This is a genomic window from Streptomyces sp. NPDC127177 (assembly GCF_042672475.1).
Taxonomy (GTDB): Bacteria; Actinomycetota; Actinomycetes; order Streptomycetales; family Streptomycetaceae; genus Streptomyces.
Genome location: NZ_JBHXUW010000068.1, coordinates 1 through 41,612 on the forward strand (window position 1 = coordinate 1; position 41,612 = coordinate 41,612).

Annotated in this window: 36 protein-coding genes; 14 read left to right on the forward strand and 22 right to left on the reverse strand. The window is 72.2% G+C overall.

Features of this window, described 5'->3' with window-relative positions; all coding sequences use genetic code 11:
* Window positions 1–216 precede the first annotated feature (216 nt).
* The 8 genes from ACFVJX_RS30785 to ACFVJX_RS30820 form a co-directional block, all read right to left on the reverse strand.
* Window positions 217–1,221, reverse strand: a complete 1,005-nt coding sequence (locus ACFVJX_RS30785) for a sugar phosphate isomerase/epimerase family protein (protein WP_384124494.1) — start codon at window positions 1,219–1,221, stop codon at window positions 217–219.
* A gap of 12 nt (window positions 1,222–1,233) precedes the next feature.
* A complete protein-coding gene (locus ACFVJX_RS30790; RefSeq protein WP_384124496.1) occupies window positions 1,234–2,484 on the reverse strand; it encodes a Gfo/Idh/MocA family protein in 1,251 nt (416 codons plus the stop codon).
* A gap of 68 nt (window positions 2,485–2,552) precedes the next feature.
* A complete protein-coding gene (locus ACFVJX_RS30795) occupies window positions 2,553–3,593 on the reverse strand; it encodes a substrate-binding domain-containing protein (protein WP_384124498.1) in 1,041 nt (346 codons plus the stop codon).
* 70 nt (window positions 3,594–3,663) lie between these two features.
* Window positions 3,664–4,713, reverse strand: a complete 1,050-nt coding sequence (locus ACFVJX_RS30800) for an ABC transporter permease (protein WP_384124500.1) — start codon at window positions 4,711–4,713, stop codon at window positions 3,664–3,666.
* Window positions 4,710–6,236 carry a sugar ABC transporter ATP-binding protein gene (locus ACFVJX_RS30805; RefSeq protein ID WP_384124502.1) on the reverse strand — a complete coding sequence of 509 codons (1,527 nt, stop codon included), beginning with the start codon at window positions 6,234–6,236 and terminating at the stop codon, window positions 4,710–4,712. The genes ACFVJX_RS30800 and ACFVJX_RS30805 overlap by 4 nt, the downstream gene beginning before the upstream one ends.
* 254 nt (window positions 6,237–6,490) lie before the next feature.
* Complete coding sequence (locus tag ACFVJX_RS30810) at window positions 6,491–7,672, reverse strand: ROK family protein (RefSeq protein ID WP_384124504.1); 1,182 nt, start codon at window positions 7,670–7,672, stop codon at window positions 6,491–6,493.
* 154 nt (window positions 7,673–7,826) lie between these two features.
* Window positions 7,827–8,504 (reverse strand): GntR family transcriptional regulator, encoded by a 678-nt coding sequence (locus ACFVJX_RS30815; protein ID WP_384124506.1) that lies wholly within the window; start codon window positions 8,502–8,504, stop codon window positions 7,827–7,829.
* Window positions 8,505–8,568: 64 nt separating this feature from the next.
* Entirely contained in the window at window positions 8,569–9,519 is a 951-nt protein-coding gene (locus ACFVJX_RS30820) for a beta-ketoacyl-ACP synthase III (RefSeq protein ID WP_384124508.1), read from the reverse strand.
* Between the two features lie 221 nt (window positions 9,520–9,740).
* Between ACFVJX_RS30820 and fdhD the strand changes: the two genes are divergently transcribed.
* Window positions 9,741–10,589, forward strand: coding sequence for a formate dehydrogenase accessory sulfurtransferase FdhD (gene fdhD / locus ACFVJX_RS30825; RefSeq protein ID WP_384124510.1), 849 nt, complete (start codon window positions 9,741–9,743; stop codon window positions 10,587–10,589).
* Window positions 10,590–10,624: 35 nt separating this feature from the next.
* On the opposite strand, the gene ACFVJX_RS30830 is transcribed toward fdhD, so the two are convergent.
* The gene (locus tag ACFVJX_RS30830; protein ID WP_384124512.1) at window positions 10,625–11,653 is read right to left on the reverse strand and encodes a bile acid:sodium symporter family protein; all 1,029 of its coding nucleotides are present in this window, start codon (window positions 11,651–11,653) and stop codon (window positions 10,625–10,627) included.
* 117 nt (window positions 11,654–11,770) lie between these two features.
* Between ACFVJX_RS30830 and ACFVJX_RS30835 the strand changes: the two genes are divergently transcribed.
* The 3 genes from ACFVJX_RS30835 (at window position 11,771) to ACFVJX_RS30845 (ending at window position 15,743) form a co-directional block, all read left to right on the forward strand.
* Window positions 11,771–12,673 carry a LysR substrate-binding domain-containing protein gene (locus tag ACFVJX_RS30835; RefSeq protein WP_384124514.1) on the forward strand — a complete coding sequence of 301 codons (903 nt, stop codon included), beginning with the start codon at window positions 11,771–11,773 and terminating at the stop codon, window positions 12,671–12,673.
* Between the two features lie 344 nt (window positions 12,674–13,017).
* Window positions 13,018–14,817 (forward strand): AMP-dependent synthetase/ligase, encoded by a 1,800-nt coding sequence (locus tag ACFVJX_RS30840; RefSeq protein WP_384124516.1) that lies wholly within the window; start codon window positions 13,018–13,020, stop codon window positions 14,815–14,817.
* A gap of 89 nt (window positions 14,818–14,906) precedes the next feature.
* The gene (locus tag ACFVJX_RS30845; RefSeq protein WP_384124517.1) at window positions 14,907–15,743 is read left to right on the forward strand and encodes an aldo/keto reductase; all 837 of its coding nucleotides are present in this window, start codon (window positions 14,907–14,909) and stop codon (window positions 15,741–15,743) included.
* Between the two features lie 133 nt (window positions 15,744–15,876).
* Here the strand turns inward: ACFVJX_RS30845 and ACFVJX_RS30850 are convergent, their stop codons facing one another.
* From ACFVJX_RS30850 to ACFVJX_RS30860, 3 genes are all read right to left on the reverse strand, one after another.
* Window positions 15,877–16,806 (reverse strand): class I SAM-dependent methyltransferase, encoded by a 930-nt coding sequence (locus ACFVJX_RS30850; RefSeq protein ID WP_384124519.1) that lies wholly within the window; start codon window positions 16,804–16,806, stop codon window positions 15,877–15,879.
* A 20-nt stretch (window positions 16,807–16,826) separates the two neighbouring features.
* Complete coding sequence (locus tag ACFVJX_RS30855) at window positions 16,827–17,798, reverse strand: cupin domain-containing protein (protein ID WP_384124521.1); 972 nt, start codon at window positions 17,796–17,798, stop codon at window positions 16,827–16,829.
* A gap of 134 nt (window positions 17,799–17,932) precedes the next feature.
* Complete coding sequence (locus ACFVJX_RS30860; RefSeq protein WP_384124523.1) at window positions 17,933–18,238, reverse strand: 4a-hydroxytetrahydrobiopterin dehydratase; 306 nt, start codon at window positions 18,236–18,238, stop codon at window positions 17,933–17,935.
* A gap of 51 nt (window positions 18,239–18,289) precedes the next feature.
* Between ACFVJX_RS30860 and ACFVJX_RS30865 the strand changes: the two genes are divergently transcribed.
* On the forward strand, window positions 18,290–19,096 hold the full coding sequence (locus tag ACFVJX_RS30865; RefSeq protein ID WP_384124525.1) for a helix-turn-helix domain-containing protein: 807 nt from the start codon (window positions 18,290–18,292) through the stop codon (window positions 19,094–19,096).
* A gap of 18 nt (window positions 19,097–19,114) precedes the next feature.
* Here the strand turns inward: ACFVJX_RS30865 and ACFVJX_RS30870 are convergent, their stop codons facing one another.
* The 5 genes from ACFVJX_RS30870 to ligA all read right to left on the reverse strand — a co-directional run bounded on the left by ACFVJX_RS30870 (window position 19,115) and on the right by ligA (window position 26,032).
* On the reverse strand, window positions 19,115–19,858 hold the full coding sequence (locus ACFVJX_RS30870; protein ID WP_384124664.1) for a YoaK family protein: 744 nt from the start codon (window positions 19,856–19,858) through the stop codon (window positions 19,115–19,117).
* Between the two features lie 121 nt (window positions 19,859–19,979).
* Complete coding sequence (gene secD, locus ACFVJX_RS30875; RefSeq protein WP_384124527.1) at window positions 19,980–22,295, reverse strand: protein translocase subunit SecD; 2,316 nt, start codon at window positions 22,293–22,295, stop codon at window positions 19,980–19,982.
* A 32-nt stretch (window positions 22,296–22,327) separates the two neighbouring features.
* On the reverse strand, window positions 22,328–22,942 hold the full coding sequence (locus tag ACFVJX_RS30880) for a hypothetical protein (RefSeq protein WP_384124529.1): 615 nt from the start codon (window positions 22,940–22,942) through the stop codon (window positions 22,328–22,330).
* Complete coding sequence (locus ACFVJX_RS30885) at window positions 22,939–23,757, reverse strand: rod shape-determining protein MreC (protein ID WP_384124531.1); 819 nt, start codon at window positions 23,755–23,757, stop codon at window positions 22,939–22,941. The genes ACFVJX_RS30880 and ACFVJX_RS30885 overlap by 4 nt, the downstream gene beginning before the upstream one ends.
* 169 nt (window positions 23,758–23,926) lie before the next feature.
* Window positions 23,927–26,032 carry an NAD-dependent DNA ligase LigA gene (gene ligA / locus ACFVJX_RS30890; RefSeq protein WP_384124533.1) on the reverse strand — a complete coding sequence of 702 codons (2,106 nt, stop codon included), beginning with the start codon at window positions 26,030–26,032 and terminating at the stop codon, window positions 23,927–23,929.
* A gap of 325 nt (window positions 26,033–26,357) precedes the next feature.
* On the opposite strand from ligA, the gene ACFVJX_RS30895 reads away from it, so the two are divergent.
* From ACFVJX_RS30895 to ACFVJX_RS30905, 3 genes are all read left to right on the forward strand, one after another.
* Window positions 26,358–27,251, forward strand: coding sequence for a DUF1996 domain-containing protein (locus tag ACFVJX_RS30895; protein ID WP_384124666.1), 894 nt, complete (start codon window positions 26,358–26,360; stop codon window positions 27,249–27,251).
* A gap of 93 nt (window positions 27,252–27,344) precedes the next feature.
* Entirely contained in the window at window positions 27,345–27,944 is a 600-nt protein-coding gene (locus tag ACFVJX_RS30900; RefSeq protein ID WP_384124535.1) for a DUF305 domain-containing protein, read from the forward strand.
* 75 nt (window positions 27,945–28,019) lie between these two features.
* Window positions 28,020–29,072: a LacI family DNA-binding transcriptional regulator gene (locus ACFVJX_RS30905; protein WP_384124537.1), complete on the forward strand. Its 1,053-nt coding sequence runs from the start codon at window positions 28,020–28,022 to the stop codon at window positions 29,070–29,072.
* A 24-nt stretch (window positions 29,073–29,096) separates the two neighbouring features.
* Here ACFVJX_RS30905 and ACFVJX_RS30910 read toward each other — a convergent pair whose 3' ends face one another.
* A complete protein-coding gene (locus ACFVJX_RS30910) occupies window positions 29,097–31,166 on the reverse strand; it encodes a phage holin family protein (RefSeq protein ID WP_384124539.1) in 2,070 nt (689 codons plus the stop codon).
* 127 nt (window positions 31,167–31,293) lie between these two features.
* Window positions 31,294–31,698, reverse strand: coding sequence for a hypothetical protein (locus ACFVJX_RS30915; protein WP_384124668.1), 405 nt, complete (start codon window positions 31,696–31,698; stop codon window positions 31,294–31,296).
* 165 nt (window positions 31,699–31,863) lie between these two features.
* Between ACFVJX_RS30915 and ACFVJX_RS30920 the strand changes: the two genes are divergently transcribed.
* Together ACFVJX_RS30920 and ACFVJX_RS30925 are read left to right on the forward strand one after the other, a co-directional pair.
* Window positions 31,864–32,646, forward strand: a complete 783-nt coding sequence (locus tag ACFVJX_RS30920) for an MBL fold metallo-hydrolase (protein WP_384124541.1) — start codon at window positions 31,864–31,866, stop codon at window positions 32,644–32,646.
* Complete coding sequence (locus ACFVJX_RS30925) at window positions 32,643–33,263, forward strand: DedA family protein (RefSeq protein ID WP_384124543.1); 621 nt, start codon at window positions 32,643–32,645, stop codon at window positions 33,261–33,263. The genes ACFVJX_RS30920 and ACFVJX_RS30925 overlap by 4 nt, the downstream gene beginning before the upstream one ends.
* A gap of 31 nt (window positions 33,264–33,294) precedes the next feature.
* Here ACFVJX_RS30925 and ACFVJX_RS30930 read toward each other — a convergent pair whose 3' ends face one another.
* Entirely contained in the window at window positions 33,295–34,560 is a 1,266-nt protein-coding gene (locus ACFVJX_RS30930) for an aminotransferase class I/II-fold pyridoxal phosphate-dependent enzyme (RefSeq protein WP_384124545.1), read from the reverse strand.
* Between the two features lie 216 nt (window positions 34,561–34,776).
* On the opposite strand from ACFVJX_RS30930, the gene ACFVJX_RS30935 reads away from it, so the two are divergent.
* From ACFVJX_RS30935 to ACFVJX_RS30945, 3 genes are all read left to right on the forward strand, one after another.
* On the forward strand, window positions 34,777–35,931 hold the full coding sequence (locus tag ACFVJX_RS30935) for a mandelate racemase/muconate lactonizing enzyme family protein (RefSeq protein ID WP_384124547.1): 1,155 nt from the start codon (window positions 34,777–34,779) through the stop codon (window positions 35,929–35,931).
* Window positions 35,928–36,956, forward strand: coding sequence for a zinc-binding dehydrogenase (locus ACFVJX_RS30940; RefSeq protein WP_384124549.1), 1,029 nt, complete (start codon window positions 35,928–35,930; stop codon window positions 36,954–36,956). The genes ACFVJX_RS30935 and ACFVJX_RS30940 overlap by 4 nt, the downstream gene beginning before the upstream one ends.
* Window positions 36,957–37,046: 90 nt before the next feature.
* Window positions 37,047–38,030, forward strand: a complete 984-nt coding sequence (locus ACFVJX_RS30945; protein WP_384124551.1) for a hypothetical protein — start codon at window positions 37,047–37,049, stop codon at window positions 38,028–38,030.
* Between the two features lie 51 nt (window positions 38,031–38,081).
* On the opposite strand, the gene ACFVJX_RS30950 is transcribed toward ACFVJX_RS30945, so the two are convergent.
* The gene (locus tag ACFVJX_RS30950; protein ID WP_384124553.1) at window positions 38,082–38,933 is read right to left on the reverse strand and encodes an SMP-30/gluconolactonase/LRE family protein; all 852 of its coding nucleotides are present in this window, start codon (window positions 38,931–38,933) and stop codon (window positions 38,082–38,084) included.
* A complete protein-coding gene (locus ACFVJX_RS30955; RefSeq protein WP_384124555.1) occupies window positions 38,930–39,703 on the reverse strand; it encodes an IclR family transcriptional regulator in 774 nt (257 codons plus the stop codon). Before ACFVJX_RS30955 ends, ACFVJX_RS30950 begins: the two co-directional genes overlap by 4 nt.
* Window positions 39,704–39,964: 261 nt before the next feature.
* Between ACFVJX_RS30955 and ACFVJX_RS30960 the strand changes: the two genes are divergently transcribed.
* A complete protein-coding gene (locus ACFVJX_RS30960; protein WP_384124557.1) occupies window positions 39,965–41,470 on the forward strand; it encodes a bifunctional phosphatase PAP2/diacylglycerol kinase family protein in 1,506 nt (501 codons plus the stop codon).
* Window positions 41,471–41,612: the final 142 nt, after the last annotated feature.

A 41,612-nucleotide genomic window follows, 5' to 3' on the forward strand; every position in this document is an offset into this window, starting at 1 on the left:
CCTCGTTGCCCGAACCCGCCCCCGGCGGGCTTTTTGTCCTCTTTCGCCGCGCCCCCCCCCCGGGGGGGGCTGGGCGCGGGGCCCCCGCCGGGGCGCGGGGTGTCCGGGCCCGCCCCCCCGGGGCCGGTGGGGCTTCTCCCCTACCCGCCCCTCCCCGGACGCGGGGCCCCGCCCCTCGAACGCCGGCGAGGCCGGATACGACGCCCCGGGAGGCGATCAGTCGTTGCCCCCGAACGCCGCGTCGAACGACGCGCTCGGCGGGTCGAAATCGAACCGCTTCAGCGATGTCAGCGCCTCCGGCGCGCCCGCCAGGCGGTCCATGCCCGCGTCCTCCCACTCCACCGAGACCGGACCCTCGTAGCCGATGGAGCGCAGCATCCGGAACACGTCCTCCCACGGCACATCCCCGTGCCCCGCCGAGACGAAGTCCCAGCCGCGCCGCGGATCGCCCCACGGGAGATGGGAGCCGAGCCGGCCGTTGCGGCCGTCCAGGCGCTTGCGGGCCTCCTTGCAGTCCACGTGGTAGATCCGGTCCCGGAAGTCGTAGAGGAAGCCGACCGGGTCGAGGTCCTGCCAGACGAAGTGGCTGGGGTCGAAGTTGAGCCCGAACGCCGGCCGGTGGCCGACGGCCTCCAGTGCCCGGTGCGTCGTCCAGTAGTCGTACGCGATCTCGCTCGGATGCACCTCGTGGGCGAACCGCACCCCCTGCGCGTCGAACACGTCGAGGATCGGGTTCCAGCGCTCGGCGAAGTCCTCGTAGCCCCGTTCGATCATGTGCGGCGGCACCGGCGGGAACATCGCCACCAGGTGCCAGATCGACGAACCGGTGAACCCGATGACGGTGTCCACCCCGAAGGCGGCGGCCGCCCGCGCGGTGTTCGCGATCTCCTCGGCGGCCCGGCGGCGTACGCCTTCGGGCTCGCCGTCGCCCCAGATCCGGGCGGGCAGGATGCCCTGGTGGCGCTCGTCGATCGGGTTGTCGCAGACGGCCTGGCCGACCAGGTGGTTGGAGATGGCCCAGCACTTCAGCCCGTACTTGTCGAGCAGTTGGTGACGGCTGTCGAGGTACCCGGGGTCGGCAAGGGCCTTGTCCACCTCGAAGTGATCGCCCCAGCAGGCCAGTTCGAGCCCGTCGTAGCCGAAGTCACGCGCGTACCGGCAGACGTCCTCCAGTGGCAGGTCGGCCCACTGACCGGTGAAGAGGGTGAAGGGACGGGGCATGCGCAGGACCTCCTAGAGCTGGGCGGGGGCGTGGACGGGGGTGTGCACGGAGTTCTTCGCGGCGCTCTCCTCCACCGCCGCGAGCACCCGCTGCACCTGGAGCCCGTCCGCGAACGACGGCGTGGGAGCGGCCCCTTCGGCGATCGTGCGGACCACGTCACGGGCCTGGTGGATGAAGGTGTGCTCGTAGCCGAGCGCGTGGCCCGGCGGCCACCACGCCTCCAGGTACGGATGTTCCGGCTCGGTGACCAGGATGCGCCGGAAACCGGCCGTGGTGGCGGGCTCGGTGTGGTCGTGGAAGGAGAGTTCGTTGAGCCGTTCCAGGTCGAAGGCGAGCGAGCCGAGCTCTCCGTTGATCTCAAGCCGCAGCGCGTTCTTGCGGCCGGCCGCCATCCGCGTCGTCTCGAAGGAGGCCAGTGCGCCGGAGGCGAGCCGGCCGGTGAAGAGCGCCGCGTCGTCGACCGTCACCGCCCCTCGCTCCCCGGTGCCCGCCACTGCGCCGAGCCCCCCGGACGGCCCGGCCTGCAAGGGCCGTTCGCGTACGAAGGTCTCGGTCACCGCCGACACCCCGACCAGCAGCTCCCCCGCAAGGTACTGGGCGAGGTCCACGATGTGCGCCCCGAGGTCACCAAGTGCGCCCGAGCCCGCGTGTTCCCGCTCGAGGCGCCAGGTGAGCGGGGACGCGGGATCGACCAGCCAGTCCTGGAGGTAGGTGGCGCGGACGTGCCGCAGGCTGCCGAGCCGTCCCTCCGCGATCAGCTTCCTGGCATAGGTGATCGCGGGCACCTTGCGGTAGTTGAAGCCGACCAGCGCCACCTGGCCGCGGGCGGCGGCCCGCTCCGCCGCCTCGGCCATCGCCTCCGCCTCCGCGACCGTGTTGGCGAGCGGCTTCTCGCACAGCACGTGCTTGCCCGCCTCCAGAGCGGCGATGGCGATCTCCGCATGACTGTCGCCCGGCGTGCAGATGTCGACGAGCTGCACGTCCTCCCGGGCGATCAGGGCGCGCCAGTCCGTCTCGGCGGCCGCCCAGCCGTGCCGGTCGGCGGCGGCCTCGACCGCCCTCCGGTCGCGTCCGCAGATCGCGGCGAGAGCCGGCCTCATCGGCAGCTCGAAGACGTGGCCCGCGGTGCGCCACCCCTGCGAGTGGGCGGCGCCCATGAACGCGTATCCGACCATGCCGACCCCGAGCGTCGGTGCGCTCGCCATCGGCCGGTACGTCGGCGGCGCGGCCGCCTCCTGCTCCGTCTCTTCCCTACGGGCCATCCGGGCTTCCTCCTCATCGGTGGTTCGGTGGGTGCGGCAGGAGGGTCAGCACCCTCCTGCGGGGCTGCTCAGTTGAAGCCCGTCGGCAGGTACTGATCGACGTTGTCCTTGGTGACCACCGCCGAGAAGAGCGTGAGGTTGGTCGGGATCTCCAGCTCGGAGAGTCCGGCGAGCCCCTTGCTCTGGCCGAGGGCGCGGGCCAGGTCCACGGCCGATGCGGCCATGGTCGGCGGGTAGAGAACGGTGGCCTTCAGCACACTGTTGTCGGCCTTGATGGCGTCCATCGCGGACTTGGCCCCGGCCCCGCCGACCATCAGGAACTCGTCCCGGCCGGCCTGCTGGATGGCGCGCAGCGCGCCCACGCCCTGGTCGTCGTCGTGGTTCCACAGAGCGTCGATCTTCTTCTGCGCCTGGAGGAGCTGGGCCATCTTGGCCTGGCCGGACTCGACGGTGAAGTCGGCGGCCTGACGGGCCACCAGCTTGATGTTCGAGTAGTTCTTCAACGCGTCGGCGAAGCCCTGGCTGCGCTGTTTGGTGAGCTCCAGGCTGTCGATGCCGGCCAGCTCGACGACCTTGGCGTTCTGCTTTCCCTTGAGCTGCTCGCCGATGTACGTACCGGCGTTGAGGCCCATGCCGTAGCTGTCGCCGCCGACATAGCAGCGGTAGGCCTGCGGGGAGGCGAAGATGCGGTCCAGGTTGATGACGGGGATGCCCGCCCGCATGGCCTCCAGACCGACCTGGGTGAGCGCCTTGCCGTCGGCCGGCAGGATGATGAGGACATCGACCTTCTTGTTGATGAGGGTCTTGACCTGGCCGATCTGGGCGGCGGTGTCGTTGGAGCCCTCGGTGGTCTCCAGGGTCACCTCGGAGTACTTCTTCGCCCGGGACTTGGCGTTCTCGTTGATCGCGTTGAGCCAGCCGTGGTCGGCCTGCGGACCCGCGAAGCCGATGGTGATGGCCTTGCCCGGCTTGTCGTCGGCAGGGGCCGCGTCGCTCTGTGCCGCGGTGTCCTTCTCCTTGGGGTCGTTGCTGGTGCAGGCGGTCAGGAAGGCGCCCGCGGAGAGTGCTGCGGTACCGAAGAGCAGTCCTCTGCGACTGGTTTCTGGCATGGCTGTCAAACCCTTCATCCGTGCGTGGGCAAGCGGAACAGGCTGGTGTGTGACGGGAGGTGACCTGGGGTCAGGTGTCTGCGCGGGCCGATGTGCGGCCCTGGACCAGGACGGCGGCGACGATGATCGCGCCCTTGGCGATCTGCTGGACGTCGCTCTGCAGGTTGTTGAGCGCGAAGATGTTGGTGATCGTGGTGAAGACGAGGACGCCCAGCACGGAGCCGACGATGGTTCCGCGTCCGCCGGTGAGCAGGGTGCCGCCGATGATCGCGGCGGCGATGGCGTCGAGTTCGTACAGGTTGCCGTTGGTGTTCTGGCCCGAGCCGGACAGGATGATCAGCATGAAGGCGGCGATACCGCAGCACAGCCCGGACAGCAGGTAGAGGTAGAGCCGTTGGCGCCGTACGTCGATCCCCGCCAGCCGGGCCGCCTCCGCGTTGCCGCCGACGGCGACCGTGCGGCGGCCGAAGGTCGTGCGGTTCAGCAACAGCCAGCCGACGACGGAGACCACGGCGAACATCATGACGAGCGGTGGGATGCCGAGGACGTAGGAGCCGGGCAGGCCCAGGTCCAGCACGGATTTGACCGTGACGATCTGCGTCTTGCCGTCGGTGATCAGGAGGGCCACGCCACGGGCGGAGGCGAGCATCGCCAGGGTCGCGATGAAGGGCACCAGCCGGCCGTAGGCGATGAGCACGCCGTTGACCAGTCCGGCCCCGAGGCCGACGAGCATCGCGGTGAACAGGATGCCCGCGAAGCCGTACTCCTGGGTGGCGAGGGTGGTCGCCCAGACCGAGGCGAGGGCGACCATGGCGCCTACGGACAGATCGATGCCGCCGCTGGTGATGACGAACGTGACCCCGACGGTCACCACACCGATGACGGACGCCTGGGTCAGGATCAGCTGAAGGTTCCCGGTGTCCAGGAAGGCGTCGGGTTCGGTGATGGCGCCGACGACGATCAGTGCGGCGAGGACGCCGAGCAGCGAGAGGCTGCGCAGGTCGACACGCATCCCGAAGGCGCGCGGGGATCTGTCCTTCTTCGGGGACGCGGGGACGGACGCGGGCGCGGCGCCCTTGTCCGGCCCGCTCTGCTGTGCCGAGGAGACGGGCTGCGTCATGACGTCGGGCTCCCTTCCATCACGAGGTCGAGTACGCGGTGCTCGTCCAGCTCCCTGGCGTCCGCCGTATGCACGACGTGGCCTTCGCGCAGGACGAGCACCCGGTCGGCGAGGCCCAGGACTTCGGGCACTTCGCTGGAGACGAGCAGAACGGCGAGGCCTTCGTCGGCCAGCCGGCGGATCACGGCGTAGAGCTCGGCGCGGGCGCCGACGTCCACCCCGCGGGTCGGTTCGTCGAGCAGGAGCACCCGGCAGCCGCGCAGCAGCCAGCGGGCCAGGACCGCCTTCTGCTGGTTACCGCCGGAGAGGGTGCGGACAGGGGCGTCCGGGTTGTCGGGGCGCAGCGAGAGTTCCCGGGTGGCGGCGCGGGCCGCCTTGCGCTCGGCGCCCCGGTCGACCCAACCGCCCCTGGAAAAGCGGGACATGGAGGAGACGGAGACATTGCGGGTGACGGATTCGAGCATCAGCAGGGCCTGTGCCTTGCGTTCCTCGGGGGCGAGGCCGATACCGGCTGCGACGGCGGCGCGGACGCTGCCGGTCCGCAGCGGGCGGCCGTCGACGGTGACCCGTCCGGCGGTGGCACGGCGGGCGCCGTAGATGGTCTCCAGGATCTCGGAGCGCCCTGAGCCGACCAGTCCGGCGAGTCCGACGATCTCGCCGGGTCTGAGTTCCAGGTCGACGGGGGCGAACTCGCCCTTCCTGGTGAGGCCTTCGACCTTGAGCACGGGGTCGGCCCCGGAGGGCCCGGGGGCGGCGTCCGGCCTCGGCGGGAAGACGTACTCGACGTTGCGACCGGTCATCATGGCAACGATGTCGCGCGTCGGTGTGGACTCGGCGGGCAGGCCGACCGCGACCGTCCGGCCGTCCTTGATCACGGTCACCCGGTCCCCGATCCGGCGGATCTCCTCCAGGCGGTGGGAGATGTAGACGACGGCGACCCCTCCGGCGGTGAGGGAGGCGACGATACGGAAGAGGTTGGCGACCTCGTCGGGGTCCAGGGCGGCGGACGGCTCGTCCATCACGATGAGCCGTACGTCGTGGGAGAGCGCCCGGGCCATGGAGACGATCTGCTGCTGTGCCGCGGAGAGTTCACCGACGGCGCGGGCCGGGTCGATCTCCGGGTGGCCGAGGCGTTCGAGCAGTGCGGCGGCCGCGGTGCGGCCCTCGCGGGTGCGGACGACGAAGCCGGCGCTGGTGGGTTCGTGGCCGAGGAAGACGTTCTCGGCGACCGACAGCCCCTCCACCAGGTCGAGTTCCTGGTAGATGGTGGCGATGCCGAGCCGCATCGCGGTGATGGGCGATTTGAGCACGGCCGGTGAGCCGCGCCAGATGATCTCGCCGTCGTCGGGCTGATGGGCCCCGGCGAGCACCTTGATGAGGGTGGACTTGCCGGCCCCGTTCTGGCCGAGCAGACAGTGGACCTCGCCGGCCTGGACCTCCAGGTCGACGCCGTCGAGTGCGCGCACGCCGGGGAAGGACTTGGTGATGCCGGACATGGTGAGCAGGGGTGGTTCTGGAGCCATGACAAATCCCCTCGGCGAATGGGGTCTCCCAGCCCGGACGGTGCCGAGGACGTGGGAGGGCCGGTGAGCGGGCAGGGCGCGGTGCTGTCCCGGGGTGTCCCCGGACCCCGGCCGGTGGCGCGGGGACGGTGCCGTGTTGCTGACCGGCCGAGGATCGGGCCGGTGGGAAACAGATCGAACCGGTGGGACAGGGGCGGGGCCGGTGGAGTCGGGCGGGCCGTGAGAGGCGATGCGCCCTCGGGCCGGCGGAAGGGTCAGGCGGGTGAGAAGAGGTGGTCGCTGATGAGCCTGGCCGCGCCGATCACTCCGGCGGCGGGTCCCAACTCGCCCAGCACGATGGGGAGGTTGCCGGTGGCCAGCGGCAGTGACTGCCGGTAGACCTGGGTCCGGACGCTGGCCAGCAGCGTGTGACCCAGTCCGGTCACCCCGCCGCCGATCACCACCAGACCGGGGTTGAAGAAGCTGACGAGTCCTGCGATGACCTGACCGACCCGGTTGCCGCCTTCGCGGATCAGGTCGAGCGAGGTGGCGTCGCCGGCGGCCGCCGCGGCGGCCACATCGACGGCGGTGAGTTTCCCGGACGCCTCCAGCCGGGCCGCGAGCTCCGTGGACTCACCGGCACGGGCCGCGTCCTCGGCGTCGCGGGCCAGTGCGGCGCCGCTGAAGTGTGCTTCCAGGCAGCCCCGGTTGCCACAGGCGCAGGGGCGCCCGTCCGGTTCGACCTGGATGTGGCCGATGTCGCCCGCGCTGCCCGTCGTACCGCGGTGTACCTGCCCGCCGACGACGATGCCGCAGCCGATACCGGTCCCGATCTTGACGCAGAGGAAGTCGCCCACGGATCGGGCTACGCCCGCGTGCTGCTCCCCCATCGCCATCAGGTTCACGTCGTTGTCGACCATGACGGGGCAGCCCAGCTCCTGGCTGAGCGCCTCGCGGACCGGGAAGCCGTCCCAGCCGGGCATGATCGGCGGCGCGACCGGGATGCCTTCGGGAAAGCGGACCGGTCCCGGTACGCCGATGCCCGCGCCGTCGAACCCTTCGGCGAGCCCGGAGGCCCGGAGCTTGGCAGCCATGGCCAGCACCTGCTCGAAGATGGCGACGGGCCCCTCGCGTACGTCCATGGGGTGGTTGAGGTGGCCGAGGACCTCCAGCTCCGCGTTGGTGACCGCCACATCGACCGATGTGGCGCCGATGTCGACGCCGAGGAAGCGCAGCGCCGGGGCGAGCCGGATGTTGTGCGAGCGACGCCCGCCGCGGGACGCGGCGAGTCCGTCGGCCACCACAAGGCCGGTCTCCAGCAGTCTGTCCACCTCGACGGCGAGCTTGGAGCGGGAGAGATCGACCTGATCCCCCAGCTGTGCCCGTGAGTTGGGCCCGCCGTCGCGCAACAGCCGGAGCAGTCGCGCCTGATGTGCATTCGCGGGTCGTGCCGTCATACGTCTCACGTGCCCCTCCCCGCCACATCGGCCTGTCCGTCGGGCTTTGGAGGGGAACGTAGCAGCGCTTGCCGGGAGTGGGAAGAAGTTGCGCAGGAATCCACCACAACTTTCTCCACCCTGAGGACAAAGGGAGTGGTGCCGCCCCGCGGAATCAGCTCTCGTCGCGGGCGTGGTAGGTCTTGCGCGTGTGTTCCGTGTGGGACCGCATGATCGCCGTGGCCTTCTGCTCGTCACGCGCGGAGATCGCGGCGATCAGGGAGCGGTGCTCGATCCAGGACCGGGTGCCGCGCCGGCGGGCCACGGGGGTGTAGTACCAGCGGACCCTGCGGTCCACCTGTCCCGCGAGCTCGGCGAGGACCGCATTGCCCGCCAGCTCCATGACCTTGGCGTGGAAGGCCGCGTTGGTCGCGACGGCCAGGTCCACGTCGTCGTCGGCGACAGCCTGCTCACCCTTGGCGCACAGCTCCTCCAGAGCCGCGACGCCCGCCGCACCGGAGTTGGCGGCGGCGAGCCGGGCGGCCTCGGCCTCCAGGAGGGTACGGACCGAGAGCAGCTGGTCGGCCTCCTGCTCCGTGGGTTCGTGGACGAACGCACCCTGGGCGGGCCGCAGATCGACCCAGCCCTCCGTGTTGAGCCGCTGCAACGCCTCGCGCACCGGCTGCCGGGAGACGCCGAGATGACCGGCCAACTCGCTCTCGACCAGGTGCTGTCCCGGGCGGAGCACACGGGTGGTGATGAGTTCGAGCAGCGCGTCGTAGACCCGCTCGCGCAGCGGACCGGGTCGTTCCAGCCTCGGCACAGCCCCTTGCGGCAGCCCTGCGGACAGCATCTCGGCCCCCTCCGAACGATGAGCGATTGCTTATCGTCTACAGTCTACCGAGCACCACTTTCCCTCAGGGACAGCGGATCACCTGGCCCGCGTAACTGAGATTCCCGCCGAAGCCGAAGAGCAGCGCCGGGGCGCCGGTGGCGACCTCCCCGCGCTCCACCAGCTTGGACAGGGCCATCGGGATGGACGCGGCGGAGGTATTGCCGGAATCCACCACGTCCCGGGCGATGACCGCGTTGACCGCGCCGATCTTCCTCGCGACCGGTTCGATGATCCTCAGATTGGCCTGATGCAGTACCACCGCGGCCAGGTCCTCGGGGGTGATCCCGGCCTTCCCGCACACCTTGCGCGCGATCGGCGGCAGCTGGGTGGTGGCCCAGCGGTAGACCGACTGCCCCTCCTGGGCGAAGCGCGGCGGCGTCCCCTCGATCCGTACCGCGTCCCCCATCCCGGGCACGGAACCCCACAGCACCGGGCCGATCCCGGGCCGGCCCGCCGCGCCGGAGTCGGCGACCACCACCGCCGCACCGGCGCCGTCCCCCATCAGCACGCAGCTGGAGCGGTCGGTCCAGTCGACGATGTCACCCATCTTGTCGGCGCCGATGACCAGCGCGCGGGTGGCCGCGCCCGCGCGCACGGCGTGGTCGGCGGTGGCGAGCGCGTGGGTGAAACCGGAACAGACCACGTTGATGTCCATCACCGCGGGCGACTCCATGCCCAGGCGGGCGGCGACCCTCGCCGACATGCTCGGCGACCGGTCGATCGCCGTCGAGGTGGCGACCAGGACCAGGTCGATGTCCGTGGGCTGCAGACCGGCGGCGGCCAGGGCCTTCGCCGCCGCGTGCGCGGCCAGCTCGTCCACCGGCTCGTCGGGGCCCCCGAGGTGGCGGGTCTTGATGCCGACGCGGCTGGTGATCCACTCGTCACTGGTGTCGACCATGGCCGCCAGGTCATGGTTGGTGAGCACCTTGGCGGGCTGATAGTGGCCGAGCGCCACGACACGTGAGCCGGTCATATTCAGGTTCCCCTCGCTACATATGGCAGGAACCATCCAGTCTTGGTCGCTACCGCCCGGTACAGAGGCACGTGATCCCACAGGAATCCCGGCTGACGATTGGAGGCTTGACGACAGCCTTGACCTAACCGAAGGCATACTGTAGACAACCGGCCGACCCACGGTCACCGCATCAGGGACCGCTTCGGCTTCCGACACGCAGAGAATCGGGTCCAACAGGCATGGGACGGGTCACCGAGCGCCGCCGCACCATCCGCATCCGGGACGGGGTCGTCTCCACCCGCCCCGACACCCTCGTCGCCGAGGAGCCCCTGGAGATCCGGCTGAACGGGAAGCCGCTCGCCATCACCATGCGCACCCCGGGTGACGACTTCGCGCTGGCGGCGGGCTTCCTGGTGAGCGAGGGCGTGCTCGGCGAGGGCCACGATGTGCAGTCGATCGCGTACTGCGCCGGGGCGACGGCCGACGGGGTGAACACGTACAACGTGGTGGACGTGCGGCTCGCGCCCGGTGTCGCGATCCCCGACATCACGCTGGAGCGCAACGTCTACACGACGTCGTCCTGCGGCCTGTGCGGCAAGGCCAGCCTGGACGCGGTCCGCACCACGACCCGGCATCCCGTCGCCGACGCTCCCCCGCTCCGGGTGGAGCCGGCGCTGCTTTCCGGCCTCCCCGACCGGTTGCGCGCCTCGCAGCAGGTCTTCGACCGGACCGGGGGCCTGCACGCGGCGGCCCTGTTCTCCGAGACCGGCGAGCTGATCGACACGAAGGAGGACGTGGGCCGGCACAACGCCGTCGACAAGCTGGTCGGCCGGGCCCTCACCGACGGCCGGCTGCCGCTGTCCCGGTCGATCCTGCTGGTCTCGGGGCGGGCGTCGTTCGAGCTGGCGCAGAAAGCGGTGATGGCGGGCATCCCGATGCTGGCGGCCGTTTCGGCGCCGTCCTCCCTCGCCGTCGACCTGGCGGCCGAGACCGGCCTGACCCTGGTCGGTTTCCTGCGGGGTCCTTCCATGAACGTGTACGCGGGTGAGCACCGCATCGCCCTGGAGGCGACGGCCGGCCGGGGCTGAGGCCTCCGCCCCGGCCAGTGGGCGCGCCCCGCGCGTCAGCTCACGGCGACGGGCGCCTCCGTCACCGCCGCGCCGTCATCGCCCGTCTCCCGCGGGTCCCCGGCGCGCCGCTTCGCGATCACCGCGCACACCATGAGCTGCATCTGGTGGAAGAGCATCAGCGGCAGCACGGCGAGGCTCGCCTGCGCGCCGAACAGGACGCTGGCCATCGGCAGGCCGGAGGCCAGACTCTTCTTCGAGCCGGCGAACTGGATGGCGATCCGGTCCTCCCGGCCGAAGCCGAGCCGCTTCGCCCCGTACCAGCTCACCGCGAGCATCAGCGCGAGCAGGACCGCCTCGGCACCGAGCAGCGCCCCGAGCCGGGCCGGGGTGACCTGGTGCCAGACGCCGGCGACCATGCCCTCGCTGAACGCCGTGTAGACGACCAGCAGGATCGAGCCGCGGTCGACGAGGCCGAGGACCTTCTTGTGCCGGGTCGTGAAGCCGCTGATCCAGCGGCGCAGCACCTGTCCGGCGACGAACGGCAGCAGCAACTGGACGCCTATCCTCAGCAGCGCCTCCCCGGAGAAGCCGCCACCGCTGTTGCCGAGCAGCGCGGCAGCGAGCAGCGGGGTGACGAAGATGCCGGCGATCGAGGAGAAGGAACCCGCGCAGATCGCGGCGGGGACGTTGCCGCGGGCCATCGAGGTGAAGGCGATCGACGACTGGATGGTCGAGGGCACCAGGCAGAGGAAGAGGAAGCCGCTCTGGAGCTGGGGTGTCAGTACGTACGGCACGAGTCCCCTGCTCGCCAGCCCCAGCAGCGGGAAGGCGACGAACGTACAGGCAAGGACCGTGAGGTGGAGCCGCCAGTGCCTCAGGCCGTCGAGTGCCTCGGCGGTGGAGAGCCGCACGCCGTAGAGGAAGAAGAGGAACGCGACCGCACCGGTGGAGGCCCCGCCCGCGACCTCGGCGGCCATCCCCGAGGCCGGCAGCAGCGCCGCGATCACGACGGTGCCGAGCAGCGTCAGGATGTACGGGTCGATCGGCAGCCAGGACGGCAGCTGCGGGGTGCGGCGGCTCATGTGCTCCACGTGTTCTCTCGGTCAGGTCGTGCCCGACCCATCCTGTCCCCGGTCGCCCGCATCGGGAATCCCGTATACCGCTCTCACTGTGATCACGGTCCGCGATAACCTGGCACCATGTACGACCCCGCGCAGCTGCGCACCTTTCTCGCCGTGGCCCAGACCCTGAGCTTCACCCGGGCCGCCCGTCGGCTCGGGGTGCGGCAGTCCACGGTGAGCCAGCACGTGCGGCGACTGGAGGAGGCGGCCGGGCGGCAGCTGTTCACCCGTGACACCCACCGGGTCGATCTCACCGTGGACGGCGAGGCGATGCTCGGTTTCGCCCGGACGATCCTCCAGGCACACGAGCGGGCCTCGGCGTTCTTCACCGGTACCCGGCTGCGCGGGCGGCTGCGGTTCGGTGCGTCGGAGGACTTCGTGCTGACCCGGCTGCCCGAGATCCTCCAGTCGTTCCGCCGGGACCATCCGGACGTCGAGCTGGAGCTGACCGTGGAGCTGTCGGGCACGCTGCACCAGCAGCTGGCGGCGGGGCGGCTCGATCTGGTGCTGGCCAAGCGGCGGGCCGGTGACACGCACGGGGAGCTGGTCTGGCAGGACGCGCTGGTCTGGATCGGCGCCCCCGGGCTGCGGATCGACCCGGAACGTCCGGTGCCGCTGATCCTCTTCCCGCCGCCGGGCATCACCCGGGCCCGCGCGCTGGAGGTGCTGGAGGGGCAGGGCCGGTCCTGGCGGGTCGCATGCACCAGCGGCAGCCTCAGCGGGCTGACCGCGGCCGCCCACGCGGGCCTCGGCGTGATGGCGCACACTCGTGGCCTGATTCCGCCCGGCCTGGTCCCGGTTCCGGCCAGGGCGGGTCTGCCGGAGCTCGGCGAGGTGGATTTCGTCCTGCTGCACGGCCGCCGCCGGGACGGTGCGCAGCAGGCAGCGGACGCGCTGGCGGCGTCGATCCTGGCGGGCGGCGACAGGTTGCTCCGCCCGCCCGGCGGGATCGGTGCGATCGGTGGGCGGGACGGCGCATGACGCGTCCGGACAGGGGGGAGAATGGACGGTGACCGTTGCTCCACACCGGGAGCCCAACCCGGTCAGGCCCGGCAGGTACGGACCAATGCCCCGTACCCGTCCGGAACGGCAGTGATCGCGGCGTACAGATTCGGTGGAGATTCCGGCTCCAGCCACTTACTCCTTGGTCGGAAGCGCGCCCGAGCCTTGCCCATCTGGCCGGATTTCAGCCCTTGACCAGTGCAGATGCCACGTTTCGCGCTCGGCTCCGGGCTCTCCCGCGCCGGCCCCCGGTGGGGTAGCGTCACGGCGCTGTGCGGAGCGCCACAAGGAGCAGGTCATTGCGCGAGTTCACTGTCCCACCCATGGCGGCCGCGCCCTACGTGGGCGGGCTCGCGGATGTTGTTTTCGACTACGCCGAGGAGGATCCGAACCGGATCGCCCTCGGTCGCAAGGACGCGCAAGGACGCTGGCTCGATGTCACCTCCGCGACGTTCCGTGACGAGGTGCTGGCTCTGGCCAAGGGGCTGATCGCGCACGGTGTGCGGTTCGGCGACCGGGTCGCGCTGATGTCGCGAACCCGCTACGAGTGGACGCTCTTCGACTTCGCCCTGTGGGCGGTCGGCGCGCAGTCCGTGCCGGTCTATCCGACGTCATCGGCCGAGCAGGTCCTCTGGATGCTGCACGATGCCGAGGTCTCGGCGGTGATGGTCGAGCACGAGGACCACGCGATGACGATCGCGTCGGTCATCGACCAGCTGCCCCTGCTGCAGCGGCTCTGGCAGCTGGACGCCGGCGCGGTGACGGAGCTGGTCGACGCGGGTGTCCACGTCGAGGACGAGGTGGTGCACCGGCACCGGCGTGCCGTGACACCCGACTCGGTGGCGACCGTCATCTACACATCGGGGACGACGGGACGGCCCAAGGGCTGTGTGATCACCCACGCCAACTTCATGTTCGAGACGGACACCATGGCCTCGCGCTGGGAGTCGGTCTTCCACTCCCGGCCGGGCGACGAGGCCTCGACGCTGCTCTTCCTGCCCCTGGCGCATGTTTTCGGCCGGATGGTGGAGGTCACGGCGGTCCGCGGCCGGGTGAAACTCGGCCACCAACCGGAGCTGTCCGCGAAGGCGCTGATGCCGGACCTGGTGACCTTCCGTCCCACGTTCATCCTGGCGGTGCCGTACATCTTCGAGAAGGTCTTCAACGGCGCCCGCCGCAAGGCCGAGGCGGACGGGAAGGTAGGACCGTTCGACAAGGCCGTGGACATCGCGGTGAAGTACGCGGAGGCCATGGAGGCCCGGGCGTTCGGCACCGGCCCCGGCCCGTCCGCCGGGCTGCGGATGCAGCACCAGTTCTTCGAGAAGGTCGTGTACAAGAAGGTCCGTGAGGCGATGGGCGGCCGGATCAGGCACGCCATGTCCGGCGGCTCCGGGATGGAACGGCAGCTGGGGCTGTTCTTCGCGGGCGCCGGTGTCACGGTGTACGAGGGCTACGGGCTGACCGAGTCGACCGCCGCCGCGGCCGCCAACCCCCCGGAGCGCACCCGGTACGGCACGGTCGGACAGCCGATCCCCGGCACCACGGTGCACATCGCCGAGGACGGCGAGATCTGGGTGTACGGCCGCAACGTGTTCTCCGGCTACCTGGGCGACCCGAAGTCCACCGACGCGGTGCTGAACGACGGCTGGCTGGCCACCGGGGACCTCGGTGCGCTGGACGAGGACGGCTATCTGACGATCACCGGGCGGAAGAAGGAGATCCTGGTGACGTCCGGCGGCAAGAGCGTCTCGCCGGCCGCCCTGGAAGAGCGGGTGCGGGCGCACCCGCTGGTGGCCCAGTGCATCGTGGTCGGCAACGACCGGCCGTACATCGCGGCTCTGGTCACCGTGGACCAGGAGGCCGTGGAGCACTGGCTCGCGATGCAGGGGCGGCAGCCGCTCGCGCCGGGTGAACTGGTGCGGGACCCGGATCTGGAGATGGAGGTCCGGCGGGCGGTGGTGGCGGCCAACACCGCGGTTTCGCAGGCCGAATCGATCCGTACGTTCCGGATTCTGGCGCATCAGTTCACCGAGGAGCACGGTCTGCTCACGCCGTCACTGAAGCTGAAGCGCAAGGCGATCGAGACCGCGTACTCGGCCGAGGTGAACGCGCTGTACCGCTGAGGAAGAACGGGTCCGCGAACGGGAATGTGCGGGCCGTCTTGATCGTTCACACTGGGAGTCCCACCCCCCAACGTTAGGATCGACCGCTCGTGAGCCAGGTCCCCTCCCTCACCCTCAACAACGGCGTCGAGATGCCCCAGCTCGGTTTCGGAGTCTGGCAGGTGCCGGACGACGAGGCCGCGAAGGCGGTCGCGACAGCAATCGAGTCCGGGTACCGGAGCATCGACACCGCAGCGATCTACGGCAACGAGGGTGGCACCGGCCGGGCCATCGCCGCCTCCGGTGTCGCCCGCGAAGAGCTCTTCGTGACCACGAAGCTGTGGAATTCCGAGCAGGGTTACGACTCGACGCTGCGCGCCTTCGACGCCTCGCTGGACAAGCTGGGTCTCGACTACGTCGACCTGTACCTGATCCACTGGCCGGTTCCGGCCAAGGACGCGTACGTGGACACGTACCGGGCGTTCGAGAAGATCCACGCCGACGGCCGCGCGAAGGCCATCGGCGTCTCGAACTTCCTTCCCGAGCACCTGGAGCGTCTGCTCGGCGAGACCTCCGTGGTGCCGGTGCTCAACCAGATCGAGCTGCACCCGCAGCTTCAGCAGGCCGAGTCCCGGGCGCTGCACGCCAAGCACGGCATCGCGACCGAGGCCTGGTCCCCGCTGGGTTCGGGCAAGGGCCTCCTGGAGGTCCCGACGGTCGTCGCGGTCGCGCAGAAGCACGGCCGCACACCGGCACAGGCGGTGCTCCGCTGGCACCTCCAGACGGGCAACGTGGTGATCCCCAAGTCCGTGACCCCGTCGCGGATCGCGGAGAACATCGACGTGTTCGGCTTCGAGCTGGACGCGGACGACCTGGCCGCGTTCGCCGCGCTGGACGAGGGCAAGCGGCTTGGCTCGCACCCGGGTGAGTTCAACCTCGGCGCCTGAGGCCTTCGTTCGCCGCTGAGCGACCCCGTGACCGCCGTCCGGCCGTGTGCCGGACGGCGGTTCGTCGTACAGCGCGGTGCCGGAGCGCCCGCCCAGCGCGGCGGTCCGCTCCGCTCCGTCGAAGCGGCGGCGCTCAGGCCTTGCGGCCGAGATGGAACGTACGCGCCATCAGCAGGAAGGTGTCATTGCGCCGGTGCAGTCCCGCCGGGTCCCCGGGATCGAGCAGCCGGTCGAGCGTCGCCCTGTCGTCGGCGTCGAGCCGCTCACCGAGGCCCGCGCGGAAGCGGTCGAACTCGGCCACGACATGGTCCCGTGCCACATCGGTGAGGGGTGCGGGCAGGTCGAGCAGGAAGCTGCGGGTGCCCTGCGGGGCGAGACCGACCGCGGTGAACAGGGCCGCCCAGTCCTCGGTCTCCCGCTTGCTGCCGGGCAGTTCCGCCCGCATCCGCTCGAAGCCCTCGGCCTGGATCACGTCGAGCCTCCCCTCCAGACCGGGCCGGCCGAAGCCGAGGTCGCGCGGGAGCCGGCGCGGTTGCAGGCCGCCCTCGACGAGCGCGACGGTGCCGCCGGGGCGCAGCAGCGCGGCGAATCCGGCCAGCGCGGCACGCTGGTCGCCCATGTGGTGCAGGGCGTTGCCCGCCCAGATCAGATCCGCCTCCCCCGCCCGTTCCAGCTCCGCGGGGAGGTCGGCGTGCAGGGTGGTGACGCGGTCACCGAGTCCGAGCCGTCGCGCACGGTCGCGGGTGCGCTCCAGCAGGGCCGGGGTTCCGTCGACGGCGACGATCTCCGCCTGCGGGAACGCCTCGGCGAGCAGGCAGGCGATGACACCCGGACCGCTGCCGATGTCCAGCACCCGGCGGACCTCCGGGGCGCCGGGCAGGCCGGCGATCCAGCCGGCCGCTTCGGTGTACTGCCCGCTGCTGAGTTCGGCGTTCTGCTCCAGCAGCGGCCCCATGACGTCCCAGTCGAGATCGGCCGGGTCGTGGTGGTGGCCGTGCCCGCTGTCCTGGCGGTGGCCGTGCCCGCTGTCGTGATGATGACCGTGACCGGTGTCGTTGCTCATGGGAACAGCCTCACCACCCATCAGCCCACGGGCAAATCTTCTTGCCGATCCGGCAAGACACCGCCGTTGCGGTAGTCCTGCGGGCCGATACCGCGGACCCGTTTGAAGGCGGTACTGAAGGCGAAGGCCTGGCTGTAGCCGACCTTCCGGGCCACCGCCTCCACCGTCGCGTCCGTCTCCCGCAGCAGATCGGCCGCGACGGCCAGGCGCCAGCCGGTCAGATACGTCATCGGGGGCTCCCCCACCAGCTCGGTGAAACGCCGCGCGAGCCCGGCCCGCGAGACCCCGGCCCGTTCCGCCAGGGCCGCGACCGTCCAGGGGTGGGCCGGCTCGTCCTGGAGGAGCCGCAGCGCCCGGCCGACGACGGGGTCCCCCATGGCCCGGTACCAGGCGGGCGCCTCGGCCCCGGGCCGGGAGAACCAGGTGCGCAGCGCGTCGATCAGCAGGAGATCGAGCAGCCGGTCCAGCACCACGCTCTGCCCCGGCTCGTCCCGGGCGATCTCGCCGTCCAGGAGTGTCAGCAGCGGGCTGGGCCCGCCGCCGGACGGCAGGAGGAGCAGCGGGGGCAGGGCGTCCAGGAGCCGTCTGCTGATCTCGCCGTCCAGCAGATAGGTGCCGACGAGCATGGTCGCCGCGCCGTCCGGGGAGTTGCCCCAGGTGCGCACGCCCAACCGCATGGACCGGGACAGAGGTTCGCCGCGCAGGGTGGTACAGATGCCGCCCGGTCCGATCCGGGTCTGCGGGAGGGTGCCGGGCCGGTCCGCGACGGTGTACGGCTCCGGACCGCGTGCGACGGCGAGGTCGCCTGGGCGCAGCAGCACGGGTTCGGCGCCTTCGGGCGGAACGATCCAGGCCTCCCCCTCGGTCATCGACATCAGGCAGAGCGGCGCCCGGTCCTCGATCCGTACGGACCACGGCGGTTCCATCACCATCCGCAGCAGGAAGGCCCCCCTGGCCCGCGGCCCGTCCAGGAGTCCGGCGAGTGCGTCCATGACCGGCAGCGTAGACGTTCGCGCAGGGAGCTGAGCGGCTCGGGGACGGAACGGGCGGGGCCGTCCGGCGGGCCTTCGACCATGACGGAGGCCATGAGGCTCCGGCCACGCTCGGGCTCGCCGTCGCCCCTGCCCTACTGCGCCCCGTGTCCCGGGGCGACGGCCGCCACCCTCGCTGCGAGGGCCAGGTCCTTCTCGGTGACCTTCCCGCCCGCGTCGTGGGAGTTCACCGAGAGCGCGACGGTGTCGTAGCCGAGTGTCAGGTCGCAGTGGTGGTTCAGCTCGTCCTGGATCTGGGCCACATGGACGGTGAGCCCGGCGGCGGCGAAGTGCGACGGGAGCCGGTAGGTGCAGGTGATCCGGTCCCCCTCCAGCGTCCAGCCGGGCAGTTCGCGCAGCCCGTTCTCGATCTCGTCCGGCGGCAGCGGTGCGGCGGGCATACGTCGGGCTCCCTCGCTCGTGGTCGGTGCCCGTGACGTTACGGTCTCGGTATGACGACTGTCGCGCTTGACACGGGGGTAGGGCCGCTGCTGCGCAGCTGGCGGGAGCGGAGCCGGATCAGCCAGCTGGAACTGGCGCTGCGGGCGGACTCCTCGGCCCGGCACATCTCCTTCATCGAGACGGGCCGCTCGCGCCCCAGCGAGGAGATGGTCCTTCGGCTGGCGGAGCACCTGAACGTGCCGGTGCGGGAGCGCAACGCCCTGCTGGTGGTCGCCGGTTACGCCCCGCGCTACACGGAGACCGCCCTCGACGATCCCGCGATGGGCGCACTGCGTGAGGGGATGGACCGGCTGCTCCAGGGGTACGACCCGTATCCGGCGCTCGTCGTGGACGGCACGTACAACGTGGTGGCGGCCAACCAGGGGATCGTGCGGCTGACGGCCGGGGTCGCGGACCATCTGCTGGCCCCGCCGCTCAACGCGATGCGGCTCACCCTGCACCCGGAGGGGCTGGCCCCCCGGATCCACAATCTGCGGGAGTGGCGGGCAGATCTGCTGGCGCAGATGGAGCGTCAGATCGCGCTGGTCCGTTCGGCGGAGCTGCGGGAGCTGTACGAGGAGGTCGCGGGCTATCCGGTGGGGCCGAGGGCCGACGGCGGGGAGTGGGACGAACCCTCGTCGTCGGTGCCGTTCGCGCTGCCGCTGCTGATCGAGCAGGATGGCCGGCTGCTCTCGTTCATCGCCTCCATCGCCACGTTCAACACTCCGATGGACGTGACGGTCTCGGAGCTCGCCATCGAGACGTTCCTGCCCGCCGACCAGGCCACCGCGACGTATCTGCGCTCACTCGCGCCCTGAGTCCGCCCGCCCCGCCTCTCATTTCTTGACGACGGGCTGGGTCCACGGGCCGTCCGCCCGCGCCAGGACCCGCGCGGCCAGGCACACCAGCGCGAGGATCGCGACGGCCAGGACCAGTGGGAGCGTCGGGTGTCCGTGCAGCACGGCCACGGCGCCGACGAGTGCGCCGATCAGCATGGCGGAGGCCGAAAGGATCCGGCGGCCGGCCCTGCTGCCGCCGCCCCCGGCGAGCCTGCCGTCGGAGGCGATGCCGGTGATCGTCAGGGTCAGCACGGTCGTGGTGAGGTCGGGTACGGCGAGCGCCCGCGAGACCGCGTTCTGCCCGCCCAGGCCGAGGGCGAGCAGAACCACGAGTACGAAGCGCACGCCGCCGTCGTACGGGCTGCCGGAGATCAGCGTGACGATCAGGGCGGCCAGTACGCACAGGGTCTCGACGTACATCGCGTGCAGCAGCATGCGGCCGCGGTGGGCGTGGGAGTGGTGGACGATCAGGCCACCGGCCAGTGCCCCGGCCGCGAACGCGCCGAGTGCGACCAGCGAGGCGGCGAGGGAGAATCCCGGGGCCCCGGCGAACGCGAAGCCGGAGAAGACCACGTTCCCGGTCATGTTCGCCACGAAGACCCTGCCGAGTTCGAGATAGCTGACGGCGTCGACCAGCCCCGTGACGACGGTCAGGGCGAGCATCAGCGGCGGCAGCGGTCCGTGCCGGTCGTTCATGTCCGGTACGAGGGTCGTCCACGCCTCACGCAGCACGACAGGCACGGGCACGCTCCGATCATGGGGTGGTTGACCAGGATTGTGCCGTTGTGACCGGCCCGATTACCACGACCGACGCGTGTCGCCCCCGCTCCGGCCGGCGCGGGGGCGACGTACCGCCGATGGGCTACACGCGGGCCCCGTTGTCGAGCGGGTCCCGGCGCCCGGCCCCCGGCCCGGTGCGCGGGGCGCGTTTACGGACGGGCGGCGGCGCCTTGCTGCCGCGCTCCAGGAGGAGTGCGGCCGGGACCGCCGTCATGACCGACGAGTACGTCCCGACGACGATGCCGATCAGCAGGGCGAGGGCGAAGTCCGCCAGCGAGTCACCGCCCAGTACGGCCAGCGCGGTGAGGATGAACAGTGCGCCCATACCGGTGTTGAGGGTTCTGGGTACGGTCTGCAGGACGGCCCGGTTCGCCACCGCGTCCAGGGGCTCCCTGCGGGCCTTCGCCCAGAGTTCCCTGACACGGTCGAAGACCACCACCGAGTCGTTGACGGAGTATCCGATGACGGTGAGGAGCGCCGCCAGGAAGATCCCGTCCACGGTCCGTCCCAGCCAGGCGAAGGCGCCGACCAGAATGATCACGTCGTGGACCAGCGCCCCGACCGAGGCCACCGCGAACGTCCAGCGGAACCGGATCGCCAGATAGGCCAGTTGGACGAGGACGGCGATGGCCAGCGCGATCAGGGCGTTGCGCCGCAGTTCGTCACCCAGGCTGGGGCCGATGAGCTCGTCCCGGACCTTGGTGGTCTCTCCGCCCTCCTCGGCCAGGGCGGCGCGCAGCGCGTGCTCGCCGGTGTTGTCGAGTTCCCCGGTCCGGACCGAGATGTCGCCCGCGCCGGCCGTGGTGACCTCGGCGTCGGCGAAGCCCGCTCCGGCCAGCGCGGTACGGGCGCTCTCCACGTCGACGGGCCGGCTGGTCGCGTACTCGACGAGGCGGCCGCCGGTGAACTCGACGCCGAGGTTGACTCCGCGTACCAGGATTCCGGAGACCGCCAGGGCGATCAGCACCGCGGAGACCAGCAGCCAGCGGCGGGGGGAGCGCATCAGCTGCGGATCACGGCGGTTGAGCCAGGTCCGCACCCGGCCGGGGCCGGTGACGCCGTTGACGCCCCGGTAGTCGCTGACGAAGCGGGAACCCGCGGCGATCTCGGTGAGGGCGCGGGCGATGACCAGTGCGGAGAACATCGATGCCAGGACGCCGATGCCGAGCGTGACGCCGAAGCCCTTGACCGGGCCCGAGCCGAGGAAGAACAGCAGCCCCGCCGCGATCAGTGTCGTGACGTTGGAGTCGGCGACGGCGCTCCAGGCGTGCCGGAAGCCGGCGGTCAGCGAGGTGCGCAGGGAGCGGCCCGGATGCTGTGTGTGTTCCTCCCTGGCCCGTTCGAACACCAGCACGTTGGCGTCGACCGCCATGCCGATGGCGAGGACGAAGCCCGCGAGTCCGGGCAGGGTGAGAGTGACGCCGAGCGCGACGAGCGCCGCGTACGAGATCACTCCGTAGGCGCCGAGTGCGACGGCGGCGAGCGCGCCGAAGAGCCGGTAGACGACGGTGATGAACAGGGCCGTGGCCGCGGCGCCGATGAGGGCGGCACGGGCGCTGGCATCGATGGCGTCGGCGCCGAGCGTCGGGCCGACGGTCCGCTGTTCGACGATCTCGACCGGCACGGGCAGTGCGCCGCCCTGGATCAGCAGGGCGAGCTCGCGGGCCTCGTCGGCGCTGAAGGAGCCGGTGATCTGGGTGGAGCCGGAGGGCAGTCCGGTGCCGCAGCCGACGGTCGGTGAGACCTGCGGCGAGGAGATCACCTTGTCGTCCAGGACGATCGCTACCCGGCGCCGCTCGTCCTGGACGGGGTGGCAGGCGGCCTCCCCGGTCAGCCGGGTCCAGTCGCGACCGGCGTCCTTGTGGAAGTCGAGGGAGACGGACCAGCCGGCGCCCTGCTGGGCGTCGAACGACGCGGAGGCGTCCTTGACGCCTGCGCCGGAGAGCGCGACGGGGCCGAGCGCCAGGTTGTTGCCCTGCTCGTCGGGGAGCGTCAGCCCGTCCGTGGTGTGCCGGGCAGCGGGGGCGTCCGGGTCAGCGGGGGTACCGGCGCCCTGGACCGCGTGGAAGGTCAGCTGGGCGGTTCGGCCGATGACCTCGGCGGCCTTGCGCGGGTCCTGGACGTCCGGAAGTTCGACGATGATCCGGTCCTCGCCGGAACGGGTCAGGGTCGGTTCCGTGACGCCGAGCGAGTCGATGCGTTTGCGCAGTACCTCCAGGGTGCGGTCGGTGCTCTCGCGGTCCGCCTTCGCGGTGCCGGAGTCCTTGGCCTGCAACACCATTCTGGTGCCGCCCTGGAGATCGAGGCCGAGCCTGGGGGACATGGTCAGCGTGATGAGCACGGCGACGAGCGATACGGCCACAGCCAGAACCGCCCGCACCGTGGTGGCGCGAGTCATGGGTCTCCTCCGAGGGGCGCCGGGCCCCTCGGTCAGGGTGCCGCGGCAGGGGTGCGGGACGGGACCGGCGACCGGAGCGGTGACGGGTCCCACGGCAGGTGAACGGCCGTGTGCGGAGGCCCGCGTACGCCGGGGAGCGCGGCGCGGAAGCGGTCGGCGGCGGCCGTGGGTGCGGCCGGGGCGCAACCGGGGACGGGGTGCGGCGGCAGGATGCCGGGCGGGCGCGGGAGCGGGGCGCCCGGGCCGGGCGGCGGGAGGTGCTGGGGGCTACGGGGATGTTCGGCGGCGGCCCACGGCTCGGGCGCGGTCACGGGGCCCGGTCGCGGATCCTCGGCGGTGGCACGGGTACGCGGGACGTGGTGGGCACCGGGCGCGGAGCGGGCGTTCGCGCGGTGGCTGCGGCCGAGGTCCCGGCCGGGCGGGCGGGCCCCGGCCGGGTCACCGGCGACAGACGTCGCGGCGGCCGTGGACCGTGTGGGCAGCCCCGCCCCGGCCGCCGCGGGCGCGCCGCCTGCGACGGCGAGGACGGCAAGGAGCAGCGCGGCGAGGAACTGGCGTGCCCCGGCCGGGTGTCGGCGGTGCGCCGGGGCGTCCGGCCGCTCGCCCGGGTACGCGTCGACCCGGGGCGCCCCCGGGCGGCCGGTCACCCTGCCCGGCCGGGCAGGGCCGGGGCGGCGGAGGCGTGGCGGAGCACGGAGCTGAGGAGCAGCCCGGCCCCGCGCACGACCGTGGTCGCCGGGTCGTCCGAGAGACGGACCGGCACACCGAGGCGGATCGCTATCCGGTTGGTGACGTCCGGGCGCAACGCACCGCCTCCGGCGAGCAGCGGGCCCTTGCGCAGGGCTCCGAGCACCGCGCCGTGCCGGTCCTGCCGCCACATCGCCATGATCATGTCCAGGACGGCCTGGACGACGGCGGTGGGCGGGTCACCGGGCTCCAGATCACTGAGCCCCGTCTCGGCCAGGCGTGCGTCGCGGACCTGCCCGTCCACCAGGAGCGTGGCCTCGGTCAGTTCGGCGCCGAGGTCGACGACGAGCAGCGGGCCGCCGTCCTGCGGTCCGGCGTATGCGGCGGCGGCCCTGGCGCTGTCCAGGACGATGACGCCCGACGGGCCGAGCGAGGCCAGGATCTCCCGTGCCGCGGCGCGGTGTTCGGGGCCGGCGAGCACGGGGTGGCTGAGGACGATCACCGTGTCGCTGCGGTCGGCGCCCAGCGCCGTATCGGCGATACGGCCGAGCATCCGGCCGCAGGACTCGGTGTCGACGATGCGTCCGCGCCGGACAGGACTGCCCTGGGCGTACTCACCGCCCGGGTCGGTGCCGGTGTCGGCGACGACGCCCTGGCCGGGGATCCAGGCGCGGGTCCGGGAGCTGCCGAGGTCGAGCGCGAGCCCCCGTGTCGCTCCCCTGTGCTGCCGGTGACCGGAGCCGACGTGCCGCCTTCCGTCGCGCAAAGAACGCATCGCCCCTCACCCCCGGCCCGCTGTCGCAGCCGTTCACACACCCATTGACCCGCTGATAGCGAGGCATGGCCGAGCCCTCACTATGCAATAGGAAGGCAAAGAAAGCCACTCCCGCGCAAAATCGAAGGGTCGACGTCTGGGTTCGGCGTCTGGGTCGACGTCGAACCCCTCACACCTCGGACAGCAGGAACCCCTCAACCAGTTCGGCGAACTCCTCGGGGGCGGCGATCCGGACCCCGAGATCCTCCGCCTTGGCCCGCTTCGAACCGGCCTTCTCGCCGGCCACGAGCAGCGTGGTGCGCTTGGAGACGCTGGAGGACGCCTTCCCGCCGGCCCGCTCGATCAGCTCGTTCATCTCGTTGCGCGAGAGCTTCTCCAGTGCGCCCGTCATGGCCCCGGTGACCACGACCGTCATTCCCTCCAGTGGCCGGCCGTCCGCGCCCTCACCGTCGGCGGTCTCGCCGTCGGCCGTCTCGCCCGGCTCCGGGGGCGGCGTCGCTCCCGGCTCCGTCATGTTGACCCCGGCGGCGACCAGCTTCTCGATCAGCGGGGCCAGCTCCACCAGCTCCGCGACGACGCCCGCGGCCTTCTCCTTGCCGATCCCGTCGACCAGTTGGAGCGTCTCGGCGTCGGCGGCCCTGACCCGGTCCATGTCGGCGAAGTACCTGGCTATCCGGCGCGACATCGAGCGCCCGGTGCCACGCACGCCCAGGGCACAGAACACCCGGGAGAGCGGCTGGGTGCGTGCGGCGTCGATCGCGGCCAGCAGATTGTCGGTACTGGTGTCGCCCATCCGTTCCAGTTCGAGCAGCCGGCCGCGCTCCAGGGTGAACAGATCGGCGAAGTCGGCGACCAGCCCGGCGTCGACGAGCTGGACGACCCGGGTCGAACCGAGGCCCTCGATATCGAGCTGGTCGCGCCCCGCCGCGTACGAGATGGAGGCGACGAGGCGGCAGTTCCGGCCCCGGACGCAGCGCCAGCGCTGCTCGCTGGTGTCGATCTCCGAACCGCACTGCGGGCACGCCTCGGGGAAGACGACCGGCTGCTCCTCACCCGTCCGCAGATGGGCGACGGGCGCCTCGATACGGGGAATGATGTCGCCCGCCTTGTAGACCATCACGTGGTCGCCCAGGCGCAGATCGCGGCGGGTGATGTCGGCCGGGTTGTGCAACGTGGCGTAGCCGACCGTCGATCCGTCGATCTCGACCGGCTCCAGGACCGCTCGTGGCGCGATGATGCCCGTCCGGCCCACATTCCACTCGACACCCAGGAGCCGGGTGACCTTCTCGACAGCCGGCAGCTTGTACGCGATGGCCCAACGCGGCGCCCGGGTGCCGGAGCCGGCGTCGCGCTGGTCGGCTGCGAGGTCGGCCTTGATGACGATGCCGTCGATCCCGAAGGGCAACGAGGCGCGCAGCGCGGCGATCTCCTCGACCCGCACCTGGACGTCCTCGACGGCGGTGAGGGTGCGCGGCGCCACGTCCGTGTCCGCCGCGGTGTGTACGCCGAGCTCCGCGACCCGGCGCAGGACGTCGCTGTGGGGCAGTTCGGCCAGGGTGCCGGTCAGCTCGCCCGACTCGGGCAGGGGCAGGGCGCCGTAGGCGAAGAACGTCATCTCCACCGTGTAGGGACGGTCCTTGGCGCGCAGGGTGCCCGCCGCGCCGTTGCGCGCGTTGGCGAAGGGGGCGCCGCCGTGTTCGGTGCGGACCGTGTTGGCCTGCTCGAACTGCTCGGTCGTCATCAGTATCTCGCCGCGCACCTCGATGGTGACCGGCTCGGCGAGCTCTTCGGGAAGCCCGATGACGGTGCCGATCGCGTGCGAGACGTCCTCACCGGCCGTGCCGTCTCCACGGGTGATCAACCGCTCCAGCCGGCCGGCACGGTATCGGGCGGCGACCGCGAGCCCGTCCAGCTTCGGCTCGACGCTCCAGGCGGTGACCGGCCGGCCGATCCGGCGCTCCAGCGAGGCGGTCCAGGTGGCGAACTGCTCCGCCGAGAAGACGTTGTCCAGGGAGAGCATCGGCACGGTGTGCGGCACATCCCCGACGGCGGTGCCGCCCGCCACCTTGCCGGTCGGCGAGTCGGCCAGCACATCCTGCGGATGGGCCTCCTCGTACGCGGCGATCCCGCGCGCCAGCCGGTCGTACGCGTCGTCGTCGAGCGTGCTCTCGCCCGTGGCGTAGTACGCGGCGGCGGCCTGTGACGCCTCCTCGACCGCGGCGGCGTAGGCAGCGGTATCGGCGAGCACAACAGCTGAGTTCGTCATGCCCTCCATCCTGCCGTCCACCACTGACAGCGGCCCCGGACCGAGCCGTACCGCCGCCGCGCGGCACCATCCGGCCGCCGCCCGACCCCATATGTGACGGCTTCCACGGAAACCACACGCGAGAGAGCGCTCTCCCAGCTCAGAGACGTATGAACTACGTTCAAACAGCAGGGAGTTGAGCCCCTGCGCACTCTATTGACATGACCAGGGCACACTTTTACGTTCCTTTGAGAGAGCGCTCTCTCGCACGATCCAGGAACCCCCAATTCCTCCGAACAGGAGTGCCGTGCTCTTCTTCCGTCATCGCACCGGCGACCGCAGCCACCGCAGATCCATGCCGCCCCGGCGGTACCGTACGGCGGGGCTCGTCGCCGCCGCGCTCGCCCTGTCCTTCCTCCAGGCCACCACCGGCAACGCGTCCGCCGGTCCGGACGCGAACGCCGCACCGGCCCCCAGGGCCGCCGCCGACGTCGTCCGGGTGGCCGAGTTCCTCGCCGAATGCCCGTACACCCACCGGGCACCCGACGACCCGATCGTCTTCCCCGGCCTGCCCGGGGCCTCGCACATGCACAGCTTCTTCGGCAACGACTCGACGAACGGCAACTCCGACCTCGCCTCGCTGGAGCAGGCCAGGAGCAGTTGCTCACCCGACATCGACCTGTCGTCCTACTGGGTACCGACGCTGTACGACGGGGACAAGGAGGTCGAACCCACCGGCACCACGTTCTACTACCTGGGCGAAGGCGTCCGGGACGACGTCATCCAGCGGATCCAGCCCTTCCCCCGCGGACTGCGCATCGTCGCGGGGAACGCGAAGGCCACCGGCCCCGACGACAACACCATCTCGCGCTGGTCGTGCCTGCACCACGGCGAGGTCAACCCGTCCCACGACTTCGTGAACTGCCCGGCGGACGGGATGCTGGAGTCGTATCTGGACTTCCCCCAGTGCTGGAACGGCACCGACCTCGACTCGGCCGACCACAAGAGCCACATGGCCTATCCGGTCGGGGGCGAGTGCCCGTCGACCCACCCGGTGCCGGTGCCCAAGCTCCGTCAGGTGCTCCGCTACCCGGTCAACGGCGATCCGTCCCGGTTCCGGCTGGCGTCCGGCCCCGGCTACACCATGCACGGCGACTTCTTCAACGTGTGGCCCGAGGACGAGATGGCCCAGCGGGTCCGCGACTGCATCAACGCCATCGTGAAGTGCGGGGCCGACGGCACCCCCTGACCGGCCACCGCCCTCCGGCAGAACGGCCGTTGTCCGTCCGATGCCCGCCCGGGGCCGCATGCCCCGGGCGGGCCTTCCCCCGAGGACCTCGTCATGAAGGCGGCCCGCAGCACCGCGGCACTGTCCCTGCTCCTCCTCCTGACCGGGTGCGCCGCCCAGGACGGCGCCCGGAGCCCCGCCTCCCCCTCCCGTTCGGCCGCCGCACCCGCCGGCGCCCCGGCATCGGCTCCGGCCGATCCGACGGACGCCGCCTGGGCCCAGCTGATGACCCCGATGAACGAACAGGCCGTGGCGCTGCTTACGCTCGCCGGACAGCGTTCCGGCGACCCCCGGGTGCGGCGCTGGGCGGCCGGGCTCCGTGCCGCGCAGAACGCCGAACTCACCCGGCTGCGACCGCTGCTGGCCCGGATGGGGCTGCCGGACACGAATGTGCACGAGGGCCATGACATGCCGGGGATGGTGACGCGGCGCGATCTCGACCGGGCCCGCACCGTCGGGGGCGGTGCGTTCGACCGCCTCGTCACGGCGCTCATCCGTGACCATCTGCGCCAGTCCGCCCAGGTGTCGCACTCCGAGACCGAGGCCGGGACCAGGCCCGACGCCAAGCGGATCGCCACGGCCCTGGTCACGGCCCGCAAGGCCGAACTCGCCGAGCTCGACCGGCTTCCGGTCCCGCCCGGTGACGCCGGCTGATGCCCCCGGTCGACGTACCACGCGGGTCCGCGCACCTGTTTCCGGACCGGTCGTACCACCCGGTATAAAGACTGCATGACTGCCGATGTACCGCTGCCCGCTCGTCCCGCCACCCTGGAGGACGTGGCCGGTGTGGCGGGAGTGTCACGGGCCACGGTCTCGCGCGTGATCAACGGTGCCACGACCGTGGACCCGGCACTGCGGCGGATGGTCGAAGAGGCGGTCGACGCCACGGGTTACGTGCCCAACCGTGCGGCCCGTTCGCTGGTGACCCGGCGCACCGACTCGGTGGCACTGGTCGTCTCCGAGCGGGAGCGGCGCCCCGTCTCCGAGCCGTTCATCGGGCGGATGTTCTCCGATCCGTACTTCGGGCGGGTGGTCAGCGGGCTGCTCGAGGTCCTGCGCCCGGCCGGCATCCAGCTGGTGCTGATGCTGGCCGACGACCGGTCCTCCCGTGACCAGTTGCTCTCCTATCTGCGCCACGGCCACGTCGACGGGGTGGTGCTGATCTCCTCGCACGCCGATGACCCCCTGCCGGGGCTGCTGCACAGCACCCGGCTGCCGGCCGTGCTCGCCGGGCAGCCGCGCCGGCCCACTCCGCTCACCTACGTCGAGGCCGACCAGCGGGCCGGGGCCCAGCTGGCCGCCGACCACCTGGCCGCGATCGGCCGCCGCCGGATCGGCACGGTGTCGGGCCCGCAGGACATGCCGGCCGGACAGGCGCGGCTCGCGGGCTTTCTGGACGCGCTGGCGCTGCACGGCGTGCGGGACGTGGCGACGGCCGAGGGGGACTTCACGCATGCGGGCGGCGCGGCGGCGATGCGGAGGCTGCTGAGCGACCGTCCGGACCTGGACGCGGTGTTCATCGCGTCGGACCTGATGGCGCTGGGAGCGCTTCCGGTGCTGCTGCGGGCCGGCAAGGACATTCCCGGGGACATCGCCCTGGTGGGGTTCGACGACAGCAGCGCCGCCACGGCCTGCGATCCGCCGCTGACCACGGTCCGGCAGCCGGTGGAGGAGATGTCCGCGGCCATGGCCGAGCTGCTGCTGAAGCAGATCGGGCAGCCGGGTGTGCCGGTGCCGTCGGTGATCTTCCACCCGACCCTGGTTCGACGGCAGTCGGCCTGACGCGAGCGCCGCGGGCCCGGGCGGTCAGCCCCGCGCGCCGGATCCCTCGCTCTCCCCGTCCCTCCGCCCCACCGGCACCTGCGGCCCGGAGACCTCGCGCAGCCAGCGTCTCAGGACCCGGTGCACGGTTTCCGCGCCGACCAGTTCGGCCGGCCGCTCCCCGCCCCCGACGGCCGCAGCTTCGAGCGGGTCCGTCATGCCGCGCGGCCAGAGCAGGAAGGGCCGGGACTGTTCGCCGCCCAGGCCCCCGTGCGAACCGATCTGCTCCTCGAAGGCGTGCACGGTGCCGGCCAGCGGGTCGTACATAGAGTTGACCATCACATCGGCCACGTGCGGGAAGGTGTCGGTGCGCCGGACCGCCGCCGCCGCACCCGCGCCGAAGGGGGCCAGCGGTCCTTCTCCGTCGCGCAGTTCGGCCACCGGGATCCGGACGCCGCCGTGCCCCAGCACCACCGATCCGTGGCTCTCGCTGCGCACCAGCAGGAAGCCGATCCCGGGGTGGTTGGCCAGGGTGCTGAGCAGGGCGGGGTGGCGGCGGTCGAGCTGTTCCAGCGAGGCGCGCCCCTTGATGTCGGGGAAGGAGATCAGGCCGAGGTTGCCGGAGGCGAGGACGACCGGGTCGGAGGGTTTCGAGAGGTTCTCCTGCCGGTCCGCGTCGACCGGCCGGTGGAGCGCGATCCGTACCGCGTCACGGGCCTCGGAACCGCTCCGAGTGCGTTGGGCCCGGCGCGGCACCGGCAGCCCGCTGCCCGCCCGCACCAGGTCCTTCAGCGTCAGCCCGTACACGCCCGCGAAGGTCTCCCCCGGGCTCTGGCCGTGGTCGGACAGGAGCACGATCCGGTAGCTGCGCGGGGTGTGCTCGACGACCTTGACGATCAGGGCGAGGGAGCGGTCGAGCCGGGCGAGGACCTTCTCCGCGTCCCGGCTCCGCGGGCCCGAGTGGTGGGCGACCTCGTCGTAGGCGACCAGGTCGGCGTAGACCGCGGTCCGTCCGGCGAACATGTCCCCCATGACGGCGGCGACCACCACATCGCGCTCGACGACGGTCGCGAAGGCCCGGATGAAGGGGTAGAGCCCGCCGCGCTTGATCCGGGGGGTCTCCTTGCGGACGCGGGCCCGGGTCGACTGCCCGATCTCCCGGCCGACCTCGGCGACGAACGACAGCGCGGTACGGACGGCGTTCGCCGGGTCGGAGAAGTAGGCGAAGTAGCCGGCCCGGGAGCGGCGGCCCTTGCCACGTCTGGCGGTCGTCGAAAGGACGAGTGCGAGCTGGTCGGCGCCACCGCTGAAGAGGTTGCCGCGGCTGGCCCCGTCGAGGGTGAGGAGTCCGCCGTCGTGCGTGCGTGCGACGGCGCGGCGCTGCAGTTCGAGGGCGCTGGCGGGTCTGCTGGAGACCATGATGTCGCCGGTCTCCTTCTCGTACCAGCGGAAGGCGGGGACGTCGTGATTGCTGCCGTGCAGGATGCCGAGCTGGCTGGCACCGGTCTGGCTGGACCAGTCGGTGCGCCACGGGGTGAGCCGGTGGCCGGCCTCGTCGGCCAGCCAGCGCGCGACGGTAGGCATCAGGCCGTCGGCCGCGGCCTGCGCGAGGACGTCGTGGCCGACCCCGTCGAGCTGGATGAAGACGGTGCCTGGCGGGCCCCCGTCCGTGCCGTCGGCCCTGCCGCTGCGGCGGCGGCGACGGTCCGCGAGGCGGGAGAGCCTGCGGCGGTAGGCGTTGTCGTCACGGACGGCGAGCGCGGTGGAGGTCGCCGAGGCGACGGCGGACATCACGGCCGCGACGACGACCGCCGTCTGCGGGTCGGCCGCGCCGCGCCCGTCCGGGATGAGCCGCAGCGCGATCAGCAGCAGTGAACCGTTGAGGAAGAAGACCAGCATCCCGAGGACCAGGGCCGGCACGATGAGCAGGGCCCGTACCAGCACCGGCCAGACCAGTGCGGAGAGCAGACCGAACGCGCCCGCGCCCCACGCCGCGGTGAACGCGGTCTTGGTGACGCTGTCGCCGTCGTCGGACTGGAGCTGGAAGTCCGGCAGGATCCCGGCGAGCGCAAGCATCGTGAGCGTCGAGACCGCCCACACCACAATCACTCGCATCAGGGCGCTGCCGGCTGTTCGCCATCGCCCGTCACCCACGCCGCTGCCACCTCACGTCCGGGCCCTGCCGTTCCGGGCCCGGCCCCAGCTTTTCACAGCGGGGCCGCCGGTCCGCCGACGAGCCCGGTCAGCAGCCGTCGTAACCGGCGGTGGGCATGGAGAGCCTGCGGTGCACGCCGGCTTTCGTCCGGGCGCTGTAGTGCGGCTCGTCGAGACCGGCGATCTCCAGACGCACGCCGCGCCGCTCGCACTCCTCGGTGAACCCCGGTACCGAGGCGACGGCCCGTGCGAGCACCCGGTCGTTGGGTGCGACGAAGAGTTCGACCGCGCCACCCTCGATGTCGGCCCAGAGGGCGTGGTGGTCGGGGCGCAGTCCGTACAGCCGCAGCTGCCGGGTGACGACGTACCCCTTGTCGGCGGCCCAGCGGGCGCACATGTCGTGCTGGCTGCGGGTGTCCACGAGGAACGGGTCGCTGTCGAGCTCCTCCAGCGGTGTGAGACTGGCGATGGCCGCCACCCGTACGTCACCCATGGTCATTCCCCCCGTGCTAGGCGTTCCCCGACCCTACTCTCCCGATTCCCGCGCAAGAAGGCGCATGTCAGGACAGGAGGGGGCGCACGGGAGCAGGTGCGACCACCGGGGATCGCGGGACAGCCCTTAGGCTCGACGGCAGGTCCGGGGAACAGGAGGCGGCGCGTGCCGGTGGAAGTCACCTGGTGGGGTCATGCCACCTGCACGATCGAGGACTCCGGGGTCCGGGTCCTGACCGACCCCCTCTTCGTGCGGCGCCTCGCGCATCTGCGCCGCCGCCGCGGCGAGCTGCCGGGCCCAGCGGCGGCTGTCGCCGATGTCGTCCTCATCTCGCACCTGCACTCCGACCATCTGCATCTGCCGTCGCTGGCCCGCATCGCCCCGGGCGGCCGGCTGATCGTGCCGGCGGGGGCGGTCCGGGCGGTCCCGGGACTGCGGCTGCTGCGCCGGATGCGCGGGCTGCGGATCACCGAGGTCGCGGCCGGTGACGAGGTGCGTGTCGGGGACGTGCTGATCCGCGCGGTCCCGGCGCTCCACGACGGCCGGCGGCTGCCGGTGGGCCCGCACCGCTCCCCCGCGCTGGGTTATGTCGTCGAGGGTGCTGCGCGCACCTACTTCGCCGGGGACACCGGGCTGTTCGACGACATGGCGAAGGCGGTCGGCCCGGTGGACGTGGCGCTGCTGCCGGTGGGTGGCTGGGGCCCCTATCTGGGTCACAGCCATCTCGACGCGGGGCGCGCCGCCGAGGCGCTGGCGCTGCTGTCGCCGCGTTCGGCGGTGCCGGTGCACTACGGCACGTACTGGCCGATCGGGATGGACGGGGTCAGGCCGCACGAGTTCCATTCGCCGGGTGTCGAGTTCGTCCGCAAGGCGGCGCTGCTGGCGCCTGAGGTGGCGGTGCACCGGCTGGAGCACGGCGAGCACGTACGGCCGGAGGCCGGCGAGTGATCCACGAGGTGGTGAGCCGGCTGCCCCCGGAGTCGACGCAGCAGGCGGTCGGCTATCCGTCCCTGTTCCTGCTGGTGGCGCTGGGTGCGCTGGTGCCGGTGGTGCCGACGGGTGCGCTGGTGAGCTCGGCGGCGGTGGTGGCGTTCCACCAGTCGTCGCCCTTCGCGCTGCTGTACGTCTTCGCGGTGGCGTCGGGCGCGGCGTTCCTCGGCGACATATCCCTGTACTGGCTGGGGAAGCGCGGGGTGCGGTCGAAGAACGGTTCCAAGTGGCTGCGGACGATCAGCGACCGGGCTGCGCCGGAGCGGCTCGCGCAGGCGCAGCACAAGCTGGACGAGCACGGCGCGATGGTGCTGGTGCTGTCCCGGCTGGTGCCCGCCGGGCGGATCCCGGTGATGCTGGCGTGTCTGCTGGGCCGGATGCCGCTGCGGCGGTTCGCCCGTGGGGATGTACCGGCCTGCCTGGCCTGGGCCGCGACCTATCAGCTGATCGGCGTTCTGGGCGGCTCGCTCTTCCCCGAGCCGTGGCAGGGCGTGGTCGCGGCGGTCGGTCTGACTCTGCTGATCAGCGGGGCGCCTGCGGTGTGGCGCCGGATGCGGGCGCGGTTCGCCGGCTGAGCGGCCGGGGGCGACGATCGCCCGGACCAGGTCAGCGCAGTTCGTCGAGTGCTGCCCGGAAGGTGCCGAGGGCCGCCGCGACGTGCGGCAGTCCGAGGGGTTCCGCGGCGGTCAGTGACTCCGTCTGCTGCTGTGGGGTCGAGCCGAGCAGGGGGCCGGTGCCCAGGCGCACCCGCAGCGCGCCGAGCTCGTCGCCGAAGCGGTGGCCGCCGGGGACCGGGGCTCCGAGCCGCTGTGTGAGGTACTCCTCCAGCTCCAGCGAGTCCGTGACGCCGCGTGCGGCGAGCCTTGACCTGAGGGGGCCGAGGTCCGCGTAGAGGTGGCGGCCGGCCTGCGGGGGCCGGGCCAGCGCGCCGGAGGCGAGTACCGCGTGATGGGCGGCGGCGGCGACCTCGGCCTGTATGGCGGCGGCCCGGCGGACCCGCTCCGTGACGGCGTCCGGTTCGCGCAGCGCGTGCGCGGCGGCCGCCGCCACCGGGCCGGCGACGAAGGCGCCGAGCGCGGTGAGGATGTCGAGCGTACGGGCGTGCCGGACGGCTGCCCGGCCGGTGTCCGGGAAGCGGGCGACCGCCACCGGCCAGGCGGACGGGGTCAGCGCGCCGGCCAGGTCGGCGATCACCGTCACGTCGTCGGGGCACATCTCGGCGGGACTGAGCAGCACCGTGTCGTGCGGCCGGTGCAGGGTGTCGCGCCAGGTCTCGTCGCTGACGATGTGCAGTCCCTCGCCGACGGCGGCCTCGCAGGCCTCGCGTACGAGTTCCGGCGGGGCGACGGTGGCGGTGGGGTCGTCGACGACGGAGATCAGCAGCAGCCGGGGCCTGCCGCCCTCGGCCCGCACTCTGCGCACGGTCTCCAGCAGTGCGTACGGATCGGGCACGCCGCCGCACTCGGCGGGGGTCGGCACGTGGTAGGCGGGCCTGCCCAGCAGCCGGGCCTGCGGGATCCAGGCGGCGGGGCAGGGACGCGGCATCAGCACGTCCCCGCCGTGTGCCGCGATCAGGGCGAGGAGCAGCGAGGAGGTGCCCGGAGCGGCTGCGACGTGTTCGGGACCGCAGTGCAGTCCGCGCCGGTCCCAGTAGGCGCAGGCGGCCTCGCGCAGGGCCGCCGAGCCGCCGGCCGGCTCGGGCACACCGCTTCGGGCCGCGGCCGCCAGCACGTCGGCCAGTTCGGGCAGGACCGGCAGTCCGGGGCCGGGCGCGGGCGGTCCGTACCGTACGGGCCCGCGGTCCTCCCGGATCCCGGGGGCACCACGCCCGGCCCGCCCGCGTCCCTGACGCCCGGTCCGCTCCCGGCCCATCCGGGCCTCCTTCGCCGCCGCTCGGTCACCCGGGCCGTGTCCGTCCCGTTGACGTGTCCGCCCCTTTATACGAGGGAATGGAGCGGGGCGCCCGGCGGGAAGGGGAACCGCACCCGCTGTGACGGCACCATTGACACTCGCCCCGCCGCGTCATTACGGTCACGCCAGGATTTCGAACGAGTGCCGAAATATCGAACAAGTCGAGGGGCAACTGCCGTGCGCATCACCGGAATCAGCACACATGTGGTCGGAACACCCTGGCGCAACCTCACCTATGTGCAGGTGCGCACCGATGAGGGTCTCACCGGTGTGGGTGAGACCCGGATGCTCGGCCGCACCGATGCGCTGATCGGCTATCTGCGCGAGGCGGAGGCCAACCACATCGCGGGTTCGGACCCGTTCGCCGTGGAGGACCTGGTACGCCGGATGAAGTACGGCGACTACGGGCGGGCCGGTGAGATCGTGATGTCGGGCATCGCGGTGATCGAGACGGCCTGCTGGGACATCAAGGGCAAGGCGCTCGGCGTGCCGGTCTGGCAGCTGCTCGGCGGGAAGGTCACCGACCGGGTCAAGGCGTACGCCAATGGCTGGTACACCACCGAACGCACCCCGGAGGCGTACCACAAGGCGGCGTCCGCGGTCGTGGCGCGCGGCTACCGGGCGCTGAAGATCGACCCGTTCGGCACCGGCCACTTCGAGCTGGGCCAGGAGGAGACCCGCTACTCGGTGTCGCTAATCGAGGCGGTCCGGGACGCGATCGGGCCGGACACCGAGCTGATGCTGGAGATGCACGGCAGGTTCAGCCCCTCGACCGCGGTGCGGATCGCGCACGAGATGGCCCCGTTCCGGCCTGCCTGGCTGGAGGAGCCGGTGCCGCCGGAGAACCTCAAGGCGCTCGCCAAGGTGGCGGGCAAGGTCGATATGCCGATCGCGACGGGTGAGCGGATCCACGACCGCATCGAGTTCCGTGAGCTGTTCGAGTCGCAGGCCGCCGACATCATCCAGCCGGACGTCGGCCACATCGGCGGCATCCTGGAGGCACGGAAACTCGCGGCGACCGCCGAGACCCACTACACGCTGATCGCACCGCACAACGTGGGCGGTTCGGTACTGACGGCGGCCAGTCTCCAACTGGCGGGCTGTACACCCAACTTCAAGATTCTTGAGCACTTCAATGACTTCGCGGACGCCGACATCAAGAAGGTCGTCAAGGGCGCCCCGCAGGTCGACCCCGCGACCGGCTGCTTCGAACTCTCCGACGCACCCGGCCTCGGAGTGGAGCTGGATGTGGATGCCGCGGCCGAATTCCCGCAGCAGCAGGCGCGGTTCGACCTCTGGGCCGACGGCTGGGAGAAGAGGCAGCCCAAGTGAACGAGGGACCCGCCCGCTCACGGGCGATCACGATCGACCGGCCGGGTGAGCACCGGCTGACCGGGGGCCCGGTCCCGGAGCCCGGACCCGGGGAGGTCCGGGTGCGGGTCGCCGCGGCCGGGATCTGCATGAGCGACCGGGAGGTCTACGACGGCCACCGCGACCCGCACTACGTGCGCTACCCGGTGGTGCCGGGGCACGAGTGGTCCGGGGTGGTCGAGGCCGTGGGCGCGGGCGTGGATCCGGCCCTGGCCGGCCGCCGTACGGTCGCGGAGGGGTTCCGCTCCTGCGGGAGCTGCGAGCGGTGCCGCGACGGCGAGACCTCGCTCTGCACCGCCGGGTACGACGAGACGGGGTTCACCCGGCCCGGCGCGTTCGCCGACCATGTCGTGGTGCCCGCCAGGCTGTTGCACCCGCTGGCCGACGACGCGGACCTGCGCGCGGCGGCGCTGCTCGAACCCGCGGCCGTGGTCGCGGCCGCGGTACGCGCGGGGACGCCCGAACCCGGGGAAAGAGTCGCGGTGGTGGGCGCCGGCACACTCGGTCTGCTCGCGGTGCAACTGCTCGCCGCGGTGTCGCCCGGCGAGTTGACGGTGATCGACCCGAGGGACGAACGCGCCGCCCAGGCACTGGCGTTCGGGGCGAGCGAGGCCCTGACACCCGGTGAGGCCGCCGAGATGCGCGGCCGGTACGACCTGGTGGTGGAGACGGCGGGGGCCCCGACGACCGCAGCCGACGCCTGCCTGCTCGCACGGCGCGGCGGCCGGGTCGTGCTCACGGGGATGTTCACCCCGGGTGCCGCCGGCATCGACCCCGTGCATCTGTCGCTGAGCCAGCTCACCCTGCGCAGTGTGTTCGGGGCGTCGTCCGCGTCCTGGTCCTACGCGGTACGGGCGTTCACTGCCGGGCTGCTCGATCCGGCCGCGCTGATCACGCACGAGTTCCCGCTGGAACGGTTCGCTGACGCCGTGGCGCTGGTCGGGGGCGGCGGCCGGGGAACGGGCAAGGTGCTGATGCGTCCCTGAGGGCTGTCGCGCGACCCACCGCGGGCGGCCGGCCCCCGCATCCCCTGCTTCCCGAACCTCGTCCGACCCACCGAACACGAAAGGTCGCTCATGACCTCCGCTTCCCCCGCCCCGACCGGCTCCCGCCCCGGCGTCCGGCGACCGGGTGAGCCCGCGCTCACCGCGCTCGGCCTCGGCGCCCCGGCCACGGACCCGGCCGACGCCTCCCCGCACTCCTTCCCCGACGGTGGCAGCTGGCGGACCGAGGTCCCCTCGGTGGAGGGACCCGAGGCGCTCTCCGTCGTCCTGAAGGAGAGCGCGCGGCTCGATGTGCCCGTCCACCGGATCAGCCAGGGCAGCGGCATCTGGATGCTCAGCGACGCCGAGATCACCGAGATGGCCGAAGGCTGCGCCGAACGCGGCATCGAGCTCTGCCTGTTCACCGGCCCGCGCGGCAGCTGGGACACCGGCGCCTCGTTCCGTTCCGATTCGGGCGGGGCCGGGCTGCGGGCCCGCGGTCACGATGCCCTGGCCGGCTGCGTCGAGGATGCCCTGCGCGCCTGCGAACTCGGCGTGAAATGCCTGCTCGTCGCCGACGAAGGGGTGCTCTGGACCCTGCACAGGCTGCGTGTGCGAGGGGTACTGCCCGCCGATACGACGTTCAAGGTGTCGGCCCTGATCGGCCCGGTCAACCCGGCGTCCTACGCCGTCCACGAACAGCTCGGCGCGGACTCGGTCAACATCCCCTCCGACCTGACGCTCGCTCACTTCACGGAGATCCGGCGGGTGTCGGCGGCGCCGATGGACCTGTACATCGAGGCACCGGACGACCTCGGCGGCTATGTGCGGATGTACGAGGCGGCGGAGCTGATCCGGCGCGGCGCCCCGCTCTACCTGAAGTTCGGGCTGTCCAGGGCGCCCGGCATCTACCCGTACGGCGCGCATCTGCGCGATGTCGCCCTGGAGACGGCGCGCGAACGGGTCCGGCGCGGCCGGCTCGTCCTGGACCTGCTGGCCCGGCACGGCGCCGACGGGAACATGTCGCCCCTGGGCTCCCGGCTGCCCGGCACGCTGCGCCGCTTCCCGGTGCGGTGAGCGGTCGCCGGGCGGGCCGTGCGTCAGGACCGCCCGGCGACGCCGGTCCGCTCAGCCCGCGAAGGCCGTACCGGGCACGCCGCGGCCGGCATCCGGCAGGACCAGCAGTGAACCGGCGAGCGGGTGCGGGGCGTCGAGGCCCACGCGCGCCGTGGAGACGTACAGATCGCGCAGGTCCGGGCCGCCGAAGGCGCAGGCGGTGGGCCGCCGGACCGGCAGCGCGACGACGCGGTCCAGCGCGCCGTCCGCCGTGTAGCGGCGCAGCGCGGCCCCGTCCCACAGGACGACCCAGACGGCCCCCTCGGCGTCGACCGTCAGACCGTCGGGGAAGCCGGCACCCTCCTCCACGGTGGCGAACGGGCGGCGGCCCAGGACCTGTTCGCCGTCCACGTCGAAGACGTCGATCCGGCGGGTCGGGGTGTCGACGTAGTACATCCGCCGGCCGTCCGGGCTCCACCCGGTGCCGTTGCTGCAGGCCACCAGGGGGAGCACGCGCGTGGCGGTGCCGTCGGGTGCCACCCTGGTGAGGCTCCCGCCCACCTCCGACTCGTCGTAGCGCATGGTGCCCGCCCACAGCGCGCCGTCCGGCGCCACGGCCGCGTCGTTGCCGCGCCGTCCCGGCTCCGCGTCGTGGACCAGCCAGCGGAAGGTGCCGTCCGGGTCGTAGAGCCCTATTCCGTCGCGCAGATTGACGACCAGACCGCCGCCGGTCCGCGGCTTGGCAGCGCCGACGTGCTGTTCGGTGGCCATGACCGTGCGCCGTCCGGTGGCCGGTTCGTAGGTGTGCACACGGGCGGAGAGTATGTCGACCCAGATCAGCCGCCCGGTGGCCGGGTCCCAGGTCGGGCCCTCGCCGAGGGTGGCGTGCTCGCGCACGGCGACGTCGAGGTGCGGACGGCTCACTGCGGCCTCCGGTGGTGTCCGAGCCGGCCGGAGAGGGCCTCCGCGCCGTCGGCGGCCAGGGTCGCCAGCTCCTGTTCGCGCTCCTCGCTCCAGCGGATCATGGGGACGGAGATGGAGAGCGCGGCGACCACCCGGCCCGCCCGGTCCCGCACGGGCGCGGCCACACAGCTGACATCGGGGTTGGACTCCCGGTGCTCCACCGCGACCCCCCGCTCCCGCACCACGGCGAGCGCGGCACGCAACCGCGCCTCGTCGGTGATGCTGTTCGGTGTCATGCCGGTGAGTTCGAGGCCGTCGAGACGGGCGTCGAGCTCCCGGTCGGGCAGGGCCGCCAGCAGCATCTTGCCGACGGACGTGCAGTGGGCGGGCAGTTTGCGGCCGGCCGCCGAGACCATCCGTACCGCGTGGGTGGAGTCCACCTTGGCGATGTAGATGACGTCGGTGTCCTCCAGGATCGCCACGTGGACGGTCTCGCCGCACGTCTCGGCGACCTGCTGGGCCACCTGCCGGCCCTCGGCCGCGAGGTCGAGCTGCTCGGCGTAGCGGCTGCCGAGCTGGTAGGTGCGGACGCCGAGGCGGTAGCGGCCGGGCTGGTCGGGGGTGGTGACCAGGTACGAGCGGGCGGCCAGCGTGGTGAGCAGCTCGTGGACGGTGGTGCGGGGGAGCTGGAGCTTGCGGGTCACCTCGGGCGCGGAGAGCGTACCGTCGCCGTCGAGGAAGAGTTCGAGTACGTCCAGCGCCCTGGTCACCGCAGGGACAAGTCGCCCCATGGTCGTGCACCACCCTCTCGCGTTCGACATTCCGGCCAGTGACCGGCATCACGAACACAGGCTAAGCGCGGCGGACTTGTCCGGGCAATGACGGAGTGATGTCCGGCACCCGGCCCCGATCAGGTTTCGTTGAGGTTATTGCATTTTGTCCAGGAATGGCGTGTAGGCGGTGACACCCGGCGGCCCGGACATTCCGGCCGCACGGTGCCGCTCGGGCGAGCCTGCTGGTTCGACGCGGCCGGGCAGGGTATTCGCTGTGCCATGTCGTCACCGAGCAACCCTTCACGCCCGCCGGGCTCCGCCGGACTGCGGAACCTGCTGCACCGATGCGATCTCGCCCTGTTCCAGGACCTGGCCGCGAGGCACTGGCCGGCCGCCGGACCCGTGCTGCCCCGGCTCAGCCGCAGCGCCAATCACGGACTGCTGTGGGCCGGCGCCGCGGCGGGCATGGCCGCGTTCGGCGGCAGCGCCCGGGCGCGGCGGGCGGCACTGCGCGGGATCGCGTCGATGGCCGTGGCCTCGGCCGCCATCAACACGGTCGGCAAGGGGGCGGTCCGCAGGGAGCGTCCGATACTGGACGCGGTACCGGTGATACGGCAGCTGAAGCGCCAGCCGCTCACCACGTCCTTTCCGTCCGGGCACGCCGCGTCGGCCGCCGCCTTCGCCACCGGGGTGGCCCTCGAGTCGAAGGGCTGGGGGGCGATCGTCGCTCCCGTAGCACTGTCCGTGGCGGCCTCCCGTGTCTACACGGGCGTCCACTATCCGAGCGATGTGCTGGCCGGGGCGGTCCTGGGCGTAGGCGCGGCGTTCGCCCTGCGCGGCGTCGTACCGACCCGGGGGCAGCTGCCCGCACCGGGCAGACCCCCGGCCCACGCACCCGCGCTGCCCGACGGCCAGGACCTGGTCGTCGTGGTCAACCAGCAGTCCGGGACGGCGACGGCCACGTCCGCGCTGATCCGGGACGCGCTGCCGAACGCCGAGGTGGTGCAGTGTCCTCCCGAGGAGCTCTCCGCCGAGCTGGAGAAGGCGGCGGAACGGGGCCGGGCGCTGGGCGTCTGCGGCGGTGACGGCACGGTCAACCAGGCCGCGGCGGTGGCTTCGGTGCACGGTGTGCCGCTGGCCGTCTTCCCCGGCGGGACGCTGAACCACTTCGCGTACGACCTGGGCATAGAGAGCGTGGCCGACGTCTGCACCGCGCTCGCCGCGGGCGACGCGGTCCGGGTGGACCTGGGCCGCTTCCGGCCGGGGCCCGAGGGGCCCGGGGGCGCGCACGGATACTTCCTGAACGCCTTCAGCCTGGGCGTCTACCCGGAACTGGTGAGGACCAGGGAGCACTGGGCCCCCAGGATCGGCGGCTGGCCGGCCGGGGTACTGGCCGCCGTGAAGGTGTTGCGCGGCGAGCGCCCGCTGGAGGCCGAACTCCAGGGCCGGCGAAGGCCGCTGTGGCTGCTGTTCGTCGGCAACGGCCTCTTCCAGCGGGTCGGGCCGGCGCCCGGCCGGCGCCACAACCTCGCGGACGGGCTGCTGGACATAAGGGTGGTGCACGGCGGACGGACCCCGGGACTGAGGCTGCTCGCGGCCGCGGTCGCCGGTCCGCTGAGCCGCTCCCCCATGCATGCTGCCGTCCGGCGCCACTGGGTGCGGATCTCCGGCCTGAAACCGGGGACGCCGTATGCGTACGACGGCGAAGTGGCGCACAGCCACCGTGAGTTGCTGATCGACAAACTGCCGGAGGCGCTGACGGTGTACTGCCCGATGCAGGTGTGAGATTCGCCCGTGCGGGGCGAACAGGGGGGGGGGGGCGCCCCGGCGGCCCCGCGCGGGGCCGCAGTGCCGCGCGGGGCGGGGGCCCGGCCCGCCGCCGGGGGGGCGGCCCCGCGGCGCGGGGAATCCTGGCACCGCTATGTGC

Bases quoted from the DNA above. Each gene is read 5' to 3' on its own strand.
- ACFVJX_RS30795 (WP_384124498.1), bottom strand. From the start codon at position 3,593: ATGCCAGAAACCAGTCGCAGAGGACTGCTCTTCGGTACCGCAGCACTC.
- ACFVJX_RS30860 (WP_384124523.1), bottom strand. From the start codon at position 18,238: ATGCCCGCCGCACCGCTGCCGCCGGACGAGATCGAGAACGGGCTGCGC.
- ACFVJX_RS30930 (WP_384124545.1), bottom strand. From the start codon at position 34,560: ATGGGCCGGGAGCGGACCGGGCGTCAGGGACGCGGGCGGGCCGGGCGT.
- ACFVJX_RS30785 (WP_384124494.1), bottom strand. From the start codon at position 1,221: ATGCCCCGTCCCTTCACCCTCTTCACCGGTCAGTGGGCCGACCTGCCA.
- ACFVJX_RS30905 (WP_384124537.1), top strand. From the start codon at position 28,020: ATGACTGCCGATGTACCGCTGCCCGCTCGTCCCGCCACCCTGGAGGAC.
- ACFVJX_RS30945 (WP_384124551.1), top strand. From the start codon at position 37,047: ATGACCTCCGCTTCCCCCGCCCCGACCGGCTCCCGCCCCGGCGTCCGG.
- ACFVJX_RS30790 (WP_384124496.1), bottom strand. From the start codon at position 2,484: ATGGCCCGTAGGGAAGAGACGGAGCAGGAGGCGGCCGCGCCGCCGACG.
- secD (WP_384124527.1), bottom strand. From the start codon at position 22,295: ATGACTCGCGCCACCACGGTGCGGGCGGTTCTGGCTGTGGCCGTATCG.
- ACFVJX_RS30835 (WP_384124514.1), top strand. From the start codon at position 11,771: ATGTACGACCCCGCGCAGCTGCGCACCTTTCTCGCCGTGGCCCAGACC.
- ACFVJX_RS30815 (WP_384124506.1), bottom strand. From the start codon at position 8,504: ATGCTGTCCGCAGGGCTGCCGCAAGGGGCTGTGCCGAGGCTGGAACGA.
- ACFVJX_RS30915 (WP_384124668.1), bottom strand. From the start codon at position 31,698: ATGGGTGACGTACGGGTGGCGGCCATCGCCAGTCTCACACCGCTGGAG.
- fdhD (WP_384124510.1), top strand. From the start codon at position 9,741: ATGGGACGGGTCACCGAGCGCCGCCGCACCATCCGCATCCGGGACGGG.
- ACFVJX_RS30830 (WP_384124512.1), bottom strand. From the start codon at position 11,653: ATGAGCCGCCGCACCCCGCAGCTGCCGTCCTGGCTGCCGATCGACCCG.
- ACFVJX_RS30885 (WP_384124531.1), bottom strand. From the start codon at position 23,757: ATGCGTTCTTTGCGCGACGGAAGGCGGCACGTCGGCTCCGGTCACCGG.
- ACFVJX_RS30955 (WP_384124555.1), bottom strand. From the start codon at position 39,703: ATGGGGCGACTTGTCCCTGCGGTGACCAGGGCGCTGGACGTACTCGAA.
- ACFVJX_RS30900 (WP_384124535.1), top strand. From the start codon at position 27,345: ATGAAGGCGGCCCGCAGCACCGCGGCACTGTCCCTGCTCCTCCTCCTG.
- ACFVJX_RS30810 (WP_384124504.1), bottom strand. From the start codon at position 7,672: ATGACGGCACGACCCGCGAATGCACATCAGGCGCGACTGCTCCGGCTG.
- ACFVJX_RS30910 (WP_384124539.1), bottom strand. From the start codon at position 31,166: ATGCGAGTGATTGTGGTGTGGGCGGTCTCGACGCTCACGATGCTTGCG.
- ACFVJX_RS30960 (WP_384124557.1), top strand. From the start codon at position 39,965: ATGTCGTCACCGAGCAACCCTTCACGCCCGCCGGGCTCCGCCGGACTG.
- ACFVJX_RS30800 (WP_384124500.1), bottom strand. From the start codon at position 4,713: ATGACGCAGCCCGTCTCCTCGGCACAGCAGAGCGGGCCGGACAAGGGC.
- ACFVJX_RS30855 (WP_384124521.1), bottom strand. From the start codon at position 17,798: ATGGACGCACTCGCCGGACTCCTGGACGGGCCGCGGGCCAGGGGGGCC.
- ACFVJX_RS30850 (WP_384124519.1), bottom strand. From the start codon at position 16,806: ATGAGCAACGACACCGGTCACGGTCATCATCACGACAGCGGGCACGGC.
- ACFVJX_RS30895 (WP_384124666.1), top strand. From the start codon at position 26,358: ATGCCGCCCCGGCGGTACCGTACGGCGGGGCTCGTCGCCGCCGCGCTC.
- ligA (WP_384124533.1), bottom strand. From the start codon at position 26,032: ATGGAGGGCATGACGAACTCAGCTGTTGTGCTCGCCGATACCGCTGCC.
- ACFVJX_RS30840 (WP_384124516.1), top strand. From the start codon at position 13,018: ATGGCGGCCGCGCCCTACGTGGGCGGGCTCGCGGATGTTGTTTTCGAC.
- ACFVJX_RS30820 (WP_384124508.1), bottom strand. From the start codon at position 9,519: ATGACCGGCTCACGTGTCGTGGCGCTCGGCCACTATCAGCCCGCCAAG.
- ACFVJX_RS30805 (WP_384124502.1), bottom strand. From the start codon at position 6,236: ATGGCTCCAGAACCACCCCTGCTCACCATGTCCGGCATCACCAAGTCC.
- ACFVJX_RS30865 (WP_384124525.1), top strand. From the start codon at position 18,290: ATGACGACTGTCGCGCTTGACACGGGGGTAGGGCCGCTGCTGCGCAGC.